This window comes from Polaribacter ponticola, assembly GCF_026191475.2.
GTDB lineage: Bacteria > Bacteroidota > Bacteroidia > Flavobacteriales > Flavobacteriaceae > Polaribacter > Polaribacter ponticola.
Genome location: NZ_JAOSLC020000003.1, coordinates 115,344 through 173,014 on the forward strand (window position 1 = coordinate 115,344; position 57,671 = coordinate 173,014).

Below are 57,671 nucleotides of genomic sequence, written 5' to 3' on the forward strand. Positions count from 1 at the left end.
CAAAAGTTTCTTTAGCATAATCGTCTGCTTCATATTCGAATTTACGAGACATGTAATTCATTCCTAAGCCAGTAATTTCAGAAATTGGAGAATATAAAATTCCAAAAGCTATTAAACCAATATGAAAACTTGATGTAGAAACACCTAAAGCTTCAGATAAAATAGAAGAATTTATAAATAGTGATAAAATAAATAATGTTAAACCTGTAAGTAAAATAGAAGAAACTAAGTTGAAAATAATATGTTTTCTTTTATAATGACCAACTTCATGAGCTAAAACTGCTACAATTTCATCAGTATTTAAATCATTTATAAGTGTATCAAAAAGAGTAATTCTTTTTTGTGATCCAAAACCTGAGAAATATGCGTTTGCTTTTGTAGATCTTTTAGATCCATCAATTATATGAATATTGTTAATTGTAAAACCAACTTTTTCTGCATATTCTTGAATTGCAGTTTTTAATTCGCCTTCTTCTAAAGGTTTTTGCTTATTAAATAACGGTACAATTAATTTTGCATAAAACATATTCATAAACAAAGAGAATACAGCTACTAAAGCCCAAGCATAGATCCAGAAATTTTCTCCAGAATATTCATAAAATAAGATTATTAATGATAAAATTCCACCACCTAATACAACACTCATAAGTCCTCCTTTTAACTTATCTAACCAAAATATTTTTTTGGAAGATTTATTAAATCCAAATTTTTCTTCAATTACAAATGTGCTATAATATGAGAAAGGAGTTGTTAAAATATCTGAGCATAACATTATAACTCCAAAGAAAATTAAGGCTATTAGAATTGGATTCTCTGTAAAACTTCTAGCAAAATTATCTACATATTTAAACCCATCAACAAAAAAGAAAGTTAAGGTTAAAATAATTGAAAAGGTAGAAGTTATATTAGAAAATTTAGAAACAGCTTTTTTATACTCTTGCGATTTTTTATATTCTTCTTTATTGTAAACATCAGCTATTTCATCTGGAATTTTATCATCAAAATGTTTAGAGTTTAAGATATTTAGTATTTTATCTATTATAAAACTAAAACAAATAATAGCTATTAAAATATAGAATAGGGTAGTAGGTTGCATTTTATTTTTGGTTTAAAAGCTTCATCTTAAAAAAGTAAAGTTTATTTGCTCTCTTTACTTGCAAACATTGCAGCTCCAATTATTCCTGCATTATTTTTAAATTTAGCTACTTTAATTGGTACATCTACAGTTAAATGATCTTTAAATTTCTCATATTTTTTACTTATTCCACCCCCTAGAATATACATTGAAGGAGTATGTAATATTTTAACATGATTTAAAAAAACATCTAATCTTTTTGCCCACTCTTCTAAGGATAGATTTTCTCTTTTTCGGGCAGAATCAGCAGCAAATTTTTCTATGATTTTTCCGTCTGTATGATAAATATGACCTAATTCTACATTTGGAATTAATTTACCATTATAGAAAAGACCAGATCCAATACCGGTTCCTAAAGTAATCACAAAAACTTTTCCTTTTACATCTTTTCCAGCACCTAAGTTTACTTCTGCAACTCCAGCTAAATCTGCATCATTACTTACATAAAAAGGTAAGCCATCACATTCTTTTTTAAAAAGTTTATCAACTTTAACTTCTAGCCATTCTTTACTTAAATTTCCATGATGTTTACATTGCCCATTAACAATTATTGTAGGGAAACAGCAGCCAACAACTTTTTTCCACTTAAAATGTTTTACCATATCATTTATAACCTTAGCAACAGCTTTTGGTGTAGCAGGTTTTGGTGTATCTATTCTGTGCCTTTCAGTAAGTAATTCACCAGTTTTAGTATCTACTATTGCAGCTTTAATTCCTGTTCCACCTATATCTATTCCTAGTACTTTCATTCTTTATATTTTAAAATCTCGTTGTCTTTTCGCTTCAAAAATTACTATTGCAGCAGCTACAGATACATTCATAGAATCTATTTTACCTTGCATAGGGATGTTAATATTTTGAGTTGCTTTTGTTCTCCAAATTTCCGATAAACCCGTAGCTTCTGTGCCAACAACTATTGCGGTTGCATTTGTATAATTTTCTTTATGGTATTCATTTGAATTTTGCAATGTAGTAGCATATATATTAATATTATTTTTCTGAAGGAAAGAAATTATTTCCTCAGAATTAGCAACTGCAATTTGGTTTGTAAATATACAGCCAACACTAGATCGAATTATATTAGAATTGTATAAATCGCTTTTAGCATCTGCTATAAAAACAGCATCTACATTTGCTGCATCTGCAGTTCTTAAAATTGCGCCAACATTACCCGGTTTTTCAATACTTTCTGCAATTAAAATTAAAGGTTCTTTATTTTTAAATTTAATGTTTTCTAAAGAAAAATCTTTAACTTTTGTAACTGCTATTACACCTTCTGTAGAGTCTCTATAGGCTAATTTTTGATAAACTTCTTTAGAAACTTCAATTCTATTTACATTGGCATTAAAAAGATGTAGTATTTCTTGTTCAGAAATTAAGTCTGGATAATATAAAATTGTATCAAACTGATACCTTGCTGATATAGCTAACGAAATTTCTCGTTTACCTTCTATAATAAAAAGCCCTTGTTTCTTACGCTCACGAGATTTTTCTTGAAGCTTTATTAGGTTTTTAATATATGTATTTTGTATGCTAGTAATTTCTTTCATTAATACAAATATACCTAACATTAGGTATTGTTTTGTATTCATTTAATGAGAATATTTGCATAACAATAATTTGTAAGTTTAATTTTTGATTAAAATATTTTTGAAAAAGAATAAGTAGCTATGAAAGAGAAATTCTAAATTACAGGTTATTGTTAACTGTTTTTGATTAAAAAAGGCTCGCATTTGCGAGCCTTTTGTTGTAAAATATAAATATTTTATTTTGATTTAAGTTTATTTGAATATCTCTTCCAAAGTTTAGTTTGGTGAGTTTCTAAACTTATTTTTCTACCTTGTATAAATGCATTTGTTAGTATGTTAGTTCTCATATCTAATGCATCACCTTCCGAAACAAATAGTGTTGCATCTTTACCAACTTCTAGTGTGCCTACAAAACTGTCAATTCCTAAAATTTTTGCGGTGTTAGAAGTTAATAACTGTAAAGCAACCTCTTTATCTAAACCATGTGCAGCAAAAGTTCCTGCGTAAAAAGGTAGGTTTCTGGTATTCATTCTTTCCATTTGCCCTTCCATACCAAGACTAACTAAAACACCTTTATCTGTTAATGTTTTTGCAATTGTATATGTATAATCATATCCATCATCTTCTGAGTTAGGGTTTCTATGTGGTCTATCTAAAATAACCGGAACCTTATTTTTTACTAATAAATCTGCAATTTCTTCAGCTTCTTCTCCATGAACTAAAACGATATTATTAATACCTAATTCTTTAGCTATTGTTACAGCATCTGTAATTTCTCTTTGACCATTAGCATGAATAAATAATTTCTGAGTTCCGTTAAATAAACCTTTTGTAGATTCATATGGAAGATGTTTTTTAAGATTACTACTTGCTAGATAATTTTTTGCTGTTGAAAAATAAGATTTAATACCATTAATTTTATCTGCATATTTTACATCTGGTTTTAAAGCAGGATCTTCTCCTAACCACCATCTTCCGCGCGTAAAGCTACTTGGCCAGTTGATATGAATTGCATCATCTGTTTTTATAGATGCATCTTCCCAGTTCCATGCATCTAACTGTACAATAGAAGAAGTACCAGAAATAGTGCCACCTCTTGGTGTAATTTGTGCCATTAAAACTCCATTTGGGCGCATAGACTCAACTATTTTGCTTTCTGCATTATATGCTATTAAACTTCTAATATGTGGGTTGTTAGTTCCAATTTCATCTTCATCAACACTTGCTTTTACAGCATCTATTTCTACTAAACCTAATGTTGAGTTTGCAGCAATAAAACCTGGGTAAACATGTTTACCTTTTGCATTTATTACAGTTCCTCTTCTTGCAATTTTAGCATTTGCATTTCCAGCAAAAACAATTTTACCTTCGCTAAACATAATTAAAGAATTCTCAATAACCTGTCCGTTTCCTAAATGTGCAGTTGCTCCTTCAATAGAGTAGTCTGTAGTTTGTTTATCTGCTGGAGTTTGTTGTGCAATAATGTTTCCTACTAAAAAGAAACAAAGCAAACTATATATTATTTTTTTCATCTTTTATTAGTTTTTAAGTTCTTCATTAGTATCACAGTGAAAGTTTCTATCTTTTCTTTTCATAGGTGTTTGAGTTTTACCTCCACCCATTTTCTCTTTCAACATCATATTAATTAATTTACTTTTTTCTTGTTTTATGGCTATACGTTTTTTCAAATCTTCATCTCTATCAAAAAATATCTTACCTTCAATTATTGTCTTTTCAACTTTAGCATAAATAGACATTGGGTGATTAGTCCATAATACAACATCTGCATCTTTACCTACTTTTATACTACCAACTCTATCATCTATATGTAATAATTTTGCAGGATTAATAGTTACCATTTTCCAAGCTTCTAATTCAGAAACACCACCATATTTAACAGTTTTTGCAGCTTCTTGATTTAATCTTCTAGACATTTCTCTATCATCAGAATTAATAGCTACGGTTACACCAGCATTATGCATAATTGCTGCATTAAATGGTATTGCGTCATTAACTTCGTATTTATAAGCCCACCAATCTGAAAAAGTTGAACCTCCAACTCCATGTTCTACCATTTTATCTGCAACTTTATATCCTTCTAAAATATGAGTAAAAGTATTAATGTTAAATCCAAATTTCTCTGCAACTTTCATTAGCATGTTAATTTCAGATTGTACATAAGAATGACAAGAAATAAATCGTTCTTTATTCATTATTTCAACCAAAGTTTCCATTTCAGCATCTTTTCTATATGGTTTTCCGCTTTTCTTTAAAGCTTCATATTCTTGCGCTCTTGTAAAATAGTCTGTAAACATTTGTTCTACACCCATTCTTGTTTGTGGAAAACGAACACCATTGGTATAACGAGATTGTTTAACATTTTCACCTAGGGCAAATTTGATAAACTTAGGAGAATTACTGTAAATCATTTCTTCTGCATTTTCACCCCATTTAAGTTTAATAATTGCAGAACGACCTCCAATTGGGTTAGCAGAACCATGTAATATTTGAGCTGATGTTGTTCCTCCAGAAATATTTCTATAAATGTTGATGTCATTAGGATCTACAACATCTTCAATAGTAACTTCTGCTGATGAATTTTGAGCTCCCTCATTTATAGCTGATGCTGCTATATGAGAATGTTCGTCTACAATACCAGCAGTTAAATGTTTACCAGTACCATCAATTACAATTGCTCTTCTAGATTTTAAGTTTTTACCAATTTTTTCGATCTTACCATCTTTTAAAAGAACATCTGTATTTTCTAATATACCTGCATCTTCACTTGTCCAAACAGTTACATTTTTAATTAAAATAGTTTCTGTTTTTGGTTGAATGAAATTTCCAAAACCTATATTAGGATAACTTACAGGTAGAAGAGTAATATCTTTCTGATCTTCTTTTTTCTTTTTAGATTTATCTTTTTTCTTTTCTTTTTTAACTTGTTTACTTGCAGACCAAGAAGTTTTATTTCCTTCAGTATCAAATGCATCACCTTGCATTACATTTGCAGCATTAATAGTTTTACCTAACATTCTAGTATAACCACTATCTTCGTTTAAAGTAATAGAAATCCAATCATTTTTAAAAGAGAATTTTGCTTTTACTTTTTTATCATCAATTTTAATAACACCAGCTTGTTTAGCTCCTTTACCAGATATAGTTAAATCGTAATTTTTCTTATTAACATATAACATATAAGTACCAGTAATATCTCTAATATTCATGTCATTTACTACATTTTTATCACCTTGAATCCAATTTTCATGAATTGTAGTTTTAGCATCAAAAACATCGCCAGAAGTAATAATAAAGTTAGCTAAACTTCCTGTTTTTAAATTCCCTATAGCATTGTTTCCTAAAATATTTGCAGGTATTGTAGTTAAAGCAGCTAAAGCTTTTTCTTTACTAAATCCATATTTAATAGCTTTCTGTAAATTTTTGTGAAAAGATTTTACAGATTTTAATTTATGAGTAGTAATAGCAAAATTAATTCCGTTGTTTGAAAGTACATTTAAATTAGAAGGTTCTTGATTCCATTTACGCATATCACGCAAAGAAATATGTTGAGCTAATAAAGGGTCAGACACATCATAAGCATTGCTAAAGTTAATAGGAATAATGAAATTTGCGTTTGTAGATTTAATATCATTTATTCTCTCAAATTCTTCGCCACTACCAACAATAGTATATTGTATTCCATATTCGTCACCAACTTTATCTGCTCTAATAGCGTCTAAAACATTACCAGTTTCAAATATTTGAAGTAAATTTTTATTACCATTTAAAGCTTCTAATGATAAATCTTTATTTTTCATGTTTCCTTTTGCATACCAATCTGCATCATTATATACCTGACGCAATAAAGCCATAGCACCCATTCTAGAGCTAGGATATGCTTGTCTAGATTTTACACTTTTAGAAAATGATAAGTATTGTGCAGATTTTGTATCTAAAATTCTATATGCGTTTGAAGCATTAGGGTTCAATGCAATAAGTAACCCATTACCACGCATAATTCCATCGTTTAAATGTGTGTTTACTACACCAAAACCAGCATTTATTAAACTTTTAGCTTTTTTAGAATCAAATTTAAAGTTTTCTATTGGGTTCGTTTCGGGTCTAATATGATCGTTCCAATAATATCCTTCCCTGTTAGAAGCATATTGAGTTGTTCTAGAATTACTTCTTATTCTTTTAGGCTTTGTAAGACCAAAATCTGAGTAAATATCAATAAAAGAAGGGTAAATTGTTTTCCCTTTTAAATCTTTAATTTTTGTTCCTTTAGGTATTTTTACAGACTTACCAACATTAACAACTTTGCCCTCCTTTATAAGTAAAGTACCATTTTTAATAACTTCATTTGGAGTAACATAAATTGTTGCATTTGTAAATGCAAATGTTGTGTTTTCGGTTGTTTTCACCCCTTTGTCTGTAGGGAAATAATCTTGTGCTTTTGAAGTAGTTAGCGACAAGAAAAAGAGTAAGAAAAATAGTTTTTTCATGTAGTTTGAATTATTTGAATTAGCTATAAATTTATAGATACCCTTTTTGATAAAAGAGCATTTACCTTGTTTTAACAAAATTTTAAGAATTTTAGTTGCTCTTAGAAGCTTCAAAATAGGAAATAAGTAAGTTTACTACATAGTTATAAGAGTCTACTCCTTTACGTTGTTTATTGGCTTTTAGGTAAGCGTTATATCCTTTTTTTACAAGTGGTTCAAACGGATTTTTATATTCTTGCCAAAAACGATAACTAGCATTAAAGTCTTTAGAGATACCTTTGTGTACAGTTTTCCATAGTTTTGTAGATAAATTACGATCTCGTTTTCTAATTTCTGATATACAATACCCAAAAGCCATTCTATAACTAGCATATTTAAAATAAATATCATCATTATAGTTTGCTGCTAAAAAGCCTACAAAATTAGCTTCATTTTCTGCTGCAAAACCTATTTGATGTGCCATTTCATGACAAGTAGTTGTTGGATAACTAGTTTTTGGAACTCTATCATTTACTTGTGCTTCTCCTGTTAACGGGTTTAAATATCCAGCTGTACCATTATAAGATTGTAATAAACTCATTAAAGAACTTTTTACAGAGGAATGTTGGTATTTTAATTGCGGAAAATCTTTAGATAAATTATCGTAACCAGAAACTGCCATTACATACATTTCTTTTTGACTATATGGGTTTTTAACTTTTATAGTATCATTTTTAGTAATTTCTAATTGATAATAATTTAGGTTTTCAATAATATGTTCAGTTACATTTTGAAGTTGTTCTGTTGTGTATTTTTTTTGATTATAATTTAAGTTTTTAGCCAAAGGTTCTCTGTAATAATTTAATCCCCAAAAAAGATAAAAACAAAAATAGATTACAGATAAAATAGCTGTAAATTGGATGATTTTTGGTATAAAATCTTTAAATCTATTTTTTATCAATCTATATAAAAACCGAAAGAGAATAAATACACCAAAAGCAATTAATAAATCGCCAAAAGAAAATGGAATCCAACCTAATATAATTCTAAAAAAGAAGAAATTATAGGGTAAATTCCGTTGGAATAATAACGCTCAATAAATGCAGGATTTTTTGCAACAATTTGCATTAATAGCATTTGAATTGGCAATAATATTGCTAAAATAATATGTGTTTTATTCCACTTCATAGATGTAAAATTAATGAATCATTTTGGAAGTTGACTGGTTATTAACAAGATAATAACATTTTTATTTACAATAAATGTTTACAAATTAAAGTTTAGTTTTAGAAAGCATTTTCAACCTAAAAAAGTACATTTGTAAAGATGGAAAAAACGACTCCTAAAGCAGGAAAAAAGATAGATAAATCGAGATTAATTAATCTTGAAAAAGGGAAAATTCCCCCACAGGCAGTAGAATTAGAAGAAGCTGTTTTGGGCGCAATGATGATTGATAAAAAGGGAATTGATGATGTAATTGATGTTTTAAGTTCTGATGCTTTTTACGATCAAAAACATCAAGAAATTTATGCTGCAATTTATGAGTTGTTCCAGAATTCTGAACCTATAGATCTTTTAACAGTATCTAATTTGTTAAAAAAGAATGGTAAACTAGAGTTTGTTGGTGGCGATTTTGCGTTAATTCGATTAACACAAAAAGTTGCCTCTTCTGCACATATTGAGTTCCATGCCAGAATTATTTTACAGAAATATATTCAGCGTAAGTTAATTTCAATTTCAGCAGAAATTATAGAAAATGCGTATGATGAAAGCACAGATGTTTTCGATTTATTAGATGATGCAGAAGCCAAACTTTTTGAAGTTACACAAGGTAACTTAAAGAAAAGTTCTGAAGCTGCAGGTTCTCTTGTAAAACAAGCTTTAAAGAAAATTCAAGAAATAGGAAATCAAGAAGGAATGTCTGGTTTAGCAACTGGGTTTACAAAACTAGATGCTTTAACATCTGGTTGGCAACCTTCCGATTTAGTTATTATTGCTGCACGTCCTGGTATGGGAAAAACGGCATTTGTAATTTCTATGGCTAAGAATATGGCAATCGATTTTAATCATGGTGTTGCTGTGTTTTCATTAGAGATGTCTTCTGTTCAGTTAATTACTCGTATGATTTCTTCGGAAACGGGTTTAACTTCAGAAAAATTAAGAAAAGGAAATTTAGAACCTCATGAATGGGAGCAACTAAACGTAAAAGTGAAACGTTTATCTGATGCACCTATTTTTATAGATGATACTCCATCACTTTCTGTATTCGATTTACGTGCAAAAGCCCGAAGATTAGTGTCGCAACACAATGTACGAATTATAGTAATTGATTATTTACAATTAATGACTGCTGGAGGAAAAGCAGGAGGAAATCGAGAACAAGAGATTTCTATGATTTCGAGAAACTTAAAAGCGTTAGCAAAAGAATTAGAAGTACCAGTAATTGCACTTTCTCAGTTATCTCGTGCGGTAGAAACTCGTGGAGGATCTAAAAGACCTTTATTATCAGATTTACGTGAATCTGGTGCTATTGAGCAGGATGCAGATATTGTTTCGTTTATTTTTAGACCCGAGTATTACGGAATGACAGAATGGGATGATGATGAACATACACCCTGTGAAGGACAAGGAGAATTTATAGTTGCAAAACACAGAAATGGTGGATTGGATAATATTCGTTTAAAATTTACAGGTCATTTAGCAAAATTCTCAGATTTAGAAGAGGGTTTTAGTTCAGAATTCCAATCTTCTATGAATGCAGATTTCCCAGAAGATGTTTTCCCAGATCAAAGGATTGAACCTAAAGATGCTTTTGGAGGTGATGATGTACCTTTTTAGATTTTAATTACCTTTTTTATTTCGTAACTTTGAAAAACAAATAATTGTTTATGAGTTTACAAGCTAGAAAATTAAGTTTAATAGAATATCTAATATCTCTTAAAGATGAAACACTTTTTAAGAAAATAGAAACTTCTGTTTTAGAATTAAAAGATTCAAAACTATCCGTTTTTACAGAAGATGAACTTATTTTAAGAGCAGAAGAATCTAATGCAGATTACTTAAATGGAAACTATTCAATTCAAGAAGATTTAGAAAAAGAAAGTAAAAATTGGTAGAATGAAGATTATTTGGTCTGATTTTGCAAAATCGATGTTGAAAGATATTCATTATTATTACAAAAAGAAAGTAAATAAAGTAATTGCAGAAAGAATAATTAACAACATTTTTACCGCCACAAATCAGTTAAAGGAATTTCCGAACTCTGGTACAGAAGAAGAAACTTTAAAAAGATTGAAACAGAATCATAAATACCTTGTAAATGGTAATTATAAAATTATTTATAAAGAAATAAAAGAAGGTGTTTTAATTACTGATGTTTTTGATACACGACAAAATCCTACAAAAATTAATAGATAATTTACTTTGAAAAAACTCATAACAGTCTTAACATTTCTATTAATATCAAACTCAATTTGGGCATCATTTATTTATGTACCAATGAATGATGATAACCAAAGAAATCATTTAAAAGCATACGGAATTGTTTATTTCGGTTTAGAAGCAGGTTTAAAATCGAAATGGTTATTAAATTATGATGGAGGAGCTTTTTTAATCGAAAATAATAAAGCAATCGAAAATGAGTGTAAAATACGAGGTGTTTCTTATCAAATAATTTCTGATGCAAAAGCACAATTGGTCTTACAAGAAATTTCATCGCCATCTTCAAATCAAGATGCTGTAACTTTAGAAAAAGCACCAAAAATTGCTGTTTATTCACCTAAAGACAAAATGCCTTGGGACGATGCTGTTACTATGGTTTTAACGTATGCAGAAATTCCTTTCGATGTTATTTACGACAAAGATGTTTTAGCAGATAAATTATTAATATACGAATGGTTGCATTTACATCATGAAGATTTTACGGGGCAGTATGGTAAGTTTTATGGTTCTTTTAGAACTGCACCTTGGTATATTAAAGCTAAACAAAGTGCAGAAAAACTGGCTACTGAATTAGGATATAATAAGGTTTCTGAAGAAAAGCTAGCAGTTGCAAAAAAAATTAGAGATTATGTAATTGGTGGCGGATTTATGTTTGCGATGTGTTCTGCAACCGATAGCTTTGATATTGCTTTATCAGCAGAAGGTGTAGATATTGCAGAAGCTATGTTTGATGGAGATGCTTCAGAACCCGGTTATCAGAATAAAATAAATTTTAATAAAACTTTTGCTTTCAAAGATTTTAATTTGGTTAGAAGCCCAACATTATATGAGTTTTCTTCAATTGATATGACTCGTAAGCGTAAAATTCCAAAAACTTCTGATTATTTTTCTTTAGGAGAATTTTCGGCAAAATGGGACCCAGTTCCAACAATGTTAACTCAAAATCATACTGTTTTAGTAAAAGGTTTTATGGGGCAAACAACTTCTTTTGATAGAAATACAGTAAAAACAAATGTATTAGTTTTAGGAGAAAATAGAACAAATAGAGAAGCTCGTTATATACATGGTACTAAAGGTAAGGGAATGTTTACTTTTTACGGAGGTCATGATCCAGAAGATTACACACATAGAGTAGGAGATCCTAAAACCGAATTAGATTTGCATCCAACTTCTCCTGGATATCGTTTAATTTTAAATAATGTTTTGTTTCCTGCGGCAAAAAAGAAAAAGCAGAAAACGTAGAACAACTTGTCATTACGAAAGAGGAACGATTGAAGTAATCTGCTTATTAAAAAAGAGATTGCCACATCAGGCTGAAAAAGCCTGATTCGCAAAGACAGAAATTAATATTAAAAACTGTTAATAATTATCAAATAAATAATTATAAAACTGAATACAAATTCAATCACTTTTGTATTTTTGCGATAACATAACAAAATCACATAATGTCAACAACACAACAATTACAAGATTTTACACAACAAGTTCGTAGAGATATTTTAAGAATGGTACATAAAGTAAATTCTGGTCATCCAGGAGGTTCTTTAGGATGTGCAGAATTTATTACTTGTTTATACCAAGAAGTAATGGATTATTCTACTGAGTTTTCTATGGATGGTAAGAACGAAGATTTATTTTTCTTATCTAATGGGCATATTTCTCCTGTTTTTTATAGTGTTTTAGCACATAGTGGATTTTTTCCAGTAGAAGAATTATCAACTTTTAGGTTGTTAGATTCTCGTTTACAAGGTCATCCAACAACACATGAAGGTTTACCAGGAGTAAGAATTGCATCTGGTTCTTTAGGTCAAGGAATGTCTGTAGGTATTGGTGCTGCACAAGCAAAAAAATTAAATGGCGATAATAAATTAATTTACACTTTACATGGAGATGGTGAGTTGCAAGAAGGTCAGAACTGGGAAGCAATAATGTATGCATCAGCTAAAAAGGTAGATAACATTATTTGTACAATTGATTTAAATGAAAAGCAAATTGACGGTTCTACAGATGAGGTTTTAGCAATGGGAAGCCTAAGAGCTAAATTTGAAGCTTTTGATTGGGATGTAATTGATGTTAAAAAAGGAAATGATGTTGAAGCTATCTTAGCAGGTTTAGCAGAAGCAAAATCTTTAACAGGAAAAGGTAAGCCGGTTTGTATTTTATTGCATACAGAAATGGGTAATGGAGTTGATTTTATGATGCATACGCATGCATGGCATGGGAAAGCACCTAGTGATGAACAATTAGAGAATGCTTTAGCTCAAAATCCTGCAACATTAGGAGATTACTAAAAAATAAATAAAAATATTAAAAAAGAGTTTTTCATTCATTTGAAAAACTCTTTTTTTATGAATTTATTTAGATTTCAAGTGTAAGAATAAAGGTATATTTACAACTAAAGATAGAAATTTGTTAATCTTTTAATTTTAAATCATTTAATCTTTCAATAATTATATGAAAATAGGTATTGTTTGTTATCCAACGTTTGGTGGAAGTGGAGTAGTAGCAACAGAATTAGGTATGGCTCTAGCAGATAAAGGTCATGAAGTACATTTTATTACATATAATCAACCTGTTCGATTAGATTTCCTATCACACAAATTACATTTTCATCAAGTATTGATTGAAGAATATCCATTGTTTCAATATCAACCCTATGAGTTGGCGCTATCAAGTAAAATGGTAGAAGTTGTAGAGAAGCATCAGTTAGAAGTTTTGCACGTTCATTATGCAATACCACATGCATATGCGGCTTATATGGCAAAACAAATGTTATTAGAAAAAGGGTTATATGTAAAAGTAGTAACTACTCTTCATGGAACTGACATTACATTAGTTGGAAGTCATCCCACATATAAAACAGCTGTTGAATTTAGTATAAATAATTCTGATGTTGTAACTGCAGTTTCTAACAACCTAAAGCAAACCACAAATGGTCTTTTTAACATCAACAAAAACATAGAAGTTGTTTATAATTTTATTGATGTAGAAAAATATAATAAAGCAGAAGATGAAGAATGTAAAAGAGCAGCTTTAGCAAAACCTAATGAAAGAATTTTAACTCATATTAGTAATTTTAGGCCTGTTAAAAGAGTTGAAGATGTTATTAAAGTTTTTTATGAAGTACAAAAAGAGATACCTTCTAAATTATTAATGATTGGTGAAGGACCAGATAGAAAGAAAGCAGAAATTTTAACTAAAAAACTAGGCATTTCTAGCAAAGTTTTCTTTTTAGGTAATAGTACAGAGATTGATAAGATTCTTTGTTATTCAGATGTTTTTTTATTACCATCACAAACCGAAAGTTTTGGTTTAGCTGCTTTAGAAGCAATGGCGGCAAAAACGGCTGTAATTTCAACAAATACTGGAGGTTTGCCAGAAGTTAATATTCATGGACAAACGGGCTATTTAAGTAACCTTGGAGATGTTAATGATATGGCAAAAAATGCAATTTCAATTTTAAAAGATAACTATGTTTTAGAAAGATTTAAATTAAATGCGAAAGAGCATACAAAAAAGTTTTCTTTACAAAATATATTACCTGTTTACGAAGATATTTATAAGTCTTGTTATAAACAATAAGGTATAAATAAAAAGCTCAAACTATATAGTTTGAGCTTTTTATTTATATATAGGTTTGTCTATTTACCAAATAAACCACCTAACATTCCACCAATTCCACCACCAGAACCATTTTTACTACCTCCTAAAAGCATACCAGCTACATCATCTACAACACTACCGTCTCCATCTGCATCTAATATTTTTTCAAGAAAGTTCTGTTCATTTTGAGTTTCATTTCCTCCTAATAAACCACCTAAAAGACCAGTTAAATCTCCAGAATTACTTACATTTTGTTCTTTCTTTTGTTTTCCTAAAACACCCATTAATAAGGGAGCAGCTACTTTTAATATATTTGCAACAGAACCAGCATCCATACTAGATTTCTGACCAATAACTTGCTCAACACCTTGTTGTTTACTTCCTAAAATATGTCCTAAAATTCCTGCTCCATCTTGTTTTACAGTATCCGCAACTCCACCACCAAATAAACCACCAAGATTATCTAGAATACTACCATCATGTTTACTCGATAAAGCTCCCATTAAACCTTCTGCACCTTCTGGAGTAGAAGCATTTCTTTGCATAGCTTTCATCAACACTGGTAAAGCCATCGTTAATACACTGCTGGTTTTATCAGTATCATTTCCTGTAGATCCTGCAACTCCTGATATTATCGATTTTCCTAAATCACTACTTAATAAGTCTAAAATTCCTGCCATTTTTTTGTTTTTAATAATTAATATGTGTGTTTTCTGATTTTATGACACAATATACAAATAAAGTCACATTAGAGTTTAAATATTTTTTTTACCTTTCAGCATTGTAAACTTTAATCAAATAAATGAAAAAACTAGCATTACATTGGAAAATTTTAATAGGAATGGTTTTAGGAATTCTTTTCGGATTTCTAGCACTGCAATTAGGTTGGCAAAATTTTATTGCAGATTGGATTAAACCTTTAGGAACTATTTTTGTTAAATTATTAAAATTAATAGCAGTACCTTTAATTGTAGCTTCCTTAATTAAAGGGATATCAGATTTAAAAGATATTTCTAAATTTAAAAATATAGGTATAAGAACTATGCTAATTTATATAGGTACAACAGTAGTTGCAATTACTATTGGTTTAGCTTTAGTAAATATTATTCAACCTGGCGATGGTATTTCTCCAGAAACTGTTGATAAATTAACCAATACTTATGCAAAAAGCTCAAGTATAGCCGCTAAAATTACAGAGGCTAATAAACAACAAAGTAGCGGTCCCTTGCAATTTGTTGTAGATATGGTACCAGACAATGCTGTAAGTGCTATGAGTAATAACAAGGCAATGTTACAAGTAATTTTCTTTACTATTTTCTTGGGGATTTCTATGCTGCTTATAGGAGAAAAGAAAGCAAAACCTTTAAAAGATTTTTTCGATGGTTTAAATGATGCTATTTTAAAAATGGTAGATATAATTATGCTTGTTTCTCCATATGCTGTTTTTGCTTTATTAGCAAATGTAGTAGTTACATCTGGAGATCCAGATATTTTATTAGCATTATTAAAATATGCTGGTGTTGTAGTTTTAGGCTTGTTTTTAATGGTAGTCTTTTATTCGATACTAGTAAGTATTTATACTAAGAAAAATCCATTTTGGTTTTTAAAGCAATTAAGTCCGGCTCAATTATTAGCATTTTCAACTAGTTCAAGTGCAGCTACTTTACCTGTAACAATGGAGAGAGTAGAAGAGCATATTGGGGTAGATAAGGAAGTTTCTAGTTTTGTTTTGCCAGTAGGAGCAACCATAAATATGGATGGGACTAGTTTGTATCAAGCTGTAGCTGCTGTATTTGTAATGCAAGTTTTATGGCCAGAAGGGTTAGGGTTTGCAAATCAAATGTCTATTGTTTTAACTGCATTGTTAGCATCTATTGGAAGTGCAGCAGTTCCTGGAGCTGGTATGGTAATGTTAGTAATTGTTTTGGAATCTATCGGTTTTCCAAAAGATTTATACCCTGTTGCTTTAGCATTAATTTTTGCTGTTGATAGACCATTAGATATGTTACGTACTACAATTAATGTAACAGGAGACGCTACAGTTTCTATGATAGTTGCTAAATCTGTAGGAAAACTAGGAGATCCGAAACCTAAAAATTGGGACGATAATTATGAAGATGTAAAATAATGTCTTTAATAATTAATAGTCCTTTAGTGTCAGTAGATTGGCTTTTTTCTAATTTAGAAAATAAAAATTTAATAGTTTTAGATGCAACAATTTCTAAAGTTACATCTAAAACTAATTCTATTACTAGAGATGTTAAAAAAGTAATTAAAGAAGCCGTTTTTTTTGATATTAAAAATGTTTTTTCAGATACGAATTCATTTTTTCCAAATACGATTTTATCAAAAGAACAATTTGAAATAAAAGCGAAAGAAATTGGAGTAAATAAGAATAGTTGTATTGTAGTTTACGATGATTTAGGTATTTATTCTTCACCTAGAGTTTGGTGGATGTTTCAGTTAATGGGATTTAAAAATATAGCGGTTTTAAATGGTGGGTTTCCAGAATGGAAATTAAAAAAGTTTCCTATACAGAATTTTTATAATGTTAATAATGAAATAGGAAATTTTAAAATAAACTATCAACCAAAAAAAATAAAAACAACAAGCGAAGTACTAAATGTAATTAAAAATGATGTAGTTTTAATTGCTGATGCTCGTTCTAAAGCACGTTTTTTAGCTAAAGAAGCTGAACCTAGAAAAGGATTAAGAGGAGGTCATATACCTAATTCTGTGAGTTTACCATTTTCAAAAATTGTAGAAAATGGAAAGATGTTACCTTTAGATGAATTAAAGATTATTTTTAAAGAATTAAAACTTCTTAATAAAGAGTTAATATTTTCATGTGGGTCTGGAGTTACTGCATCAATTTTAGCATTAGCTGCAGAATTAGTAAAAATAAAAGAATATGCTGTTTATGATGGTTCTTGGACAGAGTGGGGAAGTACATTAAATTTACCTATAGAAAAATAAAATGGAAAACATAAATTGGACAAAGAAAGAATTTGAAGCGTATGTACTTTTGTATGCTGCACATTGTAATTTTTTTGAAGCTAAAGAAGAGCAGGAGTATATCTTATCTAAGGTAGATGAAAAAACTTTTCATAGAATTCATACCGAAGTGGTTGTAGATTCTGACGAAAATAATTTAAATAAAATTCAGCAATATCTTTTAGAAAATAAATTTTCACAAATTGAAAAAGATGAGTTAATAAGAGACATTAAAAATGTGTTTTTTGCAGATGGTTCTGTAGATCTAATTGAGAAAAAAGTATTTAGTATTTTAAAAAAATTATTGATTAATTTTTAAATCAGATTTAATAAAAAAAGCTTCACAAAATGTGAAGCTTTTTTTATTAAATTTATAGCTAATTTAACTTTCTCTACGCTTTCTGCCGAAACCTCCAGATGCTCTTCTTTCTGATCTATCTGGTCTATCTGATGAACGTCTGTCAGATCTTTTTCTCCCAGAATCACTTCTTTTTGAAGATGAAGAACCTGCTTCTGAGCTTCTACGCCTTCCAAAACCACCATCTTTTTTACCAAAAGGCTTTCTTCCACCTCTTCTACCACCTCCGGAACGTTCTTTTTTAGTAATCTCTACGTTTACAGAGCGTCCATCAAAATCTGGCTGATTATCAGAAAAAGCTTCTAAAGTTTTTTGCTCGTATTCTTTATCAATTTCAAAGAAAGAAAAAGTATCTAAAATATCTATAGCACCAATTTCTATTTTATCACCAATATTTTGATCGTTAATTAAACCAATTAATTTACCAGGATTAAGATTGTCTTTTCTACCAATATTAATAAAAAAACGAGTCATATTATCTGCAGTAGCTCTAGATCTAGAATTCTCTCTACCTAAATTATTTAAATCTTTAGAATTTTCATAATACTTTAGCATCGTATTAAATTCTAAAGAAACAAACTTTTTAATAAGTTCTTCTCTATCTAAACCTTCTAATTTTTCATAAATACTTGGTAAAAACTCGTTAATTTGAGTTTCGTTTACTTCAATATTTTTAACCTTATCAATTAAATTTATTAATTGATTTTGTACAATTTCTTTTCCTGTAGGTACTTTACCTTCTACAAATTTCTTTTTAATGATTCTTTCTATCTGGCGTAATTTTCCTTTTTCTTTTCCGTTTACTAAAACAATAGAAATACCTTTGTTACCAGCTCTACCAGTTCTACCACTTCTGTGAGTGTAGTTTTCTATTTGATCTGGTAATTTATGGTTAATAACATGTGAAAGCTCATTAACATCTAATCCACGAGCAGCAACATCTGTAGCTACTAAAATCTGAATTGTTTTTTTACGGAATTTACCCATTACAGAATCTCTTTGTCCTTGAGATAAATCTCCATGTAAAGAATCTGCACTATAACCGTCTTTTATTAAATTATCTGCTACTTCTTGAGTTTCTCTACGAGTTCTACAAAAAATAATTGCATAAATATCAGGGTTTAAATCTGCTATTCTCTTTAATGCAGGATAACGTGTTCTTTCTGTTACAGCATAAAATTCATGACTAACATTTTCAGAACCTGTATTCTTTTCACCAGAAGTAATTTCTACTGGTTTTGTCATGTAATTTCTTGCAATTGCTTCAACTTCTCTAGGAAAAGTTGCAGAAAACAATAATGTTTGTTTAGTTTCTGGAGTAGCTTCTAAAACTTTATCTAGTTCATCTTTAAAGCCCATATTTAACATTTCATCAGCTTCGTCTAATACAAGCCATTGAACGTTTCCTAATTTTAATGCTCTTCTGTTTATTAAATCTACAGTTCTACCAGGAGTTCCAACAACTATCTGAGAACCTCTTTTTAAAGATCTAATTTGTTCTTCCATACTAGAACCACCATAAACAGTAGTTACTTTTACGTCTTTTAAATATTTACAAAAGTCTTTAATATTATTACCAATTTGAACTGCAAGCTCTCTTGTTGGTGATAAAATTATAGCTTGTACATTATTTTGACTTGGATCTAAAAGTTCTAATATTGGTAAACTAAATGCTGCTGTTTTACCTGTACCTGTTTGTGCAAATGCCTTTAAATCGTCTGTTGAAGAAATTATTTGTGGAATTGCTTTTTCTTGAATAACAGTTGGTTTTTCATAACCTAAATCTGTTAATGCTTTGTTTATAGGTTCTTTTAAACCTAATTCTAAAAATGTTGACATACTGTGTTTTTGTAGATTCACAGACGCCCACCTGCAAACCTTATTTATAATTCGACTTGATTTTTAATGAGTTACACTCAAAAATAAAAACGTGCAAAGGTAGGGTAAATTATATAGATAATTACAATGTAGATTAATAATTAATTATTGTTTAATTCTTTAAGGAAAGTGTTTAAATTGTTAGAAGATATAGAAGCAAAACCATTAACAACTTTACTTTGTTTATCTAATAGAATTAGACGAGGCATTTTACTTGTTAAAAAGTTATGTGCTTCACTTTCATCATCTAAATAAAATTGTTTTTTAATATCTAACTTTTTTATTCTTTTGGTTTTGTTACCATCTATTTTAACTTGGATGAAGTTGATATTTGGATAATTAATTGATAAATATCTTATTCTAGATTCAATATAAGATGTTCCTACAGATTCAGGACTCCAAAAGAATAATGCAGTTTTTTTCCTTTTATAATATTACTAATAGATTTTTTTGAATGATTATAATCTACAATAGTAAAGTTGTTAATTTTTTTATTTAAAGGTAAAGTATTAGTATCTCTAAGAAGTTTTTTTATTTGTTTTTTATCGTTTTCATTAGTACTTAATTCAAAAAATCTATCAAATGTTTTATTATTTACTTTACAACTAGATTTTTGATAAAAATGTCCTATTAGAGTTTGCTTTAAAAATGCATTTTTGGTAACCTTAGAACTTACTTTCTCATTTATTATATTTAATAAATCTAATGTAAATTCTTGAGAATAATCATTAGTTTTAGGAGGATAACCTAAAGAATACGTTTTATTGTATAGATAATTAATTACATAATTAGAGTATGGAGAATAGTACATAAGAGAACTATTGTCAATCGTTATTTCATTTCTATAATTATAAAAAGAAGCATCTGTATTAGGAAAATTATTTTTATAATAAGCATATTTAATAGGGTATCTTTCTATCTTATTATAAGTTGGGTAAGTTAAAGCAACTTTAAAAACTTCTTTAAAACCATCTGTTACTTTTGGATGATTTTTAACATACTCGTCATAAGTATTTAATTTTATTTTTAAAATAGAGTCTACTTTAACCTTAAATTCTTTAGGTTCTAATTTATTGTAATTATAAAATATTTTTTTCTTTTTCTTCCGCTAAAAAACAATCAATTAAAATATTATTTCTTTCAGCTCCTTTACCAGCGTAAACTAAAGACTCATCAAAATCCCAAGTATTTAAACGTAACATTAAACTATCTTTTGGCTCTAAATATATATATTGATATTCATTTCCATGCCTAAAATGATACAATCCTTCTTTTAAAGACTTAAACTCTCCTAAGAATTTGTTTTTATTGTTTAATAAAAAAGTATCTATAGCTTCTTCTTCATAATAAAGAATAACATTTTTAGATTTAGGATTTATAATTTTTCCACCAAAAAAAGTAAAATCTTTTTTAATGTCAGAACTACAACTTATTAACGTAGTTAAAAATAAAACAGGTAAGAAATAAGTTATTTTTTTTATCATATAAAATTTATAATGCCTTGCTACAAATTTAGGTATTCAAGTTTGCTGTAGTTGTTAATACGTTGTTAAAAAAGATTTAAAATCTACTAAAAAAGCAAACTTACAAATTTTGATAAATGCTTTAAAATTCAAAGTAAAATATATCTAGTAATTTACTACTTTTGCAGAAATTTAAAATACAATTATGTTATCAGTTTCTAATCTATCAGTTCAGTTTGGTAAAAGAGTTTTATTTGACGAAGTAAACACTAAGTTTCAAACAGGAAATTGTTATGGGATTATTGGCGCAAATGGGGCAGGGAAATCTACTTTTTTAAAGATTCTTTCTGGGGTTCAAGAACCAACGTCTGGTCAGGTTCATTTAGAAAAAGGAAAAAGAATGTCTGTTTTAACTCAAGATCATTATGCTTTTGATGAGTTTCCTGTATTGGAAACAGTGATTATGGGTAATAAAGATTTGTTTAAAATAAAAAAACAGATAGATGAATTGTATGCAGATTATACAGATGAAAATGCAGAAAAGATAGGAGAACTTCAAATAATTTTTGAAGAAATGAATGGTTGGAATGCAGATTCTGATGCCGCTATAATGCTTTCTAATCTTGGAATTTCGGAAGATGTACATTATACTTTAATGAAAGACTTAGATGGTAAGCAAAAAGTACGTGTGTTAATTGCTCAAGCTTTGTTTGGTAACCCTGATGTTTTAATTATGGATGAGCCTACCAACGATTTAGATTTTGAAACAATTGCTTGGTTAGAAAATTTTATTGCTAATTTTGATAACTGTGTTATAGTAGTATCGCATGATAGACACTTTTTAGATGCTGTTTGTACTCATATTTCTGATATTGATTATAGTAAGATAAATCATTATTCTGGGAATTATACTTTCTGGTACGAATCTAGTCAGTTAGCCACAAGACAAAGAGCTCAACAAAACAAAAAAGCAGAAGATAAAAAGAAAGAATTAGAAGAATTTATTCGTCGTTTTTCTGCAAACATGGCAAAATCTAAACAAGCAACTTCTCGTAAAAAAATGATTGAGAAATTGAATGTTGATGAAATTAAACCATCAAGCAGAAGATATCCTGCAATTATTTATAAAAGCGACAGAGAAGCTGGTGATCAAATTTTAAATGTAGAAGATTTATCTGTAGAATTTGAAGGAGAAAAATTATTTGATAAAGTTCATATCAATTTAAATAAAGGAGATAAAGTTGCTGTTATTTCTAAAAACTCGAGAGCAGTTACTGCTTTTTATCAAGTTATCACTGGAAATCAAAAAGCAGAAACAGGAAAATATGATTGGGGTGTAACAACTACACAATCTTATTTGCCTTTAGATAATTCTTCATTTTTTCAAAATGGTGATTTAAACCTTGTAGATTGGTTAAGACAATATGCTCAAACCGAAGAAGAGAGAGAAGAAGTATTTTTAAGAGGTTTTTTAGGGAAAATGATTTTTTCTGGTGAAGAAGCTTTAAAGAAAAGTAATGTACTTTCTGGAGGTGAAAAGGTTCGTTGTATGCTGTCTAGAATGATGATGAAAAGAGCTAATATTTTAGTTTTAGATGAACCAACAAACCATTTAGATTTAGAATCTATACAGGCCTTAAATAATTCATTAATTAACTTTAAAGGAACTTTGTTGTTTACAACGCATGATCATGAATTTGCTCAAACTGTAGCTAATAGAATTATTGAATTAACACCTAAAGGTGTAATTGATAGACATGCTACTTTTGACGAGTATTTATCTAATCCTAAAATTAAAGAATTACGAGAAAAAATGTATTCTTAAGAAAATAATACTAGTATAAAAACCAATCTAAAAGTAATTATTACTTTTAGATTGGTTTTTTTATTTTATAAATACAGTTACTATTTTTTTTGTAACGGACTAATAATTTTAACGTCTGAAAAAGAAATTGCTCCTCTAATAACACCATCAATAGTTTTTTTCAAAGCTTCAATTAATTGCATTTTTAATTGCGATTTATGGTAAATTAAACTTACTTCTCTTGCAGGAGGAGGGTTTGTAAATTCTCTTAAATGGCTTTTATCAACTTCATTTAAATCTAATGTATGTAAATAGGGTAGTAGCGTCATTCCTAAACCTTCTTTAGATAATTTAATTAATGTATCAAAACTTCCGCTTTCTAATTGAAACCCTTTTTTGTTATCAATTTTATGTGTTCTACAAAGGTTTAGAACACTATCTTTAAAACAATGTCCATCTTCTAATAATAGAATATCTTCCATTTCTAATTCATCAGCAGTTATCGTTTTCTTTGAATAAAGTCTATGATTTTGAGGTACTAAACCTACAAAAGGTTCGTAATAAAGAGGTCTTTCTTTTATAGATTCATTTTCTAAAGGAGTTGCGGCAATAGCAGCATCTATATGGCCATCTGTTAGTTTCCTTATAATTTCTTCTGTTGTTAACTCTTCGATAATCAATTTTACTTTTGGATACTTTTTGGTAAAATTTTGTAAGAACATTGGAAGTAATGTAGGCATAATAGTTGGTATTATTCCAAGTTTAAATTCGCCACCAATAAAACCTTTTTGTTGATGAACAATGTCTAAGATTCTATTACTTTCATCAACTATAACTTTAGCTTGTTCTACAATTTTATTACCTACCTCGGTTAATTCGATTGGTTTTTTTGAGCGATTAAATATTTTAACTCCTAATTCATCTTCTAGCTTTTGTATTTGCATACTCAAAGTTGGTTGAGTAACAAAACTGTGCTCCGCAGCTACAGTAAAATTTTGGTATTCTGCAACAGATAAAACATATTTTAATTGAGTAATTGTCATTGTAATAAAAAATTTTGATAAAGATATTAAAACTATCAATATTAATTATAGTTTATTGAAACTATTTTCAACTAATTTTGATTTGTAATAAAAAACAAATAAAATGAATAAAAATATATTAGGTTTAGACAAACAAGAAACTGCAAATTTAGTGTTAGAATTGAATGGGTTATTATCAAATTTTCAAATATATTATCAGAATTTAAGAGGTTTGCATTGGAATATTAAAGGAAAAAACTTTTTTGAATTACATGTAAAATTTGAAGAATTTTATACAGATTCTCAAGTTAAAATTGATGATATAGCTGAGCGAATTTTAACTTTACAAGGCAAACCTTTACATACATTTAGCGATTATTTAAAAAATGCTTCTGTGCCAATAGGTAAGGATATTTCTAATGATGTTGAGGGCGTAGAATTGGTGGTAAGCTCGTTGTCGGAATTATTAAAAATTGAAAGAATAATTTTAGGGATTTCTGATGATGCTAATGATGAAGGAACAAATTCTATGATGAGTGATTTTATTGCAGAACAGGAGAAAACAATTTGGATGTTAAATTCTTGGTTGGGTAAATAAATAAAAAATTTTTGAAAATTAAAAAAGGGACTCTTTAGAGTCCCTTTTTTATTATATAAAATATGAAAAACCAATTTCTAGGCCTAAAATATTATATCCATCATTGGGTAGTTGAAAATTTAAGTTTGAAACATGTCCAAAATTAGTTCCAAAATAAATAAAAGAGTTTTTAAAAGAATGATGAGAAAAACCTATAGAAAAATTCTCTATAAAAGTAAATCCTTTAGCTACTCTTTCTGTTCTTTTATTAATGTATGAAAATCCTAAACTTATAGTTCCTTGTAATTCTAGTTTTTTACTAATTCTTTTTTTGTAGCAAATCCAAATTCTAAAGCTAATAAGTTTATGTTTTTTAATTGAGTAAACTCTTTTCTTTTTTCTAAATAATCTTCTTCATTTGGTAAAACATACTGTTCATTTATTAATTGATGTTTTATAAATTGAACTTGTGGTTGTAAAATTAATTCAAAATTGAGATTTTTCCAGTTTCCTAGTTTATAAAATGCTTGTCCTTTAAATGTACTTGTAGAATAGGTATAATCAGAATCATCAAAAATAAAATTCTCATTTGTTCCAAAGTTTACTAGAATACCAATTTTACTTGGCTTAAAAGTATTCTTATTTTTAACTTGACTATAAAAGTTAGTAGCTAAAAAAACTACAATCAAAATAAATAACTTTTTAATCATTTTTTAGTTTTAACCTATAGATTATTATTTAAACATTTTTGCAACTTTTTCAGCTTTTCTACTTTCAGAATAATCATAAAATCCTTCACCAGATTTTATTCCTAATTTACCAGCATTTACCATGTTAACTAATAATGGACAAGGAGCGTACTTAGGGTTTTTAAATCCATCGTACATAACATTTAAAATAGATAAACATACATCTAAACCAATAAAATCTGCTAATTGTAATGGTCCCATTGGATGAGCCATTCCTAATTTCATAACGGTATCTATTTCGGCTACGCCTGCAACACCATTATATAATGTTTCTATAGATTCGTTAATCATTGGCATTAAAATTCTGTTTGCTACAAAACCAGGGTAATCGTTAACTTCAACTGGAATTTTATTTATTTTTTTACTTAAATCAACTGTAAAATCCATAACTTCATCAGAAGTGTTATAACCTCTAATAATCTCTACCAATTTCATAATAGGTACAGGGTTCATAAAATGCATTCCAATAACTTTTTCTGGTCTTTTGGTAACACTTGCAATTTGAGTAATTGATATAGACGAAGTATTTGTAGCTAAAATTGTATCTTCTGGACAAACTTCATCTAATTCTTTAAAAATTTTAGCTTTTAAAGAAGAATTTTCTGTAGCAGCTTCTATTACTAAACTTGCATATTGTACACCTTCTTTCATAGAAGTGTATTTGGTTATATTACCTAAAGTTCTTTCTTTGTCAGATTCAGATATTTTACCTTTACTAACCATTCTGTCCAAATTTTTGGTAATGGTAGCTATTCCTTTATCCAGTGCAGCTTCAGAAATATCTATTAATTGAACATTATAATCGAATTGAGCAAAAGTGTGAGCAATTCCATTCCCCATGGTTCCAGCACCAATTACAGCTATGTTTTTCATTCTATTTTATTTAAAATTAATTATTTAAGATAAGTGTTGTTATAAGTTAGCATCGGTTTTAAAACTATCAATAACCCATTGAGCTATTCTTAAAGCTTCTGTACCGTTACTTAAAGTAACAACAGGTGTAGTATCATTTACAATTGCATCTGCAAAAGTTTCTAATTCGTCTAAAATAGCATTGTTATTTACTACTTCAGGATTTTCAAAATAAATTTGTTTTTTTATTCCTGCATCATTTTGTAAAATCATAGCAAATTCACCTGGTTTTTCTGGAGCATCTTGCATTCTAACAACTTCTGCCTCTTTGCTTAAGAAATTTACAGATATGTAGGCGTCTTTTTGAAAAAAGCGTGTTTTACGCATGTTTTTCATAGAAATTCTACTAGCAGTTAAGTTGGCAACACAGCCGTTTTCAAATTCAATTCTAGCATTAGCAATATCTGGTGTTTCAGAAATTACAGATATACCACTTGCATGTACATTTTTAACTTTAGATTTTACAACCGATAAAATTATATCTATATCATGAATCATTAAATCTAAAACTACAGGTACATCAGTTCCTCTAGGGTTAAATTCTGCTAACCTGTGTGTTTCTATAAACATAGGATTCTGAATCATGTCTTTAGCTGCTATAAAAGCAGGATTAAATCTTTCTACATGTCCAACTTGCCCTTTAACGTGGTATTGACTTGCTAAAGTTCTAATAGTTTCTGCTTCGGTTACCGTTTTAGTAATAGGTTTTTCAATAAAAATATGACGTCCTTTTTCAATGGCACTTTTTGCACAATCAAAATGAGATAAAGTTGGTGTTACAATATCTACAACTTCTACAGCGTCTATTAATTCTTCAATAGAATTAAACAGTTTGTAACCATATTCTGCAGCTACTTTTTTTGCGTTATCAGTAAATGGGTCAAAAAAACCAATTAACTCGTATTTTTGTGATTCTTGTAATAAACGTAAATGAATTTTTCCTAAGTGACCTGCACCTAAAACCCCAACTTTCAACATAAATTATTGTTTTATAGTATTTTCTGATTTTAAAAATCAGACAAAAACAAAGATACAATTTTATAGGAATCTATTTAGAATTATTAGTATTTTTAGCCTCTAGAAATCTATAGAGTATTGAAAGACACAGCAAAACATCAAGGGCTTAGAAATCAATTAGCTAACGTATTAAAAGCAAAAGGTATTACAGATGAGAATGTATTAAATGCTATAAAAAAAATACCTCGTCATTTATTTATCGATTCTAGTTTCGAGTCACACGCTTATCAAGATAAAGCTTTTCCTATTGTTGCAGAACAAACGATATCGCAACCTTATACTGTTGCTTTTCAATCTCAAACCTTAAGCATAAATAAAGGTGATAAAGTTTTAGAAATTGGTACAGGTTCAGGATATCAAACAGCTGTTTTACTTGAGTTAAAAGCAGAAGTTTATTCAATAGAAAGACAACACGAGTTGTTTAAAAAAACATCTTTGTTTTTACCAAAATTAGGTTACAAACCTAAAAAATTTATTTTTGGAGATGGTTATAAAGGCTTACCTGAACAAGCTCCTTTTGATAAAATTATTGTTACAGCAGGAGCTCCTTTTGTACCGAAACCTTTATTAGCTCAATTAAAAGCAGGAGGTATGTTGCTAATTCCTGTTGGAAATGATACTCAAATAATGACATTGTTTATAAGAAAATCTGCTAAAGAATTTGAAAAACATGAGTTAGGAGATTTCGCTTTTGTACCTATGCTGGAAGAAAAGAATTAAGATATTTAAAATTATTCTGCTCTTTCCCAATATGCGGTTTTTCCTAATAAAGAAAACCCCATGTAACCTCGTATTTTTAATTTATTTGAAGTTTCTAACTTAATATAACATTTGTAAATTTTTCCACTCCTTGGATCTAATATTTTACCTCCAGACCATTCATCATCATCTTTTTCTAATCCTGTTAATATATTTAAGCCTAAAATAGGTTTGTCTTTGTTTTTACCATTACATAATTCACAAAGAGCATTTTTTCTTTCAGGATTTGTAATTTCAATAATTTTAGCAAATGCTTTTCCGTCTTTTTTATAAACTTCAATTACGGAATCAACTTGTCCAGTTTCGTCATTTTTGGAATTCCATTTACCAAATATTTCTTGAGAATTTATGGATAGATTAATTGTAATTAAAAGAACTGTAAATATTATTTTTTTCATTTGAAATAAGATAGAAGTTAAAATATTAAATATACTCTTTTATTCTGAGTTTTCTAAAGCATCTAAATGTTAAAAATTTAGGTGTTTTTTTGCATATTAACTCCTTAGTCATATTTAGCGTTAAAATTATTTTCCCATTTTCCTTGTACTCTTAAAATTTGCTCTATAATATCTCTTACACAACCTTCTCCACCTTTTTTATATGAAATATATTTTGAAATTCCTTGAATTTCTGGTGCTGCATCATTAGGGCAACAAGGTAAACCAACTAACTTCATTACAGGGAAATCTGGAATATCATCTCCCATATACAATACGTTTTTAGGTTCTAAATTATATTTTTTTACTAATTCATTATATTGTTTAATCTTATCGTGTGCACCTAAATAAATATCTGTAATACCTAAATTAGCTAACCTAGTTCTAACACCTTCATTATTTCCGCCAGAAATAATACATATATTTAAACCCTTATCTACTGCAGTTTTTAATGCATACCCATCTTTAATATTCATGTGTCTTATTAATTCTCCATCGGGCATAATTGTAACCATACCATTTGTAAGAACACCATCTACATCAAAAATTAAAGTATTTATATTTGGTAATAATTGTTTATAGCTAATTTCCATTTTGAATTGATTTTGTTAGTATTTTATAAATTTCTTGTTGATCATCATTCAACAAGTTTAAGTGATTATTAATTGTTTTTTGATCTTTTCTAATTGCCGGACCTGTTTGAGCGTTCTTTGGGTCTAATTGTTCAATTTTTAATGATGTCTCTTTAATTAATGGTAATAAAATTTCAAAAGGAACATTATTTTGTTTGCAAATATCATTTCCAATTTTATATAAATGATTAGTGAAATTATTAACAAAAACAGCTGCAACATGTATTGTTTTACGTTGTTTAGAGCTAATTGAGTATACCTTTTGCCCAATAGAAAGAGCCAATGTTTTTAGTAAATTATAATCTTTTTCATTTTCTGCTTCTAAGCAAAAAGGTATTTCAGAAAAATCTATTTCTTTATCTATTGAGAAAGTTTGTAACATATAAAAAACACCTTTATTGTATTTGTTTTTTAAATCATTTAAACGAACACTTCCAGAAGTATGAACAACAAAATTATTTTTAATTTTAGATGATACTTCAGCAATTACATCATCAGAAACTGCAATAATAGTTATGTCTGCTTTGGGAATTTTACTTAAATTTCTAGAGCTTATTTGTAAAATATTAATTGCTTCTGCTTTTAAAAAAGCATTATATAAATGAGTGGCTACATTTCCTTTTCCAATAAGTAGAACTGTTATCATTTAAGCGAAGATATTGAAAAACTTTATATGATTAGATTTGCTTTTACTAAATTAGCAGCTATAACATAATAATAATGAAAAATATAAAAAAGTTTGGTATAAATACTATTTGTGCACATGTTGGAGAGGTAAAAGACGAACAATTTAAAGGAGCGGTTTCACCTATTTATATGTCAACTTCATATGCTTTCGAAGGTGTTGATATTAAAAGATATCCTAGATATTTTAATACACCAAATCAAGAAATGCTTTGTAAAAAAATTGCTGCATTAGAAAAGACTGATAGTGCTATGATTTTTGGATCTGGAATGGCAGCAGTAAGCACAGCTTTATTAGCTTTTTTACAAAAAGGAGATCATATAATCTTACAGCAAACACTATATGGAGGTACTTATAACTTTGTGGTTGAGGAGTTTGAGAAATTTGGAATTGAATATTCTTTTACAAAAAGTTTATCAATAAAAGATTTTGAGAAAGAGATTAAGAAAAACACGAAAGTTATTTATATAGAAACACCTTCTAATCCACTATTAACAATTACTGATATGAAAGCAGTATCTAAATTAGCAAAAGCTAAAGGTATTGTAACAATGATTGATAATACTTTTGCAACTCCTATAAACCAAACTCCTATAGATTTTGGAATTGATATTATAATTCATTCTGCAACTAAATATATGGGTGGTCATTCAGATATTTTAGCAGGAGCTGTTGCTGCTTCTGAAGAACATATTTTAAGAATTTGGAATATAGGTAAAAATTTAGGCGGTAGTTTAAGCGATTTTACTGTTTGGATGTTAGAAAGAAGTCTAAAAACTTTAAATTTAAGGGTAAGACAACAGAATAAGAATGCATTAAAAATGGCAAAGTATTTAGCGGTAAACCCTAATGTTTATCACGTATATTATCCAGGTTTAAAAGGTCATACAGATTATAAATTAGCTAAAAAACAAATGAAAAATTTTGGAGGTATGCTTTCTTTTGAACTAAAAGAAGGAATTGATGCTATGGAATTCCAAAATCATTTAAAGTTAATTAAACCTTCGATGAGTTTAGCCGGAGTTGAAAGTACAATGTTAAGTCCAACTCAAACTTCACATTCATTATTATCATCAGAAGAAAGGGCAAAACAAGGAATAAAAGATGGATTAATTCGTTTTTCTGTTGGAATCGAAGAAACCAAAGACTTAATAGCAGATATTGAGCAGGCAATTAAAAAATGTAATAAGTAAATCAAAACATTTTTTTTGATTTTTAAAAATATAAAATGAAATTAGACATATTAGCGTTTGGAGCTCATCCAGATGATGTAGAATTAGGTTGTGGAGCAACAATTGCAAAAGAGATATCTTTAGGTAAGAAAGTTGGGGTAGTAGATTTAACAAGAGGAGAATTAGGTACTCGTGGTTCTGCAGATTTAAGAGATTTAGAATCGGAAAATGCTGCTAAGGTTTTGGGAATTACTGTTAGAGAAAATTTAGGTTTTGCAGATGGTTTTTTTATAAACGATAGAAAACATCAATTAGAAATTATTAAAATGATTAGAAAATATCAACCAGATATTGTTCTTTGTAATGCAATTGATGATAGGCATATTGATCATCCTAAAGGAAGTAATTTAGTTTCAGATGCTTGTTTTTTAAGTGGATTATTAAAAATAGAAACTGAATTAGAAGGAGAGTCTCAACAAAAATGGAGACCAAAGCAAGTATTCCATTATATACAATGGAAGAATATTAAGCCAGATTTTGTTGTAGATGTAACAGGTTTTATAAATGTTAAAGAAAAAGCTGTTTTAGCATATTCTTCTCAATTTTATGACCCTAATAGTAATGAGCTAGAAACCCCAATTACAAGTAAAAATTTTATTGAGAGTATAAAATATCGTGCTCAAGATCTTGGAAGATTAATTGGTGTTGATTATGCAGAAGGTTTTAATACAGAACGTTACGTTGCTGTAGAAAATTTAAGTAAATTAATTTAATATTTTTCTTTTTATAAAAGGAAAAATAATTATATTTGCACCCGCAATTATATGGTGGTTGTAGCTCAGTTGGTTAGAGTATCGGTTTGTGGTACCGAGTGTCGCGGGTTCGAGTCCCGTCTTCCACCCAAAATGTAAAGTCTTCTCAGAAATGAGAAGACTTTTTTTGTTTATGAAAAAATAGATTTGTAAATTTAGATTTTATAAACCCCAATAACATGACACTTCAAAGAAAATTAATGCTAAAAATTGATGAATTCTGTGGAATTCAATCTCTCATAACTTTTTTAGAAAAATTTAAGAATACAGTAAATGAATCTGATAAAATTTATTTTAACAACATTATAGATTACTTTTCTCTATTCTATGAACAAACCATTCCTGTAGAAAAACATGCTGTAGAGTTTAGAGAAGCAACTTTAAAATCTATTGCTGTTTTAGAAAGTTATAATAAAGATAAAAATTGTGAAACCTTAAATTTTTTAATAAATTTAATTTCTTACAAATTAGAAGCGGTATCAAATATTAAAGGGTTAGCCTCGTAACTTTTTGCTCTCTTTTTTATTAAGTTGGGGGACTAGCTTAGAGTTATCTTGGTCTATTCGACGAAGAACATTTTTTGCGTTAGTTTTCTTAACATACTCTTCAATATTTGAAATTTTTTGATTTAACTCTAGAGAGAGTTTTTCAAAATGCTTCTCTATTATATTTTGTATTTGGTTTTCTAGAGAGATTGAACTCTCTGGTTTTAGGTAACTGTTGTTTTTATATTTTCCAATTCCGGTAATTAACCAAATAGGATCTATAAAACTAATATGATCTATAATTCCAAATAAAATAGCTTCATTTGGCTTTTTCTTAAAGTTTATTACTGCGCTTACTAATTGTTGAGAAACACCAATAGTTTCAGAGAATTGTCTCTGATTTAATCCAGAATCATTAAAAACTCTAATAATTCTTTCAGCTCTATCTTGATGTTTTTGAGTCATTATTAATTGTTAAATATATTCAAATGTAGTGAAAATTTACTACAAATTGTAATTTATAAATTGTTTAACATTTCTATAACAATATTTTTCTTTCTAACAGATACAGGAATATTACTATTGTTTTTTAATATTATATAGCCTCCATCAGATTTAACAAACTCTTTTATAAATCTAATATTTATTAAATGGCTTTGATGAACTCTTATAAATTGGTGCTCTTTTAGCAAGTCTGCATAATACTTAAGTGTTTTAGAAACCAATATTTTTTGCCCATTTTCTAAATAAAAAGTTGTGTAATTATTATCTGATTTACAACGTATAATGTTAATTAGTTCAAATACAAATATTTTTTCTGATGTATGTAAAGATATTTTTTGATTATTTGTGATTGATTTATTTATAGATTCTTGTAATACAGTTAGTTGTTCTTTGTTTGGAGTGATTTGTTTTTTAGCTTTTGAAATAGAATCTGCTAAGTCATTATATGAGTATGGTTTTAATATATAATCAATTGCAGCAAATTTAAATGCCTTAATTGCATATTCATCACTAGCGGTTACAAATATAATTTTAGACTTTAAGTTAGGTACAATTTCTAATAGGTCAAAACCAGTTCCGTCTCCTAGCATTATATCTAAAAATATAATATCTGGTTCTTGTTGCTGTAATAATTTTGCAGCTTCTATAACACTACTTGCTTTTCCGATAATATCAATTTCTGGATGATTTTTTTGTATATCATTGCATAACATTTCTAATGCATCTGGTATGTCATCTACTACTATTGATGTGAGTTTTCCCATTAATAATCTGTTTTTAAAGGAATTTTAAACCAAACTTTAGTACCTTTTATTTTTGTAGCCTCTACAACTTCATTTATTAAAAATGAATTTTTAGTAGATATTTTTTCTATCCTTTCTTTAGATACTTTAATGGCTATTGAAGAATGATTTTGGTTTTCTTTTTTTGATTGATTGAAACCTATTCCGTTATCTATAATTGTGCAATTTAAAAAATTATGAATTACATCAAAATTAACATCAATTTTGCCTTCTTTATTTAATTGAATTCCGTGTTTAATACAGTTTTCTATAAAAGGTTGAATTAACATTGAAGGAATTAATATTTCTTCTGGATCTATATTATTTAAATTTGTATGTATTTGAAATGTAAATAATTTAGAACTCATATTCTGTTCTAGCTCAATATAGTTTTTTAAATAATCTATTTCTTCTTGTAAACTAATTTCTTCTTTTCTAGAGTTATTTAAAATACTTCTAAGTAGAACTGAAAATTGTGATATAGTTTTATTCAATTCATCGATTTTTCCGGTATTTCCAAGCGCTTTTATTCCATTTAAAACATTAAATATAAAATGCGGATTCATTTGCAATTGAAGTGCTTTTTGCTCTAAAGTAAGTAGATGATTTTCTTGTTTTAGAGCACTAATTCTGTCATTGCTAATTTTCTTGTTTTTTTTGATGTAAAAATCTACCAATACATAACAAACAAATAGAAAGGAAATAAATGAGATCATGATAAACCAAGTTTTTTTATAAAATGGTTTATCAATAGTAAATGAAATAGACTTTTTTTTACTTAAATTATTGTAAATTTTAGACTGTATTTCTAAATTATAAACACCAGGGTTTAAATTTGGAAATTGAATAATATTGTTTGCAGACCAATTTGAAAAGTTATTATTTAGCCTATATCTGTAATTTATTTTATTTGGTTTTTTAAGGTTAACGGTTTTGTATTTAATAGAAATGTTATTTTCTTCTGGAGAAAATAATATGTTCTTTTTTAAGCTTAAAACAGAATCTATGCTTTTATGATTAATTAAAATTTCTTCAAAATAAACTATTGGTTTTTTAGAAATAGACTTTTTGGATTGATTTTTTTATTTGATATAATCCATTATTACTAGCAATCCATTTTGTGTTTTGTTTGTCGTTAAAAACAGTAAATACAGCATTGGTTTTAAGTGAATTATATTTATTAATTTTTTGTTTGAAAGTAAAGGAGGGGAGTGAATAGATTTCAATTCCGTTTAAACTAGAACTTAACCAGATTTCGTTATCAATTTTTTTAACAGATGTACTATTATTACTAGTTTTAATATTGTTAATTTTTAAATCTTTATCTAATATATATAAACCATCATTAGTAGAGGCAGCAATAATTTTAGTATTAAATTTTATTAGAGAACTTATGTTTGTAGTAATAATTTTATCAATTTTATTTGGATGGTTTAATTTATTTAGTTTCCATAAACCCTTATTAGTAGCTACATAATAAAAGTTATTTGTAAATAGAATATCGTTAATTATAGAAAAATCTATTTCTGTATTAATTTTAAGGGGTTGTAAATAGTTTTCTGTTAATTTATAAATGCCTTGTTCGGTTGCTACAATAATAGTATTGTTAAAAACCTTTATTTTTATTACTTTTTTAGAATCATAAAAAAGCTCTTTAGAATTATTTTTAACAAATAATCCATTATCTAAACCAGCATAAACAATGTTTTTGTTAATAGTTAAACAGTTCGTTTTTAATGTATTAATTTCATAAAATTTTATACCATCAAATTTTAATAAACCATTATTTGTTGCAATCCATAAATAGCCAATTTTATCTTGTGAAATATCGTTTATTACATTGCTAGATAATTCATGATCAATAGTAAAGTGTTGAATATTATTTTCTTGCGCTTGAATTTTAATAAGCAAAAGAAAAATAATAATAATTTTTAATTTTCTAACTATTTTCATAAAACAAACTTACTAATTAAAACCTCATTATACTGTTATTAGTATAATGAGGTTTATAAAACTACCTTTCCTTTTTTTAATTCATTGCATATAAACGTTTGTTATTAGTATCTGGTTGTATATGCTCTAACTCTCCATATTGTTTAATTAAGGGTTTTAAAACAACCAAACCAGTGGTTTTTCCTTTAATTGTTAGCTTACTATTTTTTAAGTTCCAAGTCCATCTAAATTTTTCTAAAGGAATATTTAATTTTTTAATTTCTAAGTATAAACCCTCTTGCTGTTCTATAAAATCCATAACTTCTTCTTCAAATTCGAAAGTAGGTACTTCATCATCAGAATTATGATAGTCTAATTCAAACTTAACAGGGATCGTAAATTGTGTTGTATATGCTTCGCCAACAAATCTCTCTTCTTCATTATTAAGTGCATCATACCAATTGATATCTTTTTCTTCAGGATATTTTTTAGCAATTTCTTTTGATAAATCAACTTTACCAGGAGAATATGCAGTTGGATAAAAAATATAATGAGGTTTTGCTAAATAATGTTTTGTAAATTCACCATTAAAGATAGAATAATAAGGAGAGGCAACTACATTTGGCAATTCGTCAGCACAAAAAGCATCTTTAAAAGTATCCATCAACTCTTTGTTTTCACCTAATCCATTAGCGTGAAAAATAATTTTGGAATTTCCATTTACGCTTTCATTTAAAATTGGTAAAATTCCTTTTGTAACACTTCTTCTTAAAGATTCTGTAGTTATTTTTTCGCCATTAATAACTGTTTCTAACGTTAAGCCTTTATAAGGATTACTTTTGTTTACAATATGAATTTCTCCATAAGGATTTTCAGATTCATTTTTATTTAGCCAATTAATTATTTCTTCAAGCGAGTATTTATCTTCTATAATGTCATATTTTTTTCTTTAAAATAAGCTCTGGCATTTTTGTAAAATATCTGATTTCCTTTATCATATCCTGTAATAAAAACGATAGGGTTTCTAAAGGCGACTTTTTCATTTACATTGTGTGCAAGGTTTTGATCAGCTTGAATTGTTTTTGTTTCCTTCTTTTTTATTTCCGATGTTTTATTACAACTTACAAAAGAGATTGATACTAAAATTACATAGGCTACAATAACTGAATTTCTTAATGATTTGTTCATGATTTCTGTTTTTAAGTGTTAATACACTGTAAAAATAGAACTAGATTAAAGTAAAATTTTGGCTGTTTTAGAATTCGTTTAAAATGAATTAGAATTCGTAAAATAATCCAAATTGAATTTTTATTTAAATTAAAAAAGTAAGTGAGAATATTGATTAAAAAAATAAACCTTGCATTAAAAAAATAATACAAGGTTTGTAAATAGATATTGAGGTTGGGGGAAATTTTATAATTACACTATAAATTTAATGATCTAATGTTTAATTTATTTTTTTTGTTGTAAAACACTTAAAATTGTAAGTGAAGCATTTATTTTTTGAAGTTTAAGATTAAGAGATGTTCTTTTTGTTTGTAAATCCGAACTTAATATTCATACCATCAATAGATGAAATAATAGCTTCATCACCTAATTGATTAACTAATCTTAAAATCAATTTTAATCCAATAGACTTGGTTTTGTCAACTTCTTCATTATTAAATCCTTTTCCATTATCAGAATAAGAAAAACTATAGGTATCATCATTCTTAATGATAGAAATTGAAATAAGGTTTTGACTATTTTTAGTAAAAGCGTATTTAAATGAATTTGTAATAAGCTCATTAATAATTAAACCTAAAGTTGTTTTGTTATCACTGTTGATATAAATGTTTGGCTTTATATTTATATTGAATTCAGCTTTAATTTCTGGGTTTATGATAGAGCTAATTAAATAATCTTTTAAAGTTGTTACATAGTTATATAAATCTGTTTCATTGAGTTCGTTTTTATTGTAAAAACTATTATGAATTTTAGATAAAACTTTTATTCTATTTGCAGCAACTGTAAAATGTTTTTTAGATTCTTCCTCTTTAATTTTAGATGATTGTAAAGAAAGTACACTACTTATCATTTGTAGATTATTTTTTACTCTATGATTTAGTTCTTTTAGTAATATTTTGTTTTTATTTAAAGCTAATTCTAAATTATTCTTTTGATCTAAAATTATTTTTTGAGCTTTATTTTTATTGATATAAAAATAAATTAATACTAATAAAAAAATAAATATAAAAACTGCCAAAAGCGATAAAACTTTTACCTTAAATGAAGAACTTGATTCTTTATCTTCTAATACTTGAATTTTATATTTATTTGATATTAAATCATCTTCAAATGAAAAAAAATCAAGTAGCTCAGTTTTCTCTTTTTTAGTATGGTTTTTATAAATAGAATCTGTTATATATAAATGTTTTTCATTGTAAAATATTGAAGAATCTTTTTTGTAAAACTTATTGTAATATTCACTTTTTATTCTATAAAGTCTTACTTTGTTTTTCTTAAATTTATTGATATAAAAGTTAGCTTTTTTAGGTTTATTGGTCATTATATAACACAAAGCTAATTCTTCCCAAACCTTATCTGAACCTAAAAAACTCTCACTACTATAAAGAATTTCAGATTCTTTTATTTCATTTAAAAATAATGGAATAGCTTCTTTATATTTTTCTTGTTTTAAGTAGCAAGAAGCAATATTACCATTTACTAACCCAATCCAAAAAGCAATTTCTCCTTTTTTATAATTTATATCTTCTTTTTTTGAAGTTCAAGTAATTTTAAAGAAGTTTTATAATTAATTAATGCAGAATCAATTTTTTCTCCATACATCTGATAAACACCTACATTATTATAAAATTGAGCTTTATTAAATAAATCATTTTTTAAAAATTCTTTAGAATTAAAATGGTTGTTTTTTTTATAAGATTTTAAAGCTTGGTCATATAAACCCATTTTAAAATAAATTTTATGAAAAAGAATTTGTCCTGAGTTACATCTTTTTAATTTTTCTTTATTGATAAAAACAATACCAGTATTATTACCATAAACTGAATAACAATTTTCTATTATAATTAATAATTGACACATTTTATCATCGTCAACTAAATTATTATTTTTAGAGTAAGATTCTAAACCAAATCTGATGGCTTTGTCAATTTCATTATTATTTTGATATAAACTCAATAATATAATATCGATATAATAAATATCTTTGTCATTCTTGTTTTGCTCTTTTAAAAATTCAAAATATTCAATTCTCTTTTTAATAGGTATTAATTTTTCTGTTTCTTTGAAGGCTATTGTCTTATAGTAAAAATTATGCTTATTTATTAATCCTTTAATTCCTTTTAATTCATTAAATTTATTTGAAGCGTTATTTTTTGAATTTTTATATTGTGAGTAAGTTTTATAATTAAAGTTTATTATTAAAAATAAAATAACGAATAAAAGTTTTAAAAAAGAAGAAGAGTGCACTTTCATTAATTTTTTAATGGTTTGTTTATTTTATAAATGTAATTATGAAAATACTGAATATATATTTTTCTGAAATATTTATGTTGTAAAACTTCTTAAAATTGTTGTATTAATTTATAAGAGATTTTAAATAAGGTTTAAATTCTTTAGAAACAGTAATTTGTTTATCATTTATAAAAACATAATTTAAATTAAATGTTTTTACATTGTTTATATTAATAATATGTGATTTATTACATTTATAAAAGTTGGAAGGTAGTTCTGTAAGAAAACTTTTTAAAGTGTTTCTAATAAGGAATTTATCATTCTCTATAGTATAAATTTCTAAATAGATATTATCAGATTTAACATAAGAAATATGATCCGTTTTTACTTTATGATATAAATTGTTCTTCTTTAAAAATAAATGATCTTTTTTATTTTGATTATGATCTACCTTTTCTTCAATATAATTAGTTATAGCAACTTCAATTGAGGCATATATTGTATTGTTATCAAAAGGTTTTACTAGATATGCAGAAGGTTTTGTTTTGGCAGCAATGTTTATAGTTTGATCATCTAAATTTGAAGTTACATAGATAAAAGGTACTTGTATATATTGGTTAATATAATTTGCAAGATCTAAACCAGTTTTTTCTGTAGCTAAATCTATATCAATTAAAACTAAATCTACCCTATTTTTTTCTAAAAAAGAGACTGCTCTTTCATAAGAAATAACATTGCCAATAACATTATAGCCAAAACTTTCAATGATCTGTTCTAAATCATCAGCTATAATAACATTATCTTCTACAATTAATATTTTAAAATTGGTTTGCAAGGGAATTTAATTTATTCCTTTAAAGTTAAGAAAAAAATAATTAAACTAACTTATCTTTCAAATATTTTGAGGTAAATGAAAGATTATTTTTACTCAAATCTTCAGGAGATCCTTGAAAAATAAGATTCCCACCATTTTTACCACCCTCTAAACCTAGATCAATAATATAATCTGCACATTTAATGAGTTCTATATTATGTTCTATTACAATGATAGAATGTCCACGTTCTATTAATGCATTAAAAGATTTTAATAATTTTTTAATATCGTGAAAATGTAAACCTGTAGTTGGTTCATCAAAAATAAATAAAGCTTTGTCTTTTGTATTTCCTTTTACTAAAAATGAAGCCAATTTTATTCTTTGTGCTTCACCACCAGAAAGAGTAGAAGAAGATTGTCCTAAAGTAACATAGCCCAAACCAACATCTTGTAAAGGTTGTAATTTTTTAGCAATTTTAGTTACCAAATTTTCAGAGAAAAATTCTACAGCATCATCAATAGTTAGATTTAAAATATCGTCTATAGATTTTCCATCAAATTTAACCTCTAAAACTTCCTTTTTAAAACGTTTTCCATTACAAGTGTCGCATTCTAAATGTACATCTGCCATAAATTGCATTTCGATGGTAACTTCACCTTCACCTTTACAAACTTCACAACGTCCACCATCTACATTAAAAGAAAAATGTTTTGGCTTATAGTTTCTAATGTTTGATAATTTTTGATTCGAAAACAAAGATCTAATATCATCATAGGCTTTAATGTAAGTAACAGGGTTAGAGCGAGAAGAACGCCCAATAGGGTTTTGATCTATAAATTCTACATGTTTTAAGGTGTCAAAACTTCCTTTAACTTCTGTGTGCTGACCAATTTTATCTCCAAAACCATTCAGTTTTTTTTGCATGGTTGGATATAAGATATTTTTTACCAATGTACTTTTTCCAGAACCAGAAACTCCTGTAATTACAGATAAACAATTAAGTGGGAAAGTAACATTTACATTTTTTAAATTGTTTTCTCTAGCTCCAATAATTTCAATTTTATTTTTTGAAGTTCTTCGTTTTCTAGGTACTTCAATTTTTAAATCTTCATTTAAATATTTAGCAGTTAAAGAATTTGATTTTAAAATTTCTTTAAAATCACCTTCAGCAACTACATGACCTCCAAAAGTTCCTGCTTCTGGGCCAATATCTATAATATAATCTGCTTCTTTCATGATATCTTCATCATGCTCAACAACAACTACAGTGTTTCCTAAGTCTCTTAAATCTTTTAAAACACCAATTAATCTTTCGGTATCTTTTGGGTGTAAACCAATACTTGGTTCGTCTAATATGTACATAGAACCTACTAAAGAACTACCTAGAGAAGTTGCTAAGTTTATACGTTGACTTTCTCCTCCAGAAAGTGTATTTGAAGTTCTGTTGATGGTTAAATAGGAGAGACCAACATCAGTTAAAAATTGCAAACGATTATTTATTTCTGTTAGTAAACGTTTTCCAATTTTCTCTTCGTATTTGTCTAGTTTTATGCTTTTAAAGAAAACTGCCAATTCATCTAAAGGCAATGAAACCAATTCTGAAATTGTTTTCTCATTTATTTTTACAAACTCAGTTTCATGTCTTAAACGTTTTCCATTACAAGAAGTACAATTTGTTTTTCCGCGATAGCGAGAAAGCATTACTCTATTCTGAATTTTGTAACTTTTTTCTTCTAAAACGGTAAAGAAATGATGGATTCCGTTAAAAGATTTATTCCCGTTCCAAACTAGTTCTTTTTGTGTTTCTGTAAGTTGAAACCAAGGTTTATGAATAGGAATATCAAATTGGTATGCTACCGAAATTAATTCTTCTTTATAATGTATATATGAAGGTGTTTTAAACGGAAAAATACAATCTTCCATAATAGATAAACCTGTGTTTGGTATTACTAAATCTTCATCAATGCCAATTACATTTCCATAACCTTCGCAAGTTGGGCAAGCACCATACGGATTGTTAAAACTAAATAAATGCGTATTAGGCTCTAAAAAAGACATGCCGTCTAAATCGAATTTATTGCTAAATTCTGCAACTTTATTGTCTTCTAAGTTTTCTATAAAACAAATTCCCTTTCCTTCAAAGAAAGCAGTTTGTACAGCATCTGCTAATCTGTTGTAAAAATCTTCATCATCTTTGGTTACAATTCTATCAACGACTAAAAATAAAGGTTCGTTTTTAAAATCTTCTAGAGGAAAAGCTCCAATTCTATATACTTTATCATTCCATTTTAAACGTGCATAACCTTGTTGTTCTAATACTTGTAAAAGTGTTTTTAAATCACGATTTTCATCAATAACAATAGGTGCAAGTAGTAATAATTTTGTTTTATCATTAAATTCTTTTACAAATTTAACTACATCAGAAACCGTATCTTTTTTTACTTCCTTACCAGAAATAGGAGAGAAGGTTTTACCAATTCTAGCGTATAATAATTTTATATAATCGTAAATTTCTGTACTTGTACCTACTGTAGATCTAGGGTTGGTAGAGTTTACCTTTTGTTCTATAGCAATTGCAGGTGCAATCCCTTTTATAAAATCTACTTTAGGTTTATGCAACTTGCCTAAGAATTGACGAGCGTAGGAACTTAAGCTTTCTACATAACGTCTTTGACCTTCTGCATATAAAGTATCAAAAGCTAAAGAAGATTTACCAGAGCCAGAAAGCCCAGTAATAACTACTAATTTATTTCTAGGTATTACAACATCAATATTTTTTAAATTGTGCAGTTTAGCACCTTTTATAATGATGTTTTCTTTCGGGTTTACAGTAGAAATATCAGTTTTCATTTTTAAGAATATAAGTGATAAAAATACCACTAATTTAATCGATGAAAAAAAGTTTGAGATTGATTTTGTTAAAAAATTTGTTATTTTAAAAATAAATTCTATATTTGATTACTTAAGAATCACAAAATTAGACGCATATAGATAAAAATTACTTTTTAAATTATTAATAGTTTTAATAAATTAGAAGAACACTTGTTCTTCGAAAAGTAATTATGGTGCAGAAAAAAATAATTTCAGATAGTACACTTGTAAGTGATTATATTAAAGGAAAAGAAGCCTCTTTAGGAGTTCTAATAAAAAGACATCAACAAAGATTATTTAGCTTTATTTATAGTAAAGTACAAGATAGAGATATAACAGAAGATGTTTTTCAGGATACTTTTATTAAAGTAATTAGAACTTTAAAAAAAGGAAATTATAATGAAGAAGGTAAGTTTTTGCCTTGGGTTATGAGAATTGCTCATAACTTGGTTATAGATCATTTTAGAAAAACAAATAGAATGCTTTCTTTTAAAAATACAGATGAATTTGATATTTTTTCTGTTTTAGGTGATGGAAGCCTTAATGCAGAAAAACAATTGATACAAGAACAAATTTTTTCTGATGTTAGAGAGCTTATTAAAGAGTTACCAGAAGAGCAAAAAGAAGTTCTAGTAATGCGTTTGTATAAAGATATGAGTTTTAAAGAAATTAGCGAAAATACTGGTGTTAGTATTAATACAGCTTTAGGTAGAATGCGTTATGCTTTAATAAATATGCGTAAGTTAATAGAGAAACATAAAATTATTTTAGTGGATTAACAATAAAAGTAATTTAGTATCGTTAGTAATTTATAACCAGTCTATTAAATTAACTATATGATGCAAATTTACTTTAAAAAGTCTTCTGATTTTCAGATGAAACCTAAACAAGAAACAGTTCAATTTTTGATTAATTTTTCCAAGTCGTTAACTATTGTAAGAACCAAATCAAAAGATTTCATTGAATTGAATTTGAATTAAGAGAGGAAAAAGCTTCAACTAATGTTGAGGCTTTTTTTATAAATTAAATTTATTATTTGGCTGTTACCTTAAAAGGTCGGGCTTTACACTATATCTTTTTTTCATTCCTCAAAAAAGGATGTCGTTTCTATCCCTAACGCACATTTTTGCCAATAAATAGATTTTAACTAGTTTTCAGAATTTCTAAAAATTTAAGAACCTATACTGTCTAAAAAACTATTTTTTACCTTTATAATATTCATCTAAAACTGTTTTTCTACCAATAGTTTTTGTAATAATATCCTTATCTAAACTCCATCCTCTTGCTGGCGAATATTCTCTTCCGTACCAAATAATTTGTAAATGTAAATCGTTCCATAATTCTCTTGGAAACAAACGTTTTGCATCTTTTTCGGTTTGATTTACGTTTTTTCCGTTTGTTAAATTCCAGCGCCACATTAATCTGTGAATATGTGTATCAACAGGAAAAGCAGGAACTCCAAAAGCTTGACTCATTACAACACTCGCTGTTTTATGACCTACAGCTGGTAATTCTTCTAAGCCTTCAAAACTCTTTGGTACTTCACCGTTATATTTTTCAATCAAAATTTTAGACAAGCCATATATTCCTTTGCTTTTCATTGGCGATAAACCACAAGGTCTAATTATTTCCTTAATTTCTTCTATCGTCATTTTAACCATATCAAAAGGATTATCCGCTTTAGCGAACAATAAAGGAGTAATTTTATTTACACGAACATCTGTACATTGTGCAGATAATAAAACAGCTACTAAAAGTGTGTAAGGATCTTTATGATCTAAAGGAATCGGTATTTCTGGATACTTTTCTTCTAAAGTGTCTATTACAAATTGTACTTTTTCTTGTTTGGTCATTTTATGGAGTTGCAAAGTTTACAAGTTGCAAAGTTACAAAGTAATATTTAGGTTTTATTTTAAACTTTGTTACTTACTTGCTTTGTACCTTTGTAACCAAAATATAAAATAATGACATCACTAAAAATAGGAGATAAAGCTCCACAGTTTGAAGCAAAAGATGAAAAAGGAAATACTGTAAAATTATTAGATTATACAGGAAAAAAACTAGTGTTATTTTTTTACCCAAAAGCAAGTACACCTGGTTGTACAAATGAAGCTTGTGATTTAAGAGACAATTATCAATCTTTTTTAGCAAAAGGATATGATGTTTTGGGCGTAAGTGCAGATTCTGCTAAAAGACAGCAAAATTGGATTAATAAACACGAATTACCTTTTCCTTTATTAGCAGACGAAGAGAAAGTAGTTATAGAAGCTTTTAATGTTTGGGGGCCAAAGAAATTTATGGGAAGAGAATATGACGGAATACATAGAACTACTTTTGTTATAGATGAAAATGGTGTTATTGAAGATGTTATATTAAAAGTAAAAACAAAAGCACATGCTGCTCAAATTTTAGACTAAGAAATAATTAAGCCATTTTGAATTCCGAATTTTAATAATTCAGGAGTGTTTTTGGTATTAGTAATTTCGAATAAATCTCTTTTATGAGATTTTAAAGAGCTTTCAGAGATATTTAATGTTTCTGATAGCTCTTTTTCTTTTTTATCAGAATGGATATAAAGAGCTTGTAAAATTTCTAATTTTCTTTTTGTAAAAGTGTAATTACCAATTTTAATTTTTGAAGAACAAGGTTCAGTTACAGATAAATCGTTGTGAAAACAACTTAAAATTTCATCTTTAAAGTTATTTAAATCAGTATCTTTTCCTAAAAATAAATCTACCCCATTTCTATAAGCTTTATCTTTTATAAAGCTATTATTCATTGTAGTTAATGCAATTATTTTAAAACTACTGCTTTTAAGTTTTATTTTGTTAATATTATCTAAAGAGCTTTTACCATTAAAATTTATATCTAATACTAAAATATCGAATTTATGATTAGCAGTAAAATTAATTAAGCTTTCTAGAGTAATAAATGTATTAATTACGTTTAACTCTTTATGAAAGTTTAAACTATCTTTTAAAGCATCACAAAAAAACCGATTATCATCTGCGATAACTACATTTATGGGTATTTTATTCATTTTTTGGAATTGTAATTAAAATATTAGTACCTAAATTATTTGAGTTAATATTAATTTTTGCCTTTATCTGTTCTACTCTCTGTTTAATATTATTTAACCCAAAACCTTTTTTAGTTATAGAGTTGGTATTAAAACCAATTCCGTTATCATTTACTTCTAAAATAATTTCATTTACACTATCTTGTTTTATATTTATTTTTATTTCTGATGCTTTAGAGTGTTTAATTGCATTTGTAACTAGTTCAGAAATAATACGGTACAGATGTAAACACTTTTCTTGTGATAGTTGACTGTTTATAATTGAAAAATTATGATTAATTGTACTATTAGAAAGTTGATTTAGTTTTTCGCAAAACTCAATTAAATTTTCTATAAAATTTTCTGAGTTTACTTTTGGAGCATATAAACTGTTTAGCAGATAGCGGTAATCTTTGTAAAAAGCATCTAAGATTTCTTGTACCTTTTCTGGAGTGTTATCATTTTTTTGCAATAAGCGTAGTTTTAAAGCTTCTAAATAACCACCAAAAGTATCATGAACATTACTTACTAATTCGTTACGCTCATTATGTTGGTTTTTTAATAAATTGTTTTGAAAATTAGTACGTAATTTTAAATTTTCTTGTTTAAGTTTTATTGCTAATATTCTTTCTTTTATAATTTTACTTAAAATATAATAGGTAATTAATACAGTTTCTAAAACGGCTGTTAAGTATGAGAAGTTTTCTATAAAAAAAGCTTTTTGTATAGAGATAATTGGTGTTGGGTTTATAGATAAATGAATTAAACCAAAAAGCATAGACAGAAAAAATGCAAGACCTAAATATAACGGAATTACTTTTTGGAAAATTAATATAAAGTGTGCGATTACAATTAAAATAGCTGCAATTCTAATTGGTATCCAAAACCAATATAAATTAAATTGCATATCATTAAATATAAATTTTATAAATAGCATTATTAGTACTCCTAATGTGCTAAAAATTGCAATCTTAAGAAGAGATTTTGCAATTGATTTCTTTTTAGGAAAAGGATAAAATTGCAGGAAAAATAATGCGCCAAATAATACAATTAATGCTTGTGTTATTGTTTTTAAATTATGAAAAAGAAAGGGGTAATTGTATAATAAATCGTTATACCAAATGCCTTTAAAAATTAAAAAATCAGTAATTAAAAAAGTTATATAACCTAAATACCAAAGCATGTTAAATTGCCTTTGTACAGCAAAAAAGATAAAGATAATTAAGCCTAAAATAATTAAAAATGTACTTATTATTACATTGTAATTTTTATCTATTTGTGTAAACTTTAAAAAATTATTGCTATTAAGAAGTAAAAATTTAAAATTAGATAAATGCCTATCATTATCGTTTATTTGAATAAAAACATCAGTCTTTAAATTGTTTTTTTCTAGTTTCCAAGTTGGTAATCTAAAGTGAATTTTTCTATTTTTTAAAGGCTTATATCTTTTATGATTATGAAGAGTTTCATACTTATTATTAGCAACAAGATAAACCATTCCTTTTTTTAGATAACTGTTCCAAAGAATTAAATGTAAATCTTCTTTTAAAGAGTCTATTTTAAAATGAAGCCATGTATTTTCAGCATCTTTTAAGGTGTAAAAAACTTTTTTATAAATTGGTTTTGTAAAGTTTCCTTTTTCATATTCTTTAATTGCAGAATTTATTGTTAAAGAATCGCTTTTAAAATTAAGCATTTTAATTTCATTTTGAAATTGATGAGAAATATCATTTTCATAAACAGTACATGCATTAATTAAAAATAAAAGGAGTAATAGTTTTATAGTCTTTTTCATAGGTAAAAATACCATACTAAAGTATGGTTTTTTTTATGAGTTCAAATTAATTTTGTTAAAGAAAAGAATTATTACTATGGGAGTTAAAAAATTATATGATTACACTACATTAAAACCTATTGATAATAAATACAGAATAGATGATAAGGAAATCCCTATAAACCTTATTGAAGATTTTTTACGTTTTTATAATTTAGGTTTAGAAGATTTAACTGAATTAGCTAAATTTTCTAAAAATCTTTTATTAGAAAAGCAATTCATAAAAAATAATACCGCAAAATTCAACACATTAACCAATAAGGAAGTAGAAGTTTTTAATCTAGTTGTTAATGGTTATTCTTCTAAAGAAATTGGAGAACTATTATTTATAGAAGCAACAACTGTTGGTTGTCATAGAAAAAAATAAAACAAAAACTCGATCTAAAATCTCATTTTGATTGGTACCAATACGCCAAGGCTTTTAATTTATTTGATAAATTGAAATATACCTAATTATAGGTATTGATTGTCTTTTGTTTATTTATCATTTTTGGAAACATTAACTCAACTAAAAACTATATTGCTATGAAAACAAGATTACTATTAATGTTAAGTTTATTTATTGGACTTATCGCTTATGGACAAACAATACCGGCAGGAAGTATTGATAATACATTTAATACTGTTGGTACAGGATTTAACTCTGGGGTTACGTCATTAGCAACTCAATCTGATGGAAAAATACTAGTTGGTGGATATTTTACGTCCTATAATGGAACTCCAAGGTACAAGATTGCTAGAATAAATGCTGATGGTAGTTTAGATACTTCATTTCAGTTTAGCAATGAAATCACAGGAGAAGGAGTTAGTCAAGTAGATATAAGCGCAATAAAAATTTTATCTAATGGGAAAATACTTATTGGTTTTCAGGTTTTAACAAATTCTTCAAGCACACACACTAATACTTATGTTTATAAATTAAATTCTAATGGCACAATAGATTCATCTTTTACTTCAGTACCTTTTGTTGATGAAAATGGTAATTCTTCTGAAATAAAATCTATTGAAGTTTTAAGCAATGGAAACATTATTGTTGGTGGTTCTTTTTCAAAAGTAAGTGAACAAGTTAGTTATAATATGGTCTTATTAAATGCAAATGGAACAATACTAACAGCTTTTAATTCTTATTTGACTTCAATTACTAGAGATTCAATTTTTGAATATGTAAATTCAATTAAAATTCAAACTGATGGAAAAATTTTAGTTGGTGGTATTGTTTATTTACGTTCTAGTGATACTTACACAAGATTAATTCGTCTAAATATTAATGGTACTATAGATAGTGCATTTAATTCAAATTTATATGCAAACTGTATAGCAATACAAAATGATGGGCAAATAGTAGTAGGAAATAGCTCAGAAATTTATCGCTTAAATACTGATGGAGCTATAGATTCAAGTTTTTCTTCAATTAAAACTGATAATATTGTTGAAGATTTAACTATAGATAGCAATGGGAAAATTGTGATTGTTGGAAGATTTACAAAAGTGGCTAATATTTCTAGAAATAAAATTGCACGTTTAAATTCTGATGGAACTTTAGATACAACTTTTGATATAGGAACAGGGGCAAGTGGGCAATATAGGTATATTTATGGCATTTCTATTCAATCTGATGGTAAAATAATAATTGGAGGAAATTTTATTAGTTTTAATAGTGATGAGAATCAAAGATATATTTCACGTTTATTTAATGAAGAAACAGAAAGAGTTACAAACGTACCAGATAATAATTTTGAACAAGCTTTAATTGATCTAGGCTATGATGATGTATTAGATGGCTCTGTAAATACAGCAAATATTAATTCAATAACATCTATAGAGTTAAATGGTAAAAATATATCAAATTTAACAGGAATCGAAGATTTTACAAGTTTAACTCAGCTGTACGTAGGTAATAATTTGTTAACTTCTTTAGATGTATCAAAAAATATAAATTTGATAAACTTAAATTGTAAGGAGAATTCTTTATCAGAATTAGATGTTACTAAAAACATAAAATTAGAAACATTATTATGTAATGATAATTCATTATCAAGTTTAAATTTAGAAAATAATATTGATTTATATCAGATATGGTGCTTTAATAATGTTATAGAAAGTTTAGACCTTAGTAATAACTTAGTGTTAACTAAATTGGCTTGTAATGATAATTCGCTAACAAGTTTAAATATTAAAAATGGAAATAATATAAATTTAAGTGAGTTATATGTTAGTAATAATCCAAATTTAAATTGTATTCAAGTTGATGACGAAAATCATTCTACAACAAATTGGACGTATGTTACATCAGCAAGATATAGTGAAGATTGTTCTATTGCTGTAGTATTAATACCAGATACCGTTTTTGAGCAAAAATTAATTGATGCAGGATTTGATACAAATGGATTAAATGGAAATATTTTGCAAAGTGAGGCAGAAGCAATTACTCAACTTAACTTTAGAAATGATTTTAATCCGGATACATCTTTAATAATAAAAGAAGCAACAGGTATAGAGTCAATGCCTAATTTAACTAGTTTGGTGTTGGGTAATCATGCGCTTACAAGTATAGATGTTACAAATAATCCTAAATTAGAAACATTAGATTTGTTTTATTCTAACATTTCTGTGATAGATTTATCTAATAATAATTTAATAAAGAGATTAGATTTAGCTCATAACAATTTAACAGAAATTAATGTTACAAATTTAACTCAATTAGAGTCGTTGTTTTTAAATAATAACAACACAATTGAGTTAATAGATCTTAGTAATAATACTTTATTAACGACTGCTTGGTTAAGTTATAATAATTTTAGTACTATAGATGTAAGTAATAACAATTTATTAGTAACACTAAGATTAAGTGGTAATGATTTGTCTCAAATAGATATTTCTAATTTGGGAGAGTTAGATAGGTTCGATATTCAACAAAATAATATATCGTCTTTAGATGTTAGTAATAATACTAAATTAAGATATTTAGACTTTAAATATAATAAAGTATCAAGTATAGATGTATCTGGCAACTTAGAGCTAATCGAATTTAGCGCTTTTGATAATTTACTTACTTCAGAAATAGATTTAAGTTTGCATAAAAAACTTACTAAAGTAATTTTAGGAACTAACCAATTAACCAAAATTAATTTAAATAATGGAGCTAACACAAATTTAACAGCTATAGATTTTAGATCTAATCCTAATTTATCTTGTATACAAGTGGATGATGTTAGTTACGCAACTTCAAACTTCACTAATATTGACAATTCTTCTTTATATAGTACAGATTGTTTTACACCTAAAGTTACTATTTCTGACACTAATTTTGAACAAGCATTAATAGATTTAGGTTGGGATACTAAAGGGTTATTAGATGGGACAATTACCGAAAGTGATGCACAAAAAATTGATACTCTACGTATTCCTAATCCTATAAATAATTCTTTATTACCAAATGTAAATGCAAAAATATCTGATTTAACTGGTTTAGAAAGTATGTCTAATCTGGTTTATTTAGATGCTAGTGATAATGAGCTTACAGCAGTAAATACAGCTAATAATCCTAATTTAAAAAATTTAGGATTAGGGTTAAATCTATTAACAACTTTAGATGTTTCGAATAACTCTAACCTTAAACAGTTATTTGCTTATAATAATAATTTAACGAGTATAATTTTTGGGACACAAACAAGCTTAGAATATTTATATATAGGTAACAACCAGCTTACAAATGTAGATTTAAGTTCTATGACTAGTCTAAAAAGAGCTTTAGCTGAAAACAATATGCTAACAGCAATGGATGTTAGTAATTCTCCTAATCTAGAATGGTATACAATTTTTGATAATCAAGTTACTTCAGTAGATTTTAGTAATAATCCAAAAATAACCTCAATTTGGATGTATAACAATCAAATTACTTCTTTAGATGTTACCAATTTAACTGAATTAACCTCTTTAAGAGCGAGTAGTAATCAAATAAACAATATTAATGTTACTTCAAATGTAAAATTAAAAACATTTGAAATGGATGGTAATGGTTTAACAGCTTTAGATTTAACTAATAATCCGTTATTAGAATATCTTTTTGTTGGTAATAACCCACAAATTGGTAACATAGATACATCCATATTTACAAACCTAATAAAAATTGGTATAGATAATATTGGAGCTACAAATTTAGACTTAACAAACTCACCAAACTTAACAGAATTGTTTTCATCTAATAATAGTTTAGCATCATTAGATTTAAGCAATAACCCGTTATTAACTAGATTATGGTTAAATAATAACACAAATTTATCTGGGTTATCGGTTTCAAATATGACTGTATTGGAGGAGTTTGCTGCAAATAACACGAAAACAAATATTATTGATGTTGGTGTAAATACAGAATTAAAAATTTTAGAATTAGGAAATACAGGGTTAAGTACTATTGATCTTACAAAAAACACAAAATTAGAAAACTTGTCTTTGTATGACAACAATATGACAGATATTGATTTATCACAAAATTTGCTTTTAAAAAAGCTTGATATAAATCAAGTTAAAAAGGTTGGAGATTTAGATTTATCAAACCATAATCAATTAGAAGATGTTGTTATAAATAATACATTATTATCTAGTTTAAATTTAAACAATGGGAGTAATACTTTAATTTCAAGAATTGAGATAAAGAATAATACTAACTTAACTTGTATTCAAGTTGATGATGTTGAATATTCAACCATAAATTTCACAAATGTAGATAATACATCAGTTTTTAGTACAAGTTGTTTTAGTACACCGGTTGTAGTTATTCCAGACACAAACTTTGAACAAGCATTAATAGATTTAGGTAAAGACTCTAATGGATTAAATGGAAATATTTTATTATCAGAAGCACAAGCAATAGATAGTTTAAGAATTTCAGATCCAATAAATAATGCATTATTACCAAATGTATCTGCAAAACTTACAGATTTAACAGGTATTGAAAGTATGATTAATCTAACGTTTTTAAATGCTACAACAAATGAGGTTTCTAATTTAGATTTATCACAAAACACGAATTTGACAGAACTTTATGCTGATAATAATAGTATATCAACGATTACCTTTTCAGATAGTAATTTAATAGAGTCTATTAATTTAAGAAATAACCCTATAGCAGCAATAGATGTTACAAGTTTTAATAATTTAAAAAATTTAGATTTATCATATTCTAATATTAGCACAATAGATGTGACCCAAAATTTGAATCTTGAAGCAATTTGGATTGGAGGAACTCAAATAACTAGTTTAGATGTAACACAAAATATAAATTTACTTGCTTTAGGTATTTTTGAGAATGGGTTATCTGTTATAGATTTATCAAATAATATTTCGTTAGTAAATTTACAAATTAATGATAATAACTTTACTGCTTTTGATACCTCAATTTTTCCTAATTTAAAATATTTTATTGCTCATAACAATCAATTAACCTCAATTGATTTTTCAGCAAATACTTTATTAGAGGTTGCTCAGGTTCAAAGTAATCAATTAACTTTTATTGATGTTACAAATAATACAGAGTTAGTTAGTTTTTGGGTTTTTAAAAATCAATTAACCACTTTAGATGTAACAAATAATATAAAACTTGATTATCTAGGAGCATTTGAAAATCAATTAACATCAATTGATGTTTCAAAAAATACTGCATTAACAACTTTGTCTGTTAGAAATAACCAATTAACCACTTTAGATGTAAGTAATAATATTAACTTAACAGGTTTATGGTTTCTTGATAATAAAATTACTGAAATAGATGTTAGTAATAATACACTTTTAGAAGGTTTAGGTTTAGAGAGTAATTTAATTAAAGAATTAGATTTATCTAATAATGTAAATTTAAAAAGAGTTTATTTAAATGATGGAGTTTTAGAAAAAATCAATTTAAAAAATGGAAATAATACCTTAATAACTGAAATCAATTTTAATAACAACCCAAATCTTAATTGTATTGAAGTTGATGATGTTACTTATGCAACTACAAATTTCACAAATATAGAAAACGCTTCAGTATTTAATTTAGATTGTGGTTTTCAAACAGAAGAAACAGTTGTAATTCCAGACACCAACTTTGAACAAGCCTTAATAGATTTAGGAAAAGACACGAATGGATTAAACGGTAATATTCTTTTATCAGACGCACAAGCAATAGATAGTTTAAAAATTTCAAATCCAATTAATAACGTATTATTACCAAACGTATCTGCAAAAATTACAGATTTAACAGGAATTGAAAGTATGTCAAGCTTGGTATATTTAGAGGCTTATTTAAATGAAATTTCTAGTATAGACTTATCAGAAAATATTGAATTATCTTATTTATCAATTTCTTATAATAAACTTACTGCAATAAATTTAAGTAGTAATTTAAAAATAAATACTTTAGATTTATCTGAAAATCAGTTAACTACGATTGATTTAACAAATAATATTTTATTAGAGAAACTTTGGTTGCCGGTAAATGAAATAACATCTTTAGATTTAAGTAAGAATACAAGTCTTTCGTATTTAAATGCAGGTGAAACTTTAATAGAAACAATTGATCTAACTAAAAATACATTGTTAAAAGAATTTTATTTGTTTTCAAGTAAACTTACTTCGTTAAATCTACAAGAAAATGAAAATCTAGAAACTTTTGTTTTAACAGGTAATAGTTTTATAACTACTTTAGATTTATCAAAAAATAATAATCTAACTAATATAACAATTGTTCGTAACACGGGATTAGCAGAGATCAACTTACAAAACACAAATAATAATAAAGTTGCTGAAGTTTACTTAGGTGATAATCCAAAGTTAACTTGTGTTCAAGTTGATGATGTGAGCTATTCTACAGAAAACTGGGCAAGTATAAATAATACTTCAGTTTATAGTGTAAATTGTTTTACAAATACAGCTCCAACAGTAAGTTTAGTTACATTTTCTGGGACATTAACAGAAGCAGAAGTGCTAACAGCAAGTTATGAATATTCAGATTTTGATGCAGATGTAGAAGCTGGATCAACATACAAATGGTATGTTTCAGAAGATTTACAAGGAACGAATAAAATAACAATTACAGATGCAATTACACAAAGTTATACTTTAACCACAGAAGATGTTGGTAAATACATCAGTTTTGAAGTAACACCAAATGACGGAACAGAATTTGGAGAAAGTGTAGAAAGTGAATTACAAGGGCCAATTGAAGCTGTTTTTGTAAATACAGCTCCAACAGTAAGCTCAGTTACATTTTCTGGGACATTAACAGAAGCAGAAGTGCTAACAGCAAGTTATGAATATTCAGATTTTGATGCAGATGTAGAAGCTGGATCAACATACAAATGGTATGTTTCAGAAGATTTACAAGGAACGAATAAAATAGCAATTACAGATGCAATTACACAAAGTTATACTTTAACCACAGAAGATGTTGGTAAATACATTAGTTTTGAAGTAACACCAAATGACGGAACAGAATTTGGAGAAAGTGTAGAAAGTGAATTGCAAGGGCCAATTGAAGCTGTTTTTGTAAATACAGCTCCAACAGTAAGCTCAGTTACATTTTCTGGGACATTAACAGAAGCAGAAGTGCTAACAGCAAGTTATGAATATTCAGATTTTGATGCAGATTTAGAAACTGGATCAACATACAAATGGTATGTTTCAGAAGATTTACAAGGAACGAATAAAATAGCAATTACAGATGCAATTACACAAAGTTATACTTTAACCACAGAAGATGTTGGTAAATACATCAGTTTTGAAGTAACACCAAATGACGGAACAGAATTTGGAGAAAGTGTAGAAAGTGAATTGCAAGGGCCAATTGAAGCTGTTTTTGTAAATACAGCTCCAACAGTAAGCTCAGTTACATTTTCTGGGACATTAACAGAAGCAGAAGTGCTAACAGCAAGTTATGAATATTCAGATTTTGATGCAGATTTAGAAACTGGATCAACATACAAATGGTATGTTTCAGAAGATTTACAAGGAACGAATAAAATAGCAATTACAGATGCAATTACACAAAGTTATACTTTAACCACAGAAGATGTTGGTAAATACATTAGTTTTGAAGTAACACCAAATGACGGAACAGAATTTGGAGAAAGTGTAGAAAGTGAATTGCAAGGGCCAATTGAAGCAATTTGGGTAAATACAGCACCAACAGTAACTAATGTTCAAATATCAGGAACTTTAACAGAAGCAGAAGTACTAACAGCAAGTTATGAATATTCAGATTTTGATGCAGATGTAGAAGCCGGATCAACATACAAATGGTATGTTTCAGAAGATGCTACAGGAACGAATAAAATAGCAATTACAGATGCAATTACACAAACTTATACTTTAACCACAGAAGATGTTGGTAAATACATCAGTTTTGAAGTAACACCAAATGACGGAACAGAATTTGGAGAAAGTGTAGAAAGTGAATTGCAAGGGCCAATTGAAGCAATTTGGGTAAATACAGCACCAACAGTAACTAATGTTCAAATATCAGGAACTTTAACAGAAGCAGAAGTACTAACAGCAAGTTATGAATATTCAGATTTTGATGCAGATGTAGAAGCCGGATCAACATACAAATGGTATGTTTCAGAAGATGCTACAGGAACGAATAAAATAGCAATTACAGATGCAATTACACAAACTTATACTTTAACCACAGAAGATGTTGGTAAATACATCAGTTTTGAAGTAACACCAAATGACGGAACAGAATTTGGTACAAGTGTAGAAAGTGAATTACAAGGGCCAGTTGAGGCTTTGGAAGTATTGTTAATTCTAGATGCAAACTTTGAACAAGCTTTAATAGATTTAGGGCACGATACCAATGGTTTAAATGGTAATATTCTTAAAAGCGAAGCGGAAGTTGTTACATTTTTAAATGTTGAATCAAAAAATATTTCTGATCTAAAAGGTATACAAGGTTTTACAGCTTTAGAAACTCTTGGGTGTAGTCTTAATAATATTACATCAATAGATTTAAGTAATAATAAGGCAATTAAAGTTTTATTTATTGGAGATAATCAATTAACAAGTTTAGATGTTTCAATGTTAATAGACTTAGAACAATTAGTCGTAGATAGAAATAAAATTACAGATATAGATGTTAGTAAAAATTTAGCTTTAAATGCTTTAAGTTTATCTGGTAATCTTCTTACTAGTTTAGATGTAAGTTCAAATGTATTATTAGAAGATTACTTATGGAGTAATGATAATTTACTAACTGCATTAGATTTGTCTAAGAATCCAAGGTTAAAAATTATTCATGCAGAAAATAATAATTTATCATCTTTAAATATTAAAAGTTCTGGGAATAATAATATTACAGAATTTTATGCAACTGGAAACCCTAATTTATCTTGTATTCAGGTTGATGAGGTCGTTTATGCAGAAACAACTTTTGTAAATATAGATTCACAAACTAATTTTAGTGAAGATTGTGATTTGTTTTTAAATCCTGTAGTTTATATACCAGATGCTAATATGAAAGTAGCGTTAGTTGCTGACGCTTTTATTAATACAAATGGAGATGATGAAATTCAAGTTTCAGAAGCAGAAGCAATAACAGGAGAGATTGATAAAGGAGAAAACTTAGGGATTTCAGTTCTAACAGGTATAGAGGCTTTTATAAATATTACTGGTTTAAATGTTAAAAACAACAATTTAAGTTCAGTAGATTTATCAAAAAACAAAAAATTAATATGGTTAGAAATTGGAGGTAATAATCTAACTTCTTTAAATGTTGATAGTTTAACAGTCTTAACTAGGCTAGTTGCTAAAAACAATAATATTACTGGAATAAAATTGACAAATAATACAGATTTAGTTGAATTAGATGCTTCTAATAATGATATTGTAAATTTTGATATTAATCAAAATAGCAAAATTACAAAGCTTATATTGAATGATAATAATTTAGAAAGAGTTGTTTTACAAAATGGAAATAACACATCTATTTCTGACATTAGCTTATTAAATAATCCTAATTTAGAATGTGTAACTGTGGATGATGTCGATTATTCTAATACTAATTGGGCAAATAAAGATGCACAAACAAACTATAATATAGATTGTAATTCTGTTTGGGAAATTTATACTGAAGATGAAGAACTAGACAGTGCGCTAATCTCAATTCCAGGTTTAGATGACGATGGAGATGGAGAGATTACTTATGAAGAAGCTCAATCTTTTACAGGGAATTTAGACTTAAGTGGTCAAAATATTACAGATGCTACTGGTTTGGAAGCTTTTTCTAATGCAGAAAGTATAGATGTTTCTGGAAATAATATTACTGATATTAGTAATTTATTAGATAATACTTCTGTAGTTGTTGTTTCTAAAACAACAGGAGAAAAGAAAACCTTTACAAGAAATAATGCAGAAGGAATTAAAAAATTAAATGTTTCAAATAACTTGCTTGAAGAAGTTGATGTTTCTAAAGTTACAAGCATAACAGAATTAATTT

The 57,671-nt window shown here is 27.4% G+C and carries 51 protein-coding genes and 1 tRNA gene (2 of these 52 cut by a window edge); 20 read left to right on the forward strand and 32 right to left on the reverse strand.

Going from position 1 to position 57,671, the window contains the following annotated elements:
- The 7 genes from N5A56_RS05265 to N5A56_RS05295 all read right to left on the reverse strand — a co-directional run.
- On the reverse strand, positions 1-1,096 hold the 5' portion of the coding sequence (locus N5A56_RS05265) for a M48 family metallopeptidase (RefSeq protein ID WP_265724545.1). Its footprint begins 140 nt before the window's first position; 1,096 of the gene's 1,236 nt are visible here — the first part of the coding sequence; the start codon lies at positions 1,094-1,096; its stop codon lies off the left edge, out of view.
- A 41-nt stretch (positions 1,097-1,137) separates the two neighbouring features.
- On the reverse strand, positions 1,138-1,884 hold the full coding sequence (gene ppgK, locus N5A56_RS05270) for a polyphosphate--glucose phosphotransferase (RefSeq protein ID WP_265724546.1): 747 nt from the start codon (positions 1,882-1,884) through the stop codon (positions 1,138-1,140).
- A 3-nt stretch (positions 1,885-1,887) separates the two neighbouring features.
- A complete protein-coding gene (locus tag N5A56_RS05275; RefSeq protein ID WP_265726091.1) occupies positions 1,888-2,685 on the reverse strand; it encodes a TrmH family RNA methyltransferase in 798 nt (265 codons plus the stop codon).
- Between the two features lie 215 nt (positions 2,686-2,900).
- The gene (locus N5A56_RS05280) at positions 2,901-4,196 is read right to left on the reverse strand and encodes an amidohydrolase family protein (protein ID WP_265724547.1); all 1,296 of its coding nucleotides are present in this window, start codon (positions 4,194-4,196) and stop codon (positions 2,901-2,903) included.
- Between the two features lie 6 nt (positions 4,197-4,202).
- The gene (locus N5A56_RS05285) at positions 4,203-7,169 is read right to left on the reverse strand and encodes an amidohydrolase family protein (RefSeq protein ID WP_265724548.1); all 2,967 of its coding nucleotides are present in this window, start codon (positions 7,167-7,169) and stop codon (positions 4,203-4,205) included.
- A 91-nt stretch (positions 7,170-7,260) separates the two neighbouring features.
- Positions 7,261-8,193 (reverse strand): DUF3810 domain-containing protein, encoded by a 933-nt coding sequence (locus N5A56_RS05290; protein WP_337994822.1) that lies wholly within the window; start codon positions 8,191-8,193, stop codon positions 7,261-7,263.
- Entirely contained in the window at positions 8,184-8,336 is a 153-nt protein-coding gene (locus N5A56_RS05295; protein ID WP_265724549.1) for a hypothetical protein, read from the reverse strand. Before N5A56_RS05295 ends, N5A56_RS05290 begins: the two co-directional genes overlap by 10 nt.
- Before the next feature lie 138 nt (positions 8,337-8,474).
- On the opposite strand from N5A56_RS05295, the gene dnaB reads away from it, so the two are divergent.
- The 6 genes from dnaB (at position 8,475) to bshA (ending at position 14,171) form a co-directional block, all read left to right on the forward strand.
- On the forward strand, positions 8,475-9,986 hold the full coding sequence (gene dnaB, locus N5A56_RS05300) for a replicative DNA helicase (RefSeq protein ID WP_265724550.1): 1,512 nt from the start codon (positions 8,475-8,477) through the stop codon (positions 9,984-9,986).
- Between the two features lie 50 nt (positions 9,987-10,036).
- Positions 10,037-10,264, forward strand: coding sequence for a hypothetical protein (locus N5A56_RS05305; protein WP_265724551.1), 228 nt, complete (start codon positions 10,037-10,039; stop codon positions 10,262-10,264).
- Position 10,265: 1 nt separating this feature from the next.
- A complete protein-coding gene (locus N5A56_RS05310; RefSeq protein ID WP_265724552.1) occupies positions 10,266-10,565 on the forward strand; it encodes a type II toxin-antitoxin system RelE/ParE family toxin in 300 nt (99 codons plus the stop codon).
- An 81-nt stretch (positions 10,566-10,646) separates the two neighbouring features.
- The gene (locus N5A56_RS05315) at positions 10,647-11,831 is read left to right on the forward strand and encodes an asparagine synthetase B (protein ID WP_265726093.1); all 1,185 of its coding nucleotides are present in this window, start codon (positions 10,647-10,649) and stop codon (positions 11,829-11,831) included.
- A gap of 203 nt (positions 11,832-12,034) precedes the next feature.
- Positions 12,035-12,880: a transketolase gene (locus N5A56_RS05320; protein WP_265724553.1), complete on the forward strand. Its 846-nt coding sequence runs from the start codon at positions 12,035-12,037 to the stop codon at positions 12,878-12,880.
- A 163-nt stretch (positions 12,881-13,043) separates the two neighbouring features.
- Entirely contained in the window at positions 13,044-14,171 is a 1,128-nt protein-coding gene (bshA, locus tag N5A56_RS05325) for an N-acetyl-alpha-D-glucosaminyl L-malate synthase BshA (RefSeq protein WP_265724554.1), read from the forward strand.
- A 59-nt stretch (positions 14,172-14,230) separates the two neighbouring features.
- Here bshA and N5A56_RS05330 read toward each other — a convergent pair whose 3' ends face one another.
- Positions 14,231-14,872 carry a DUF937 domain-containing protein gene (locus N5A56_RS05330; RefSeq protein ID WP_265724555.1) on the reverse strand — a complete coding sequence of 214 codons (642 nt, stop codon included), beginning with the start codon at positions 14,870-14,872 and terminating at the stop codon, positions 14,231-14,233.
- Positions 14,873-14,994: 122 nt separating this feature from the next.
- On the opposite strand from N5A56_RS05330, the gene N5A56_RS05335 reads away from it, so the two are divergent.
- Genes N5A56_RS05335 through N5A56_RS05345 form a run of 3 tightly spaced genes read left to right on the forward strand, consistent with a single transcriptional unit; the run spans position 14,995 to position 17,505 of the window.
- Positions 14,995-16,320, forward strand: a complete 1,326-nt coding sequence (locus N5A56_RS05335; protein WP_265724556.1) for a dicarboxylate/amino acid:cation symporter — start codon at positions 14,995-14,997, stop codon at positions 16,318-16,320.
- Positions 16,320-17,168, forward strand: coding sequence for a sulfurtransferase (locus N5A56_RS05340; protein WP_274270254.1), 849 nt, complete (start codon positions 16,320-16,322; stop codon positions 17,166-17,168). Before N5A56_RS05335 ends, N5A56_RS05340 begins: the two co-directional genes overlap by 1 nt.
- Before the next feature lies 1 nt (position 17,169).
- Positions 17,170-17,505: a hypothetical protein gene (locus N5A56_RS05345; RefSeq protein WP_265724558.1), complete on the forward strand. Its 336-nt coding sequence runs from the start codon at positions 17,170-17,172 to the stop codon at positions 17,503-17,505.
- A 63-nt stretch (positions 17,506-17,568) separates the two neighbouring features.
- Here the strand turns inward: N5A56_RS05345 and N5A56_RS05350 are convergent, their stop codons facing one another.
- The 3 genes from N5A56_RS05350 to N5A56_RS05360 form a co-directional block, all read right to left on the reverse strand.
- Complete coding sequence (locus N5A56_RS05350) at positions 17,569-19,383, reverse strand: DEAD/DEAH box helicase (RefSeq protein WP_265724559.1); 1,815 nt, start codon at positions 19,381-19,383, stop codon at positions 17,569-17,571.
- Between the two features lie 421 nt (positions 19,384-19,804).
- Positions 19,805-20,233, reverse strand: coding sequence for a hypothetical protein (locus tag N5A56_RS05355; protein WP_274270255.1), 429 nt, complete (start codon positions 20,231-20,233; stop codon positions 19,805-19,807).
- 268 nt (positions 20,234-20,501) lie between these two features.
- Entirely contained in the window at positions 20,502-20,906 is a 405-nt protein-coding gene (locus N5A56_RS05360) for a hypothetical protein (protein ID WP_265724561.1), read from the reverse strand.
- A gap of 184 nt (positions 20,907-21,090) precedes the next feature.
- On the opposite strand from N5A56_RS05360, the gene N5A56_RS05365 reads away from it, so the two are divergent.
- Positions 21,091-22,710, forward strand: a complete 1,620-nt coding sequence (locus N5A56_RS05365) for an ABC-F family ATP-binding cassette domain-containing protein (RefSeq protein ID WP_265724562.1) — start codon at positions 21,091-21,093, stop codon at positions 22,708-22,710.
- Between the two features lie 80 nt (positions 22,711-22,790).
- On the opposite strand, the gene N5A56_RS05370 is transcribed toward N5A56_RS05365, so the two are convergent.
- Positions 22,791-23,732 (reverse strand): hydrogen peroxide-inducible genes activator, encoded by a 942-nt coding sequence (locus N5A56_RS05370; RefSeq protein ID WP_265724563.1) that lies wholly within the window; start codon positions 23,730-23,732, stop codon positions 22,791-22,793.
- Positions 23,733-23,835: 103 nt separating this feature from the next.
- Here N5A56_RS05370 and N5A56_RS05375 point away from each other — a divergent pair, with 103 nt between their 5' ends.
- Complete coding sequence (locus N5A56_RS05375; RefSeq protein ID WP_265724564.1) at positions 23,836-24,309, forward strand: Dps family protein; 474 nt, start codon at positions 23,836-23,838, stop codon at positions 24,307-24,309.
- A 51-nt stretch (positions 24,310-24,360) separates the two neighbouring features.
- Here N5A56_RS05375 and N5A56_RS05380 read toward each other — a convergent pair whose 3' ends face one another.
- From N5A56_RS05380 to N5A56_RS05395, 4 genes are read right to left on the reverse strand one after another with little or no spacing between them, the layout of a single operon-like run.
- Entirely contained in the window at positions 24,361-24,666 is a 306-nt protein-coding gene (locus N5A56_RS05380) for an acyloxyacyl hydrolase (protein WP_337994823.1), read from the reverse strand.
- Complete coding sequence (locus N5A56_RS05385; RefSeq protein WP_265724565.1) at positions 24,597-24,998, reverse strand: hypothetical protein; 402 nt, start codon at positions 24,996-24,998, stop codon at positions 24,597-24,599. Before N5A56_RS05385 ends, N5A56_RS05380 begins: the two co-directional genes overlap by 70 nt.
- Positions 24,999-25,022: 24 nt before the next feature.
- Positions 25,023-25,910, reverse strand: a complete 888-nt coding sequence (locus N5A56_RS05390) for a 3-hydroxyacyl-CoA dehydrogenase family protein (protein ID WP_265724566.1) — start codon at positions 25,908-25,910, stop codon at positions 25,023-25,025.
- Positions 25,911-25,949: 39 nt separating this feature from the next.
- Positions 25,950-26,927 carry a Gfo/Idh/MocA family protein gene (locus tag N5A56_RS05395; RefSeq protein WP_265724567.1) on the reverse strand — a complete coding sequence of 326 codons (978 nt, stop codon included), beginning with the start codon at positions 26,925-26,927 and terminating at the stop codon, positions 25,950-25,952.
- 117 nt (positions 26,928-27,044) lie between these two features.
- Between N5A56_RS05395 and N5A56_RS05400 the strand changes: the two genes are divergently transcribed.
- Entirely contained in the window at positions 27,045-27,686 is a 642-nt protein-coding gene (locus N5A56_RS05400; protein WP_265724568.1) for a protein-L-isoaspartate(D-aspartate) O-methyltransferase, read from the forward strand.
- 11 nt (positions 27,687-27,697) lie between these two features.
- On the opposite strand, the gene N5A56_RS05405 is transcribed toward N5A56_RS05400, so the two are convergent.
- From N5A56_RS05405 to N5A56_RS05415, 3 genes are all read right to left on the reverse strand, one after another.
- On the reverse strand, positions 27,698-28,123 hold the full coding sequence (locus N5A56_RS05405; RefSeq protein WP_265724569.1) for a DUF2147 domain-containing protein: 426 nt from the start codon (positions 28,121-28,123) through the stop codon (positions 27,698-27,700).
- Between the two features lie 104 nt (positions 28,124-28,227).
- Entirely contained in the window at positions 28,228-28,755 is a 528-nt protein-coding gene (locus tag N5A56_RS05410) for a KdsC family phosphatase (protein WP_265724570.1), read from the reverse strand.
- Positions 28,745-29,440: a Rossmann-like and DUF2520 domain-containing protein gene (locus N5A56_RS05415; RefSeq protein WP_265724571.1), complete on the reverse strand. Its 696-nt coding sequence runs from the start codon at positions 29,438-29,440 to the stop codon at positions 28,745-28,747. The genes N5A56_RS05410 and N5A56_RS05415 overlap by 11 nt, the downstream gene beginning before the upstream one ends.
- Before the next feature lie 74 nt (positions 29,441-29,514).
- Between N5A56_RS05415 and N5A56_RS05420 the strand changes: the two genes are divergently transcribed.
- The 4 genes from N5A56_RS05420 (at position 29,515) to N5A56_RS05435 (ending at position 31,969) form a co-directional block, all read left to right on the forward strand.
- On the forward strand, positions 29,515-30,672 hold the full coding sequence (locus tag N5A56_RS05420) for a trans-sulfuration enzyme family protein (protein ID WP_265724572.1): 1,158 nt from the start codon (positions 29,515-29,517) through the stop codon (positions 30,670-30,672).
- A gap of 35 nt (positions 30,673-30,707) precedes the next feature.
- Positions 30,708-31,424 (forward strand): bacillithiol biosynthesis deacetylase BshB1, encoded by a 717-nt coding sequence (gene bshB1, locus N5A56_RS05425; RefSeq protein ID WP_265724573.1) that lies wholly within the window; start codon positions 30,708-30,710, stop codon positions 31,422-31,424.
- A 53-nt stretch (positions 31,425-31,477) separates the two neighbouring features.
- Positions 31,478-31,553: transfer RNA gene (locus tag N5A56_RS05430), tRNA-His, on the forward strand.
- A gap of 89 nt (positions 31,554-31,642) precedes the next feature.
- A complete protein-coding gene (locus N5A56_RS05435) occupies positions 31,643-31,969 on the forward strand; it encodes a hypothetical protein (RefSeq protein WP_265724574.1) in 327 nt (108 codons plus the stop codon).
- On the opposite strand, the gene N5A56_RS05440 is transcribed toward N5A56_RS05435, so the two are convergent.
- The 10 genes from N5A56_RS05440 to uvrA all read right to left on the reverse strand — a co-directional run bounded on the left by N5A56_RS05440 (position 31,958) and on the right by uvrA (position 42,290).
- Positions 31,958-32,413 (reverse strand): hypothetical protein, encoded by a 456-nt coding sequence (locus tag N5A56_RS05440; protein ID WP_265724575.1) that lies wholly within the window; start codon positions 32,411-32,413, stop codon positions 31,958-31,960. The two genes, N5A56_RS05435 and N5A56_RS05440, sit on opposite strands and share 12 nt — an antisense overlap.
- Positions 32,414-32,466: 53 nt before the next feature.
- Positions 32,467-33,216, reverse strand: a complete 750-nt coding sequence (locus N5A56_RS05445) for a LytR/AlgR family response regulator transcription factor (RefSeq protein ID WP_265724576.1) — start codon at positions 33,214-33,216, stop codon at positions 32,467-32,469.
- Complete coding sequence (locus tag N5A56_RS05450; protein WP_265724577.1) at positions 33,216-33,950, reverse strand: sensor histidine kinase; 735 nt, start codon at positions 33,948-33,950, stop codon at positions 33,216-33,218. Before N5A56_RS05450 ends, N5A56_RS05445 begins: the two co-directional genes overlap by 1 nt.
- 337 nt (positions 33,951-34,287) lie before the next feature.
- Positions 34,288-35,187, reverse strand: coding sequence for a two-component regulator propeller domain-containing protein (locus N5A56_RS05455; protein WP_265724578.1), 900 nt, complete (start codon positions 35,185-35,187; stop codon positions 34,288-34,290).
- Between the two features lie 76 nt (positions 35,188-35,263).
- Entirely contained in the window at positions 35,264-35,830 is a 567-nt protein-coding gene (locus N5A56_RS05460; protein ID WP_274270256.1) for a hypothetical protein, read from the reverse strand.
- A 263-nt stretch (positions 35,831-36,093) separates the two neighbouring features.
- Positions 36,094-36,354 (reverse strand): hypothetical protein, encoded by a 261-nt coding sequence (locus N5A56_RS05465; RefSeq protein WP_274270257.1) that lies wholly within the window; start codon positions 36,352-36,354, stop codon positions 36,094-36,096.
- A 328-nt stretch (positions 36,355-36,682) separates the two neighbouring features.
- Complete coding sequence (locus tag N5A56_RS05470) at positions 36,683-37,714, reverse strand: sensor histidine kinase (RefSeq protein ID WP_274270258.1); 1,032 nt, start codon at positions 37,712-37,714, stop codon at positions 36,683-36,685.
- A gap of 197 nt (positions 37,715-37,911) precedes the next feature.
- Complete coding sequence (locus tag N5A56_RS05475; RefSeq protein ID WP_274270259.1) at positions 37,912-38,646, reverse strand: hypothetical protein; 735 nt, start codon at positions 38,644-38,646, stop codon at positions 37,912-37,914.
- Positions 38,647-38,749: 103 nt separating this feature from the next.
- Positions 38,750-39,460, reverse strand: coding sequence for a response regulator (locus N5A56_RS05480; protein WP_265724581.1), 711 nt, complete (start codon positions 39,458-39,460; stop codon positions 38,750-38,752).
- A 40-nt stretch (positions 39,461-39,500) separates the two neighbouring features.
- Complete coding sequence (gene uvrA / locus N5A56_RS05485) at positions 39,501-42,290, reverse strand: excinuclease ABC subunit UvrA (protein ID WP_274270260.1); 2,790 nt, start codon at positions 42,288-42,290, stop codon at positions 39,501-39,503.
- Positions 42,291-42,502: 212 nt separating this feature from the next.
- On the opposite strand from uvrA, the gene N5A56_RS05490 reads away from it, so the two are divergent.
- Complete coding sequence (locus tag N5A56_RS05490) at positions 42,503-43,090, forward strand: RNA polymerase sigma factor (RefSeq protein ID WP_265724582.1); 588 nt, start codon at positions 42,503-42,505, stop codon at positions 43,088-43,090.
- A 417-nt stretch (positions 43,091-43,507) separates the two neighbouring features.
- On the opposite strand, the gene N5A56_RS05495 is transcribed toward N5A56_RS05490, so the two are convergent.
- On the reverse strand, positions 43,508-44,164 hold the full coding sequence (locus N5A56_RS05495; RefSeq protein WP_265724583.1) for an endonuclease III domain-containing protein: 657 nt from the start codon (positions 44,162-44,164) through the stop codon (positions 43,508-43,510).
- Between the two features lie 111 nt (positions 44,165-44,275).
- Here N5A56_RS05495 and bcp point away from each other — a divergent pair, with 111 nt between their 5' ends.
- A complete protein-coding gene (gene bcp, locus N5A56_RS05500) occupies positions 44,276-44,728 on the forward strand; it encodes a thioredoxin-dependent thiol peroxidase (RefSeq protein WP_265724584.1) in 453 nt (150 codons plus the stop codon).
- On the opposite strand, the gene N5A56_RS05505 is transcribed toward bcp, so the two are convergent.
- Positions 44,725-45,351 carry a response regulator transcription factor gene (locus N5A56_RS05505; RefSeq protein ID WP_265724585.1) on the reverse strand — a complete coding sequence of 209 codons (627 nt, stop codon included), beginning with the start codon at positions 45,349-45,351 and terminating at the stop codon, positions 44,725-44,727. The genes bcp and N5A56_RS05505 overlap by 4 nt on opposite strands.
- A complete protein-coding gene (locus N5A56_RS05510; protein WP_265724586.1) occupies positions 45,344-47,164 on the reverse strand; it encodes a sensor histidine kinase in 1,821 nt (606 codons plus the stop codon). Before N5A56_RS05510 ends, N5A56_RS05505 begins: the two co-directional genes overlap by 8 nt.
- Before the next feature lie 76 nt (positions 47,165-47,240).
- Here N5A56_RS05510 and N5A56_RS05515 point away from each other — a divergent pair, with 76 nt between their 5' ends.
- Together N5A56_RS05515 and N5A56_RS05520 are read left to right on the forward strand one after the other, a co-directional pair.
- Positions 47,241-47,570, forward strand: coding sequence for a LuxR C-terminal-related transcriptional regulator (locus tag N5A56_RS05515; protein ID WP_274270261.1), 330 nt, complete (start codon positions 47,241-47,243; stop codon positions 47,568-47,570).
- Positions 47,571-47,728: 158 nt separating this feature from the next.
- Positions 47,729-57,671 carry the 5' portion of a T9SS type A sorting domain-containing protein gene (locus tag N5A56_RS05520; protein ID WP_265724588.1) on the forward strand. 434 nt of this gene lie beyond the right edge of the window, so the window shows 9,943 of its 10,377 coding nt (coding positions 1-9,943); its start codon is at positions 47,729-47,731; the stop codon falls past the right edge of the window.

Bases quoted from the DNA above. Each gene is read 5' to 3' on its own strand.
- ppgK (WP_265724546.1), bottom strand. From the start codon at position 1,884: ATGAAAGTACTAGGAATAGATATAGGTGGAACAGGAATTAAAGCTGCA.
- N5A56_RS05275 (WP_265726091.1), bottom strand. From the start codon at position 2,685: ATGAAAGAAATTACTAGCATACAAAATACATATATTAAAAACCTAATA.
- N5A56_RS05280 (WP_265724547.1), bottom strand. From the start codon at position 4,196: ATGAAAAAAATAATATATAGTTTGCTTTGTTTCTTTTTAGTAGGAAAC.
- N5A56_RS05285 (WP_265724548.1), bottom strand. From the start codon at position 7,169: ATGAAAAAACTATTTTTCTTACTCTTTTTCTTGTCGCTAACTACTTCA.
- N5A56_RS05295 (WP_265724549.1), bottom strand. From the start codon at position 8,336: ATGAAGTGGAATAAAACACATATTATTTTAGCAATATTATTGCCAATT.
- dnaB (WP_265724550.1), top strand. From the start codon at position 8,475: ATGGAAAAAACGACTCCTAAAGCAGGAAAAAAGATAGATAAATCGAGA.
- N5A56_RS05305 (WP_265724551.1), top strand. From the start codon at position 10,037: ATGAGTTTACAAGCTAGAAAATTAAGTTTAATAGAATATCTAATATCT.
- N5A56_RS05310 (WP_265724552.1), top strand. From the start codon at position 10,266: ATGAAGATTATTTGGTCTGATTTTGCAAAATCGATGTTGAAAGATATT.
- N5A56_RS05315 (WP_265726093.1), top strand. From the start codon at position 10,647: ATGAATGATGATAACCAAAGAAATCATTTAAAAGCATACGGAATTGTT.
- N5A56_RS05320 (WP_265724553.1), top strand. From the start codon at position 12,035: ATGTCAACAACACAACAATTACAAGATTTTACACAACAAGTTCGTAGA.
- bshA (WP_265724554.1), top strand. From the start codon at position 13,044: ATGAAAATAGGTATTGTTTGTTATCCAACGTTTGGTGGAAGTGGAGTA.
- N5A56_RS05330 (WP_265724555.1), bottom strand. From the start codon at position 14,872: ATGGCAGGAATTTTAGACTTATTAAGTAGTGATTTAGGAAAATCGATA.
- N5A56_RS05335 (WP_265724556.1), top strand. From the start codon at position 14,995: ATGAAAAAACTAGCATTACATTGGAAAATTTTAATAGGAATGGTTTTA.
- N5A56_RS05340 (WP_274270254.1), top strand. From the start codon at position 16,320: ATGTCTTTAATAATTAATAGTCCTTTAGTGTCAGTAGATTGGCTTTTT.
- N5A56_RS05345 (WP_265724558.1), top strand. From the start codon at position 17,170: ATGGAAAACATAAATTGGACAAAGAAAGAATTTGAAGCGTATGTACTT.
- N5A56_RS05350 (WP_265724559.1), bottom strand. From the start codon at position 19,383: ATGTCAACATTTTTAGAATTAGGTTTAAAAGAACCTATAAACAAAGCA.
- N5A56_RS05355 (WP_274270255.1), bottom strand. From the start codon at position 20,233: ATGTACTATTCTCCATACTCTAATTATGTAATTAATTATCTATACAAT.
- N5A56_RS05360 (WP_265724561.1), bottom strand. From the start codon at position 20,906: ATGATAAAAAAAATAACTTATTTCTTACCTGTTTTATTTTTAACTACG.
- N5A56_RS05365 (WP_265724562.1), top strand. From the start codon at position 21,091: ATGTTATCAGTTTCTAATCTATCAGTTCAGTTTGGTAAAAGAGTTTTA.
- N5A56_RS05370 (WP_265724563.1), bottom strand. From the start codon at position 23,732: ATGACAATTACTCAATTAAAATATGTTTTATCTGTTGCAGAATACCAA.
- N5A56_RS05375 (WP_265724564.1), top strand. From the start codon at position 23,836: ATGAATAAAAATATATTAGGTTTAGACAAACAAGAAACTGCAAATTTA.
- N5A56_RS05385 (WP_265724565.1), bottom strand. From the start codon at position 24,998: ATGATTAAAAAGTTATTTATTTTGATTGTAGTTTTTTTAGCTACTAAC.
- N5A56_RS05390 (WP_265724566.1), bottom strand. From the start codon at position 25,910: ATGAAAAACATAGCTGTAATTGGTGCTGGAACCATGGGGAATGGAATT.
- N5A56_RS05395 (WP_265724567.1), bottom strand. From the start codon at position 26,927: ATGTTGAAAGTTGGGGTTTTAGGTGCAGGTCACTTAGGAAAAATTCAT.
- N5A56_RS05405 (WP_265724569.1), bottom strand. From the start codon at position 28,123: ATGAAAAAAATAATATTTACAGTTCTTTTAATTACAATTAATCTATCC.
- N5A56_RS05410 (WP_265724570.1), bottom strand. From the start codon at position 28,755: ATGGAAATTAGCTATAAACAATTATTACCAAATATAAATACTTTAATT.
- N5A56_RS05415 (WP_265724571.1), bottom strand. From the start codon at position 29,440: ATGATAACAGTTCTACTTATTGGAAAAGGAAATGTAGCCACTCATTTA.
- N5A56_RS05420 (WP_265724572.1), top strand. From the start codon at position 29,515: ATGAAAAATATAAAAAAGTTTGGTATAAATACTATTTGTGCACATGTT.
- bshB1 (WP_265724573.1), top strand. From the start codon at position 30,708: ATGAAATTAGACATATTAGCGTTTGGAGCTCATCCAGATGATGTAGAA.
- N5A56_RS05435 (WP_265724574.1), top strand. From the start codon at position 31,643: ATGACACTTCAAAGAAAATTAATGCTAAAAATTGATGAATTCTGTGGA.
- N5A56_RS05440 (WP_265724575.1), bottom strand. From the start codon at position 32,413: ATGACTCAAAAACATCAAGATAGAGCTGAAAGAATTATTAGAGTTTTT.
- N5A56_RS05445 (WP_265724576.1), bottom strand. From the start codon at position 33,216: ATGGGAAAACTCACATCAATAGTAGTAGATGACATACCAGATGCATTA.
- N5A56_RS05450 (WP_265724577.1), bottom strand. From the start codon at position 33,950: ATGATCTCATTTATTTCCTTTCTATTTGTTTGTTATGTATTGGTAGAT.
- N5A56_RS05455 (WP_265724578.1), bottom strand. From the start codon at position 35,187: ATGAAAATAGTTAGAAAATTAAAAATTATTATTATTTTTCTTTTGCTT.
- N5A56_RS05460 (WP_274270256.1), bottom strand. From the start codon at position 35,830: ATGGATACTTTTAAAGATGCTTTTTGTGCTGACGAATTGCCAAATGTA.
- N5A56_RS05465 (WP_274270257.1), bottom strand. From the start codon at position 36,354: ATGAACAAATCATTAAGAAATTCAGTTATTGTAGCCTATGTAATTTTA.
- N5A56_RS05470 (WP_274270258.1), bottom strand. From the start codon at position 37,714: ATGACCAATAAACCTAAAAAAGCTAACTTTTATATCAATAAATTTAAG.
- N5A56_RS05475 (WP_274270259.1), bottom strand. From the start codon at position 38,646: ATGAAAGTGCACTCTTCTTCTTTTTTAAAACTTTTATTCGTTATTTTA.
- uvrA (WP_274270260.1), bottom strand. From the start codon at position 42,290: ATGAAAACTGATATTTCTACTGTAAACCCGAAAGAAAACATCATTATA.
- N5A56_RS05490 (WP_265724582.1), top strand. From the start codon at position 42,503: ATGGTGCAGAAAAAAATAATTTCAGATAGTACACTTGTAAGTGATTAT.
- N5A56_RS05495 (WP_265724583.1), bottom strand. From the start codon at position 44,164: ATGACCAAACAAGAAAAAGTACAATTTGTAATAGACACTTTAGAAGAA.
- bcp (WP_265724584.1), top strand. From the start codon at position 44,276: ATGACATCACTAAAAATAGGAGATAAAGCTCCACAGTTTGAAGCAAAA.
- N5A56_RS05505 (WP_265724585.1), bottom strand. From the start codon at position 45,351: ATGAATAAAATACCCATAAATGTAGTTATCGCAGATGATAATCGGTTT.
- N5A56_RS05510 (WP_265724586.1), bottom strand. From the start codon at position 47,164: ATGAAAAAGACTATAAAACTATTACTCCTTTTATTTTTAATTAATGCA.
- N5A56_RS05515 (WP_274270261.1), top strand. From the start codon at position 47,241: ATGGGAGTTAAAAAATTATATGATTACACTACATTAAAACCTATTGAT.